51 protein-coding genes and 1 pseudogene (1 of these 52 running past the window's edge) are annotated in these 57,671 nt (G+C 63.8%); 19 read left to right on the top strand and 33 right to left on the bottom strand.

Going from position 1 to position 57,671, the window contains the following annotated elements; translation table 11 throughout:
* The 7 genes from EJC49_RS13875 to EJC49_RS13845 all read right to left on the bottom strand — a co-directional run.
* A protein-coding gene (locus tag EJC49_RS13875; protein WP_126700534.1) for an ABC transporter ATP-binding protein crosses the window boundary here: on the bottom strand, positions 1-712 show its 5' portion. Its footprint begins 74 nt before the window's first position; only the first 712 of its 786 coding nucleotides appear in the window; its start codon is at positions 710-712; its stop codon lies off the left edge, out of view.
* Positions 709-1,809: a branched-chain amino acid ABC transporter permease gene (locus EJC49_RS13870; protein WP_126700533.1), complete on the bottom strand. Its 1,101-nt coding sequence runs from the start codon at positions 1,807-1,809 to the stop codon at positions 709-711. The genes EJC49_RS13875 and EJC49_RS13870 overlap by 4 nt, the downstream gene beginning before the upstream one ends.
* A gap of 4 nt (positions 1,810-1,813) precedes the next feature.
* Positions 1,814-2,689, bottom strand: coding sequence for a branched-chain amino acid ABC transporter permease (locus EJC49_RS13865; RefSeq protein WP_126700532.1), 876 nt, complete (start codon positions 2,687-2,689; stop codon positions 1,814-1,816).
* A gap of 97 nt (positions 2,690-2,786) precedes the next feature.
* The gene (locus EJC49_RS13860) at positions 2,787-3,827 is read right to left on the bottom strand and encodes a zinc-binding dehydrogenase (RefSeq protein WP_126700531.1); all 1,041 of its coding nucleotides are present in this window, start codon (positions 3,825-3,827) and stop codon (positions 2,787-2,789) included.
* 14 nt (positions 3,828-3,841) lie between these two features.
* Positions 3,842-4,810: an NADPH:quinone oxidoreductase family protein gene (locus EJC49_RS13855; protein ID WP_126700530.1), complete on the bottom strand. Its 969-nt coding sequence runs from the start codon at positions 4,808-4,810 to the stop codon at positions 3,842-3,844.
* A gap of 4 nt (positions 4,811-4,814) precedes the next feature.
* Positions 4,815-6,056, bottom strand: a complete 1,242-nt coding sequence (locus tag EJC49_RS13850) for an acyl-CoA dehydrogenase family protein (protein ID WP_126700529.1) — start codon at positions 6,054-6,056, stop codon at positions 4,815-4,817.
* A complete protein-coding gene (locus EJC49_RS13845) occupies positions 6,053-6,697 on the bottom strand; it encodes a TetR/AcrR family transcriptional regulator (protein WP_170314711.1) in 645 nt (214 codons plus the stop codon). The genes EJC49_RS13850 and EJC49_RS13845 overlap by 4 nt, the downstream gene beginning before the upstream one ends.
* A 145-nt stretch (positions 6,698-6,842) precedes the next feature.
* Here EJC49_RS13845 and EJC49_RS13840 point away from each other — a divergent pair, with 145 nt between their 5' ends.
* From EJC49_RS13840 to EJC49_RS13825, 4 genes are read left to right on the top strand one after another with little or no spacing between them, the layout of a single operon-like run.
* A complete protein-coding gene (locus EJC49_RS13840; RefSeq protein ID WP_126700527.1) occupies positions 6,843-7,661 on the top strand; it encodes an SDR family oxidoreductase in 819 nt (272 codons plus the stop codon).
* Between the two features lie 10 nt (positions 7,662-7,671).
* Complete coding sequence (locus tag EJC49_RS13835) at positions 7,672-8,163, top strand: MaoC family dehydratase (RefSeq protein ID WP_126700558.1); 492 nt, start codon at positions 7,672-7,674, stop codon at positions 8,161-8,163.
* Entirely contained in the window at positions 8,160-9,194 is a 1,035-nt protein-coding gene (locus tag EJC49_RS13830; protein ID WP_126700526.1) for a phosphotransferase family protein, read from the top strand. Before EJC49_RS13835 ends, EJC49_RS13830 begins: the two co-directional genes overlap by 4 nt.
* A 3-nt stretch (positions 9,195-9,197) precedes the next feature.
* A complete protein-coding gene (locus EJC49_RS13825; RefSeq protein ID WP_126700525.1) occupies positions 9,198-9,974 on the top strand; it encodes an SDR family NAD(P)-dependent oxidoreductase in 777 nt (258 codons plus the stop codon).
* 24 nt (positions 9,975-9,998) lie between these two features.
* On the opposite strand, the gene EJC49_RS13820 is transcribed toward EJC49_RS13825, so the two are convergent.
* The 5 genes and pseudogenes from EJC49_RS13820 to EJC49_RS13800 all read right to left on the bottom strand — a co-directional run bounded on the left by EJC49_RS13820 (position 9,999) and on the right by EJC49_RS13800 (position 16,423).
* The gene (locus EJC49_RS13820; RefSeq protein ID WP_126700524.1) at positions 9,999-10,808 is read right to left on the bottom strand and encodes a GGDEF domain-containing protein; all 810 of its coding nucleotides are present in this window, start codon (positions 10,806-10,808) and stop codon (positions 9,999-10,001) included.
* A gap of 92 nt (positions 10,809-10,900) precedes the next feature.
* Positions 10,901-11,455 carry a sarcosine oxidase subunit gamma gene (locus tag EJC49_RS13815; protein WP_126700523.1) on the bottom strand — a complete coding sequence of 185 codons (555 nt, stop codon included), beginning with the start codon at positions 11,453-11,455 and terminating at the stop codon, positions 10,901-10,903.
* On the bottom strand, positions 11,448-14,441 hold the full coding sequence (locus EJC49_RS13810) for a sarcosine oxidase subunit alpha (RefSeq protein ID WP_126700522.1): 2,994 nt from the start codon (positions 14,439-14,441) through the stop codon (positions 11,448-11,450). Before EJC49_RS13810 ends, EJC49_RS13815 begins: the two co-directional genes overlap by 8 nt.
* A gap of 398 nt (positions 14,442-14,839) precedes the next feature.
* A pseudogene (locus tag EJC49_RS26085) lies at positions 14,840-15,109 on the bottom strand (sarcosine oxidase subunit delta); the annotation flags it as partial.
* A 60-nt stretch (positions 15,110-15,169) separates the two neighbouring features.
* On the bottom strand, positions 15,170-16,423 hold the full coding sequence (locus EJC49_RS13800) for a sarcosine oxidase subunit beta (protein WP_126700520.1): 1,254 nt from the start codon (positions 16,421-16,423) through the stop codon (positions 15,170-15,172).
* Positions 16,424-16,642: 219 nt separating this feature from the next.
* Here EJC49_RS13800 and EJC49_RS13795 point away from each other — a divergent pair, with 219 nt between their 5' ends.
* From EJC49_RS13795 to EJC49_RS13775, 5 genes are all read left to right on the top strand, one after another.
* Positions 16,643-17,038, top strand: coding sequence for an SET domain-containing protein (locus EJC49_RS13795; RefSeq protein ID WP_126700519.1), 396 nt, complete (start codon positions 16,643-16,645; stop codon positions 17,036-17,038).
* Between the two features lie 154 nt (positions 17,039-17,192).
* Positions 17,193-18,713 carry a helicase HerA domain-containing protein gene (locus tag EJC49_RS13790; RefSeq protein ID WP_126700518.1) on the top strand — a complete coding sequence of 507 codons (1,521 nt, stop codon included), beginning with the start codon at positions 17,193-17,195 and terminating at the stop codon, positions 18,711-18,713.
* A 157-nt stretch (positions 18,714-18,870) separates the two neighbouring features.
* A complete protein-coding gene (rpsU, locus tag EJC49_RS13785; protein WP_126700517.1) occupies positions 18,871-19,110 on the top strand; it encodes a 30S ribosomal protein S21 in 240 nt (79 codons plus the stop codon).
* Between the two features lie 165 nt (positions 19,111-19,275).
* Positions 19,276-20,118: a tetratricopeptide repeat protein gene (locus EJC49_RS13780; protein ID WP_170314710.1), complete on the top strand. Its 843-nt coding sequence runs from the start codon at positions 19,276-19,278 to the stop codon at positions 20,116-20,118.
* A 62-nt stretch (positions 20,119-20,180) separates the two neighbouring features.
* Entirely contained in the window at positions 20,181-20,366 is a 186-nt protein-coding gene (locus EJC49_RS13775) for a DUF992 domain-containing protein (protein WP_126700515.1), read from the top strand.
* Between the two features lie 77 nt (positions 20,367-20,443).
* Here the strand turns inward: EJC49_RS13775 and EJC49_RS13770 are convergent, their stop codons facing one another.
* The 14 genes from EJC49_RS13770 to EJC49_RS13705 form a co-directional block, all read right to left on the bottom strand.
* The gene (locus tag EJC49_RS13770) at positions 20,444-21,844 is read right to left on the bottom strand and encodes an NAD(P)(+) transhydrogenase (Re/Si-specific) subunit beta (protein WP_126700514.1); all 1,401 of its coding nucleotides are present in this window, start codon (positions 21,842-21,844) and stop codon (positions 20,444-20,446) included.
* Position 21,845: 1 nt separating this feature from the next.
* The gene (locus tag EJC49_RS13765; RefSeq protein ID WP_126700513.1) at positions 21,846-22,268 is read right to left on the bottom strand and encodes an NAD(P) transhydrogenase subunit alpha part 2; all 423 of its coding nucleotides are present in this window, start codon (positions 22,266-22,268) and stop codon (positions 21,846-21,848) included.
* On the bottom strand, positions 22,268-23,551 hold the full coding sequence (locus EJC49_RS13760) for a Re/Si-specific NAD(P)(+) transhydrogenase subunit alpha (protein WP_126700512.1): 1,284 nt from the start codon (positions 23,549-23,551) through the stop codon (positions 22,268-22,270). Before EJC49_RS13760 ends, EJC49_RS13765 begins: the two co-directional genes overlap by 1 nt.
* A gap of 58 nt (positions 23,552-23,609) precedes the next feature.
* Positions 23,610-23,837, bottom strand: a complete 228-nt coding sequence (locus tag EJC49_RS13755) for an aa3-type cytochrome c oxidase subunit IV (RefSeq protein WP_126700511.1) — start codon at positions 23,835-23,837, stop codon at positions 23,610-23,612.
* A gap of 408 nt (positions 23,838-24,245) precedes the next feature.
* The gene (locus EJC49_RS13750; protein WP_126700510.1) at positions 24,246-25,103 is read right to left on the bottom strand and encodes an ABC transporter ATP-binding protein; all 858 of its coding nucleotides are present in this window, start codon (positions 25,101-25,103) and stop codon (positions 24,246-24,248) included.
* Between the two features lie 70 nt (positions 25,104-25,173).
* Entirely contained in the window at positions 25,174-26,496 is a 1,323-nt protein-coding gene (locus EJC49_RS13745) for an ABC transporter substrate-binding protein (RefSeq protein WP_126700509.1), read from the bottom strand.
* A 129-nt stretch (positions 26,497-26,625) separates the two neighbouring features.
* Positions 26,626-27,705: a branched-chain amino acid ABC transporter permease gene (locus tag EJC49_RS13740; RefSeq protein ID WP_126700508.1), complete on the bottom strand. Its 1,080-nt coding sequence runs from the start codon at positions 27,703-27,705 to the stop codon at positions 26,626-26,628.
* Positions 27,706-27,717: 12 nt separating this feature from the next.
* A complete protein-coding gene (locus tag EJC49_RS13735) occupies positions 27,718-28,671 on the bottom strand; it encodes a branched-chain amino acid ABC transporter permease (protein ID WP_126700507.1) in 954 nt (317 codons plus the stop codon).
* 9 nt (positions 28,672-28,680) lie between these two features.
* Positions 28,681-29,505 carry an ABC transporter ATP-binding protein gene (locus EJC49_RS13730; protein ID WP_126700506.1) on the bottom strand — a complete coding sequence of 275 codons (825 nt, stop codon included), beginning with the start codon at positions 29,503-29,505 and terminating at the stop codon, positions 28,681-28,683.
* Entirely contained in the window at positions 29,502-31,487 is a 1,986-nt protein-coding gene (locus EJC49_RS13725) for an AMP-binding protein (protein WP_126700557.1), read from the bottom strand. Before EJC49_RS13725 ends, EJC49_RS13730 begins: the two co-directional genes overlap by 4 nt.
* Positions 31,488-31,781: 294 nt before the next feature.
* Positions 31,782-32,456, bottom strand: a complete 675-nt coding sequence (locus EJC49_RS13720) for a Crp/Fnr family transcriptional regulator (RefSeq protein ID WP_126700505.1) — start codon at positions 32,454-32,456, stop codon at positions 31,782-31,784.
* Positions 32,457-32,561: 105 nt separating this feature from the next.
* On the bottom strand, positions 32,562-33,326 hold the full coding sequence (locus tag EJC49_RS13715) for an N-acyl amino acid synthase FeeM domain-containing protein (protein ID WP_245453398.1): 765 nt from the start codon (positions 33,324-33,326) through the stop codon (positions 32,562-32,564).
* A gap of 371 nt (positions 33,327-33,697) precedes the next feature.
* Positions 33,698-36,004, bottom strand: coding sequence for a putative bifunctional diguanylate cyclase/phosphodiesterase (locus EJC49_RS13710; protein WP_126700504.1), 2,307 nt, complete (start codon positions 36,002-36,004; stop codon positions 33,698-33,700).
* A 164-nt stretch (positions 36,005-36,168) separates the two neighbouring features.
* Positions 36,169-39,636, bottom strand: a complete 3,468-nt coding sequence (locus EJC49_RS13705; protein ID WP_126700503.1) for an indolepyruvate ferredoxin oxidoreductase family protein — start codon at positions 39,634-39,636, stop codon at positions 36,169-36,171.
* Positions 39,637-40,181: 545 nt separating this feature from the next.
* On the opposite strand from EJC49_RS13705, the gene EJC49_RS13700 reads away from it, so the two are divergent.
* Both EJC49_RS13700 and EJC49_RS13695 read left to right on the top strand, forming a co-directional pair.
* On the top strand, positions 40,182-40,739 hold the full coding sequence (locus EJC49_RS13700; protein WP_126700502.1) for a TRAP transporter small permease subunit: 558 nt from the start codon (positions 40,182-40,184) through the stop codon (positions 40,737-40,739).
* A complete protein-coding gene (locus tag EJC49_RS13695) occupies positions 40,739-42,130 on the top strand; it encodes a TRAP transporter large permease (protein WP_126700501.1) in 1,392 nt (463 codons plus the stop codon). Before EJC49_RS13700 ends, EJC49_RS13695 begins: the two co-directional genes overlap by 1 nt.
* Positions 42,131-42,246: 116 nt before the next feature.
* On the opposite strand, the gene EJC49_RS13690 is transcribed toward EJC49_RS13695, so the two are convergent.
* On the bottom strand, positions 42,247-43,344 hold the full coding sequence (locus EJC49_RS13690; RefSeq protein WP_126700500.1) for a TRAP transporter substrate-binding protein: 1,098 nt from the start codon (positions 43,342-43,344) through the stop codon (positions 42,247-42,249).
* Positions 43,345-43,603: 259 nt separating this feature from the next.
* Here EJC49_RS13690 and EJC49_RS13685 point away from each other — a divergent pair, with 259 nt between their 5' ends.
* Positions 43,604-44,377 (top strand): gamma-glutamyl-gamma-aminobutyrate hydrolase family protein, encoded by a 774-nt coding sequence (locus EJC49_RS13685; protein WP_126700499.1) that lies wholly within the window; start codon positions 43,604-43,606, stop codon positions 44,375-44,377.
* A 26-nt stretch (positions 44,378-44,403) separates the two neighbouring features.
* On the opposite strand, the gene EJC49_RS13680 is transcribed toward EJC49_RS13685, so the two are convergent.
* Positions 44,404-45,387 carry a 2-hydroxyacid dehydrogenase gene (locus EJC49_RS13680; protein ID WP_126700498.1) on the bottom strand — a complete coding sequence of 328 codons (984 nt, stop codon included), beginning with the start codon at positions 45,385-45,387 and terminating at the stop codon, positions 44,404-44,406.
* 239 nt (positions 45,388-45,626) lie between these two features.
* Between EJC49_RS13680 and EJC49_RS13675 the strand changes: the two genes are divergently transcribed.
* Positions 45,627-45,980, top strand: a complete 354-nt coding sequence (locus EJC49_RS13675) for a hypothetical protein (protein WP_126700497.1) — start codon at positions 45,627-45,629, stop codon at positions 45,978-45,980.
* Positions 45,981-46,091: 111 nt separating this feature from the next.
* Here the strand turns inward: EJC49_RS13675 and EJC49_RS13670 are convergent, their stop codons facing one another.
* The 3 genes from EJC49_RS13670 to EJC49_RS13660 form a co-directional block, all read right to left on the bottom strand.
* Positions 46,092-47,114: a LacI family DNA-binding transcriptional regulator gene (locus tag EJC49_RS13670; protein WP_126700496.1), complete on the bottom strand. Its 1,023-nt coding sequence runs from the start codon at positions 47,112-47,114 to the stop codon at positions 46,092-46,094.
* 81 nt (positions 47,115-47,195) lie between these two features.
* On the bottom strand, positions 47,196-48,110 hold the full coding sequence (locus tag EJC49_RS13665) for a DMT family transporter (RefSeq protein ID WP_126700495.1): 915 nt from the start codon (positions 48,108-48,110) through the stop codon (positions 47,196-47,198).
* A 103-nt stretch (positions 48,111-48,213) separates the two neighbouring features.
* A complete protein-coding gene (locus EJC49_RS13660) occupies positions 48,214-48,684 on the bottom strand; it encodes a MarR family winged helix-turn-helix transcriptional regulator (protein ID WP_126700494.1) in 471 nt (156 codons plus the stop codon).
* 267 nt (positions 48,685-48,951) lie between these two features.
* Between EJC49_RS13660 and EJC49_RS13655 the strand changes: the two genes are divergently transcribed.
* Together EJC49_RS13655 and EJC49_RS13650 are read left to right on the top strand one after the other, a co-directional pair.
* The gene (locus tag EJC49_RS13655; protein ID WP_126700493.1) at positions 48,952-49,992 is read left to right on the top strand and encodes a CobW family GTP-binding protein; all 1,041 of its coding nucleotides are present in this window, start codon (positions 48,952-48,954) and stop codon (positions 49,990-49,992) included.
* Between the two features lie 136 nt (positions 49,993-50,128).
* Positions 50,129-51,103, top strand: coding sequence for a WD40 repeat domain-containing protein (locus tag EJC49_RS13650; RefSeq protein WP_126700492.1), 975 nt, complete (start codon positions 50,129-50,131; stop codon positions 51,101-51,103).
* A gap of 3 nt (positions 51,104-51,106) precedes the next feature.
* On the opposite strand, the gene EJC49_RS13645 is transcribed toward EJC49_RS13650, so the two are convergent.
* Both EJC49_RS13645 and EJC49_RS13640 read right to left on the bottom strand, forming a co-directional pair.
* The gene (locus EJC49_RS13645; RefSeq protein ID WP_126700491.1) at positions 51,107-51,568 is read right to left on the bottom strand and encodes a hypothetical protein; all 462 of its coding nucleotides are present in this window, start codon (positions 51,566-51,568) and stop codon (positions 51,107-51,109) included.
* A gap of 131 nt (positions 51,569-51,699) precedes the next feature.
* Positions 51,700-52,179 (bottom strand): GNAT family N-acetyltransferase, encoded by a 480-nt coding sequence (locus EJC49_RS13640; RefSeq protein ID WP_126700490.1) that lies wholly within the window; start codon positions 52,177-52,179, stop codon positions 51,700-51,702.
* A gap of 152 nt (positions 52,180-52,331) precedes the next feature.
* Between EJC49_RS13640 and EJC49_RS13635 the strand changes: the two genes are divergently transcribed.
* The 4 genes from EJC49_RS13635 to EJC49_RS13620 all read left to right on the top strand — a co-directional run.
* Complete coding sequence (locus EJC49_RS13635; RefSeq protein WP_126700489.1) at positions 52,332-53,702, top strand: aspartate aminotransferase family protein; 1,371 nt, start codon at positions 52,332-52,334, stop codon at positions 53,700-53,702.
* Between the two features lie 2 nt (positions 53,703-53,704).
* On the top strand, positions 53,705-55,093 hold the full coding sequence (locus tag EJC49_RS13630; protein WP_126700555.1) for a glutamine synthetase family protein: 1,389 nt from the start codon (positions 53,705-53,707) through the stop codon (positions 55,091-55,093).
* A 636-nt stretch (positions 55,094-55,729) separates the two neighbouring features.
* Positions 55,730-56,965: a putative DNA modification/repair radical SAM protein gene (locus tag EJC49_RS13625; protein ID WP_126700488.1), complete on the top strand. Its 1,236-nt coding sequence runs from the start codon at positions 55,730-55,732 to the stop codon at positions 56,963-56,965.
* A 2-nt stretch (positions 56,966-56,967) separates the two neighbouring features.
* The coding region (locus EJC49_RS13620) for a TIGR03915 family putative DNA repair protein (RefSeq protein ID WP_126700487.1) at positions 56,968-57,671 on the top strand (704 nt) is incomplete at its 3' end.

Raw genomic sequence — 57,671 nt, 5'->3', positions numbered from 1 at the left:
CCTGCGCCGTGCCGAGCGACAGCACCTTGCCGTCGGCCAGCGCCAGCACCCGGTCGGAAACCGCCGACACGAGATGCATGTCGTGCTCGACCATCAGCACGGTTACGCCCATCTGCTTCTTGATGTCCTCGATCCAGAAGGCCACGTCCTGCGTCTCCTCGACCGAGAGGCCGGAGGCCGGCTCGTCAAGCAGCAGCAGGCGCGGCTCGATCGCCAGCGCGCGGCCCATCTCCACCACCTTGCGAACGCCGTAGGGCAAGCCGGCGATGTACTTGTCGCGGTAGGCTTGGAGGTCGAGGAAATCGATGACCTTTTCCACCGCCGCGCGATGCCGGCGCTCCCCTTCCCGGACGGAAGGCGTGAACAGGAGTTCGGAGATGAAGTTCGATTTGCGGTGACGATGACGGCCCACCAGCAGGTTCTGCAGGACGGTGGCCTGCTCGAACAGTTCGATGTTCTGGAAGGTGCGAGCGATGCCGAGCTTGGCGATGTCGTGCGGCGGATGCCTGAGCAGGCTATCGCCGTCGAAGCGGATGTCGCCCTCGACCGGCTCGTAGATGCGGCTGATCAGGTTGAACACCGTCGACTTGCCCGCGCCGTTCGGGCCGACGAGCGCGAAAACCTCGCCCTCCTCCACCGAGAAGGACACTTGGTTGACGGCCACGACGCCGCCGAAGCGAAGCGTGACATTATCGATTTCGAGCAGGCTCATCGCATGCGCTCCGTCTTCAGGTAGCTCTTCTGGCGGCGGAACATATCCTTCCTGTAGAAGGGGAACAGTTCGAAATAGGTGCGGATCTTGAGCCAGCGGCCGTAGATGCCCATCGGCTCGAACAGGATGAAGCCGATCAGCATGGCGCCGAAGATCGCCGATTCCAGCCCGGGGATGGCCACCGTGCCGCCCCCGACGAAGCCGGAAATCAGGTCGCGCGAAATCGCGATGGCCTGCGGCAGCAGCGCCACCACGATCGCCCCGAAGAAGGCGCCGTGGATTGACCCCAGCCCGCCGATGACGATCATCAACAGAAGCTGGATCGAGATGATGATGTTGAAGGTCTCGTTGTTGAAGATGCCGGCGAAATGCCCCATCAGCGCGCCGGCCAGGCCCGTGATCGCGGTGGAGATGCCGAAGGACAAGGCCTTGGTGCGGGCGACGTTGACGCCCATCGCCTGCGCCGAGACCTCCGAATCGCGCACCGCCGCGAAGGCGCGGCCGAGCGGCGAGCGCAGGATGTTGCGATAGACGAGCACGACCGCCACCGCCACGAAAAGCACCATCCAGTAGAACCTGTCCGGCGTCGCGTAGCGGTCGAACTGCAGGCCCAGGATGTCGATCGTCGGGGCGAAAAGCCCTACCACGCCGTTGGTTAGGGGTTCCGCGATGACGATCAAATCGTCCGTGAGGATCGAGATCGCCAACGTGCCGATGGCGAGATAGATGCCGTGCAGCTTGGTCATCGGCATCGCGATCAACGCACCGGCAAGGCCGGCGATGACGCCGGCGAGCGGAAACGACAGGAGGAAGGGCAGGCCCAGCTTAAGTTGCAGCAGCACGTTGGCGTAGCATCCGATCGCCAGGAAAGCGGCGTGGCCGAGGCTCGCCTGGCCGGTCTGGCCGACGAGGATCATCAGCCCCATGCCGGCAATGGCCCAGATCAGCATGTTGGTCATCTCGCCGATCCAGAACGTGCCCATCAGGAAAGGCAGGATCAGCGCAATCGCCAGGAGCAGCATGTACCACGTCGCCTGCGCGCCGTGGCGGAAGTAGTTGATGTCGGCGTCGTAGGAGGTCTTGAAGACTGTCCGCATGATCTCAGACCTTCTTCCTGTGAACCTGGGCGAGGATGCCATGCGGCCTGAACACGAGGATCAGGAAGAGCAGCAGGTAGGGCATGATCTGCGAATAGCCGGCCGCGATGTAGTAGGACGCGAAGGGCTCGATCAGCCCCACAATGATGCCGCCGAGCAGCGCGCCGGGCAGCGAACCGAAGCCGCCGATGACGGCCGCCGCGAAGGCCTTGATGCCGAGCAGGCCGATCGACGGGTCGATGGAGCCCTTGGAGGCGAACAAGATGCCGGCGACCGCCGCGACCGCGCCCGCCAGCGCCCAGATCAGCGAATGGATGCGCTTGACCGGGATGCCCATGTAGTAGGCGGCAAGCTGGTTCTGCGAGGCGGCCTGCATGGCCACGCCGAGCTTGGTGCGGTTGAAGTAGAAGTAGAGCAGGACCGTGAGGATGACGGTGACGATGATGATCGTCACCTCGTCGAGTCCCAGCACGAGCCCGCCGAAGCGCACATCCTTGCCGGCGATCGGCGATTCCAGCGACACCGGTTGGTGCCCCCAGATGACGCCGGCCACGAAGCGCAGCACGAAGCCCAGCGCGATGGTCAGGATGACGACGGCGACCTGGCTCTGGCCGAACATGCGCCGCAGCACGAGCATGTCGAGCAAGTATCCGAAGGCGCCCATGCACGCGATGGCGATAGGCACCGAGACCCAGAAGGGCAACCCCCAGAACTGGTCGTTGGTCAGGCCGAGCGTGATGAAGGCGCCCAACATCATGAAATCGCCCTGGGCGAAGTTAACCGCCTCCGTGGCCTTGTAGATGAGCACGAAGCCCAGCGCGATCAGGCCATAGACGCATCCATTGGCCAGTCCGCTGACGAATAACTGCAAAACGTCCAAGACGTTCTCCTCCCGCAGTTGCGCGGTCTGATGCCGCGCTTTCCTCCACTCTACAGACGAGGTCGCCGTTCCCGCAAGCAAACCCCGCCCAACATGGCTATGGCCTTATGAACACCTTCCCGTTCGGCTTGGCATGTTCGGCCGGAACCATCGCGATCGCATCCTCCAGCGGCACGACGGCATTGATGTCGGTCGCCCAGCGACCGTCGGCAAAGCGCATCTGCGCTTCCCGAATGGTGGCGATCTTCGTCTCCAGCGAGGACTTGCGCATCCACTCGGTGAGCCAGAAGCCCTCGATGCGTTTGCGCATGAAGATCAGTTGACCCGGCTCCGGGATCGGCGTCGTGGCGGTGTCAAGCCGGCCGTAGACGATCCAGCGCGCGCCCTTTGGCATGGCGTTGAAGATCTGGCCGGCGAGCGGCCCCGTGACGGCATCGAGGAAAATGCGCGGCTGCTCGGCCCGCATCACCTCCTGCAGCTTCTGGGAAAAATCCGGCGCGGTCTCGTTGAGCACGTGCGCGGCGCCCGCCTGCTTCAGCATCTCGATCTGGTCGTCGCGCCGCACGATCGCAATGGGGCGATAACCCTCGTCGCGCGCCACGCCCATCATCAGCTTGCAGAGCTGGCTTGCTCCGGCCGTCAACAAGAAGGCCTTCTCGCCTTCCTCCCTGACGATGCCGAACATGGCGAGCGCGGTAAGCGGATTGACGATCATGGCCGCCGCGTCGGCGTCTTTGACGCTGTCGATGACAGGGATGCAGACGGCGGCTTCGGCAATCGCGTACTCGGCCCAGGAGCCCCAGTTGGAAAGCCCCGTGGCGAAGGCGACGCGCTGGCCCACGAGCCGCTGCGCCTCCGGGCTGTCGCCCGCCGCCGCCACGATCCCGACGCCCTCGAAGCCTGCCGGCTGGCCCCGGTGGCGCGGCTGGCCGTAGAGCCCCTTCACGAACATGACGTCGGACGGGTTGATCGAGGCGAGGCTGACTTTCAGCAGAACCTGCGAAGGCCCCGGTTTCGGCACGTCGATCTCGCCGAGATGCACGTAGGCCGCCATGGAATCGAGCCGGGCGTCCGACCTTTCGGTCGAGTAGCCGTCGTCGACCAGAAGCAATGCCTTCATCTTGTCTGGAATGGTCAAGGCTGGCGTTTCCTTCATGGCTTCAGGATGATCTTGCCGGCCGATCCGCGGTTGAGCACCCGCGTCAGCACGGCGGCGGCATCCGAAAGCGGATACTCGCCTTCGATCACCGGTTTGACCTTGCCGGCCGTGTACCAGCCGATCAGTTCGCGCATGTTGTCGGCATAGACCGCCGGCTCGCGGCGGGTGAAATCGCCCCAGAAGACGCCCACGACGCTGAAGCCCTTTACCAAGGCGAGGTTGACCGGGAACTTCGGGATCGTGCCCGACGCGAAGCCGATGACGAGCAGGCGCCCGCCCCAGCCCATCGACCGCGACAGGGCATCGAAACTCTCGCCGCCGACCGGATCATACCCGACGTCGACACCCTTGCCACCCGTCGCTTCCTTGAGCGCGTCCTTCAGGTTGTCGTAGCCGAGCACGATGTCCGCGCCGGCCTCGGTCGCGATCGCGCGCTTTTCCTCCGAGGAGGCGACGCCGATGACGCGCGCGCCCATCGCCTTGCCGATCTGGATGGCGGCCGTGCCCGTGAGCCCGCCCGCGCCGAGCACGCACAGCGTCTCGCCCGGCTTGATCTGGCCTCGCTGCTTGAGCGCGTAGTGGGATGTGCCGTAGCCGCAGAGCAGCGCGCAGGCGTCGGAAGCCGTCACGCCGTCGGGAAGCGGCAGGACACTGCCTTCCGGCGCGGCGACCCTCTCGGCATAGCCGCCGAGATTGCCGAGCGCGGCGACACGATCGCCGACCTTGACCGAGCGAACCTCCTCGCCGACAGCGACCACCCTGCCGGCCACTTCCATACCCGGCACGAAGGGCACCGGCGGCTTCATCTGGTAGAGGCCCTGAACCAGCAGTCCGTCGGGGAAATTCACCCCGATCGCCTCCGCCTGGATGACGACGGAGCGCCCCTTGGCCTCCGGCTCGGGCCAGTCGGCATAGACGAGGTTGTCGAGCGGCCCGTAGTCGCGGGCAACGATCGCTTTCATGCCGTCACACCTTTTCCTGCGTGTACTTCTTCAGTTCCTGCCGTGCCACCTGGCGGCGGTGCACGGCGTCGGGACCGTCGGCGAAGCGCAGCGTGCGCAGATGCGTCCAGCTGCGCGCCAGCGGCGTGTCCTGGCTGATGCCTTGCGCGCCGAACATCTGCACCGCTTCGTCAGTGACCTTGAGCGCGACCTGCGGCGCCACGACCTTGATCTGGCTAATCCAGGGAGCAGCCGCCTTCGGATCGCCCTGGTCCATCATCCAGGCTGCTTTCAGGCAAAGCAACCGCGCCATCTCGATTTCCATGCGGCAGTTGGCGATGATGTCGTAATTGGCGCCGAGCTTGGCAAGCGGTTGGCCGAAGGCTTCGCGGCGCATGGCGCGCTGGCACATCAGTTCCAGCGCCCGCTCCGCCTGGCCGATGGCGCGCATGCAATGGTGGATACGGCCAGGCCCGAGACGACCCTGTGCGATCTCAAAGCCGGCCCCCTCCTTCAGCAGAAGATTCTCGACCGGCACGCGCACGTTCTCGAAGCGGATATGCATGTGGCCATGTGGTGCGTCGTCGTCGCCATAGACCTCCATGGCGCGCAGCATGGTCACGCCCGGCGTGCCCGCCGGCACCAGCACCATCGAGTGGCGGCGGTGCTTGGGATCGTCCTCGCCACCGGTCTTCACCATCACGATGTAGATCTTGCAGCGCGGATCGCCGGCACCGGACGACCACCACTTCTCGCCGGTCATCACGTAGTGGTCGCCATCGCGCACGCAGGACATGGAGATGTTGGTGGCGTCCGACGAGGCAACGTCCGGCTCGGTCATCAGGAAGGCCGAGCGGATCTTGCCTTCCAGCAGCTGGGAGAGCCACCTGTCCTTCTGCGCCTGCGTCCCGTAGCGCTCGAACACTTCCATATTGCCAGTGTCCGGCGCCGAGCAGTTGAAGACCTCGGCCGCGAGATGCGATTTACCCATTTCTTCGGCGAGATAGGCATATTCAACAGTTGAGAGACCGAAGCCGCGCTCTGAGTCGGTCAGCCAGAAATTCCAGAGGCCGCGCTCCCGCGCCTTTGCCTTCAGGCCTTCAAGTATGTCCGACTGTTTCTGTGTGTAGACGAAGCGGTCACCGGCCTTACCAATCTCGGCGAGAAATTCTTCGTCGAGCGGGATAATTTCTTCGCGCACCATCCGGGCCACCTTCTCGTGGATCGGCTTCAGGCGGTCGGTCATCCCAAGATTCATGTCAGTCATGTCTGCGTCCCTTGTTCCTTGCACAGTCCGCCTTGGGCATAGTCGACGACCTGATCGGCGATGGCTTCGATATCCGATCGTGTTTCGCCGGTTCGCGGCGAGTACCAGAAAATCGGCGAATTCAGCGTCATGAACATCAACTGGCCAGCGATGCTCGGATTCTCGAAGCGGAAAACCCCCTCGTCGCGACACTGGATCAGCGTATCGCGAAACTGCGCGCCATACCTGTCGCGATAGTCGATGAGTTCATTGAAGACAGACCTCTGCTCCGGAGTGGTCGCCCCCCGCAGGTGCATCTCGACCCCGATCCAGACCGCGCGCTGGAAAGGCTTCGTATCGATCATCTGCAATACATGGGTCTTGGCCATACGTCGCCAGCGCACCAAGGCCGGACCCGCCATCCCTTGGAACGGTGCCAGTGCCTCGAAATTGATGTCCATGCCGTGTCGAAACACTTCTGCAAAGAGGTCGGCCTTGGACGGAAAATGATGATAGATGCGCCCCTTGGTGGCGCCGATCCTGCGGGCGACATCGTCGATCGACGTCGCGGTATAGCCGCGCTCCATGAAACAGCAAGCCGCCGCGCGCAGAATGTCGATGCGCGAACTGTCGGCAACATGCTCCCTGACGCCCAGCGCCATACGCCTTGAAACCTCCCATCGTCCAGCCCTGCCGGTTTTTCCAGCTTTCATCGTACGGGGCTCTTTACTGACAGGGCGATGTTGAACATACTACCCGGTATGTTGTCAACGCGGCGCCAAAAAAAGTCGCGGACCGGGAGGGATTATGACTTACATCGAGGATCTATTCTCAGTGGCTGGAAAGACTGCGCTCATCACCGGCGCGGCGAGCGGCATCGGCCTCATGGCGGCCGAAGCGCTTGTTCGCGGCGGTGCGAACGTGATGATCGCGTCGCGCCGTGGAGCCGAGTGCGAAAAGATCGCGGCGGAGTTGAACGCGCTGGGCGGCGGCAAGGCCGACGGATTTGCCGGCGACGTCTCCAGCGAGGCGGGCGTCACCGCGCTGGCGGCCGAAGTGAAGGCGCGGACCACCAAACTGGACATATTGATCAACAATGCTGGGCTTTCATGGGGTGAGGCGCTCGATAAATTCCCCTACAAAGCTTGGTCGCGCGTCCTCGACGTCAATGTTACTGGCCTGTTTCATTTGACCCGCGACCTGCTGCCGTTACTTGATGCCGCTGGTAGCCGCGCCGATCCTGCCCGGATCATCAATCTCGGGTCGGTAATGGGTACCCAGCCGATTGCCGACGGAGCTTATTCCTACACGGCTTCGAAGGCTGCGGTTCATCATCTGACGAAGACTCTCGCAGGCGAACTCGCAGGGCGACACATTACCGTCAACGCGTTCGCGCCTGGGCCATTCCAGAGCCGAATGACAGCGTTTGCCACCGACACCGACGAGAAGGCGGCCAAGGTAGGCAGAAGGGTTCCGATCGGTCGCATCGGCCAACCCGATGACATTGCCGGTGCAACGCTATATCTGTGCAGCCGGGCCGGCAGTTACGTCACAGGAGCCATATTGCCCCTTGATGGCGGACAATCCGTGCAGCATGGCATGTCGCTGTTCAAGGATCTGGATTGACATCATCGAAATGGAATATTTCAGAGAGCCGATCACCACAGACGACCTTCTGGCGGCGGTCGGCACGGAAATAGGCGTATCGCCTTGGCGCAGCGTCAGCCAGACGATGATCGACCGCTTCGCCGACGCGACCGACGATCACCAGTTCATCCATGTCGACCCTGAACGCGCGATGCGGGAGACATCGTTCGGCGGCACGATCGCCCATGGCTTTCTGTCACTTTCGCTGCTCTCGACCCTGGCCTATGAGACCATTCCGCCACTTGAGGGCGCGACCGTTGGCATTAACTACGGCTTCGACGAGGTTCGCTTCAAGGCGCCGGTCAGGTCCGGCGCCCGCGTGCGCGCCCGCTTCGTGCTGGTCAAGGCGAACATTCGCCCATCCGGTTGGATCGAAGTCGCGCACGACGTGACTATCGAGATCGAGGGGTCGAAGAAGCCGGCGCTCACCGCGCGTTGGCTCACGCTGACCCAGCTTCCGCGCCAGGAGGAGACGTCATGAGCGATTCCAACTCGATCGATGCTGCCACACTCGGCCCCTATCTCGAGGCGAACGTACCGGGTTTCCGAGGCCTTCGCGCGGTCGAGAAATTCAAGGCCGGGCAATCGAATCCGACCTACCGGCTGACCGCCGAAAGCGGCATCTACGTCCTGCGCGCCAAGCCGCCCGGTCAGCTGCTCAAATCGGCGCACCAGGTCGACCGAGAGTTCCGCGTCATCAAGGCGCTCGGCGCGGCAGGCTTCCCGGTTCCCGAGGTGCTGCACCTGTCGGGCGAGGACTCACCGATCGGCCGCATGTTCTACGTCATGGCCTTTGTTGACGGGCGTATCCTGTGGGACCCAGCGTTGCAGGAGGTGTCTGATCCGGCCGAGCGCGGCGCCATGTATGACGCCATGAACGAGACGCTGGCAGCACTCCACGCCATCGACATCGGTGCCGTCGGGCTCTCCGATTTCGGCCGGCCGGGCAGCTATTTCGAGCGCCAGATCGCCCGCTGGGGCGGGCAATACCGTGCCTCGGAGACAGGCACCGTGCCGGATATGGAAACGCTGATGTCCTGGTTGCAGACCAACCAGCCGCCGGACGACGGGATCGTCAGCCTGGTCCACGGCGACTACCGCCTCGACAACATGATTTTCGCCAGGGACGAGCCGAAGGTGATCGCCGTGCTCGACTGGGAACTGTCGACGCTTGGTCATCCCTATTCCGACCTCGCCTACCAGTGCATGCAGTGGCGCCTGCCGCATGCCTCGGGCTTTCGCGGCCTTGGCAGCATCGACCGCAAGGCGACTGGCCTGCCGACGGAAGAGGAATACGTCGCCGCTTATTGCCGCCGCCGCGGCATCGACCGCATCGACAATTGGACGTTCTATCTCGCCTTCTCTTTCTTCCGCCTCGCGGCCATCTGCCAGGGCGTCTACAAGCGCGCTCTGGACGGAAACGCGTCCAACCCGGAGAAGGCGCGTACCTATGGCGAGGCGGTGGAACTGTTGGCCGGACTCGCCGTCCGGCGCATCGACACGGGGGAGTGATTCATGGGTCGGTTTACGGACCAGGTCGTCGTCATCACCGGAGCGTGCGGCGGCTTCGGCAGGCGCACCGCGGAGCGAATGGCGACGGAAGGCGCACGCCTCGTGCTGTCCGATATGGACCAGGAACTGCTCGGCCGCCTCGCAAGCGACCTGTCCGCCGATTTGGCGGTCTTGGCGGGAGACATCTCTGATGAGAGCCTGTCGCAGAACCTCGTCGCGCTCGCGGTCAAGCGTTTCGGCCGGCTCGACATTGCCGTCAACAATGCCGGTATCGCCCAGAGCTTCGTCAAGCTGGCGCAACTATCCGCCGAAGAGGCGCGACGGATCCTCGATATCGATCTGCTCGGCGTATTCTTTGCCATGAAGCATCAACTCGCTTGCATGGAGAACCAGTACAAGGCGAACGGCAGGGGCGGCACGATCGTCAACATTGCCTCTGTGGCGGGGCTGGCCGGCGCACCCAAACTGTCCGTCTATTCGGCCGCCAAACACGGAGTCGTCGGGCTCACCCGCTCAGCCGCAGCGGAATACGCCACTCGCGACATTCGGGTCAACGCAGTCTGCCCGTCCTTCTCACGCACCGCGATGGTCGACGAATTCGTGAGGTTTTCCGGGAAAGGCGAAAGCGAGGCGCTCAGTGAACTGACGCGTGGCGTACCGATGAAGCGGGTGGCGGAGGTCGACGAAATAGTCGAGGCCATCTTGTTTGCCGCTGACCCGAAGAACTCCTTCATGAACGGCCACGCGCTGGCGATCGACGGCGGGATCTTGGCGCTATAATCGCTCTGCGACGGCACTTGCCTGTTAGGCCGCTGTAGCGGTCTGATCCCGGACGGAGGACATTGCAGGGTTAATGAGGGTTTCGGGCGGCGCCATGGCGACCTTGTTTCGGCCGGACCGCTTCGCTTCGTAGAGCATTTCGTCTGCAACCCGGTAGATCTCGCTGAACGGCGCGGGCTCTGCGAATGACATGCCGCCAACGCTCACCGTCAACGGCCAAGGCGTTCCCTGAGGCGTAAACCGAACAGATTCTACTGCTTTGCAAACTCTCTGGGCGATCGGCAGAGCGTCGCAGTGTCCGTCGATGAAAACCGCGAACTCCTCGCCACCAAGTCGCCCTACCACGGACTTCTCGCCGACCGCTCCACGAATGGCAGTGGCGACGAGGCGCAGCGCCTCGTCGCCACTGCCATGGCCGAAACGATCATTGATCCGTTTGAACTGATCCGCATCGATTACAAGAAGGGCCCCACCGCTGCTGTTGTCCTCGGATGCTCTGGCTGCCGCTAAAGATGCCTCTACATAGGCGGTGAACGCCCCGCGATTGAGACAACGGGTCAGATAGTCGATAGTGGCGGCATCCACGAGTTTGTGGTTGGCGATGGCCAGTTCGCGCAGTTTCAGAGTCAGGTAGAAGAACAGGGGGCCTGCGAGCAGGATCGGAATAATGGTGCCGCTGAAGATTGCACGACCCAGAGCCGGTTGCCCGATTTCGCGGAACATGAGCCAGTTGGCGGCCTGTGCAAAAAGAATGCAGCCGACCGTGCCAAAGAACGTCCAGCGGAAAAGTTTCCGCCGCCCGCGTGGTGACAAGTCCTTCAACGTCCCCCGCACGGCAACCTCCTCGACCGAGGAGGCATATTAGTGACCGTCTATGAAGAACCGGTTAGTACCGATACGAAGTTTGTCACGACCGCCGGCCGGCCTCAAGAATCCCGCGCCGCGTCCTCGAGGAAGTCCCAAGCGTAGTCGGAAAAAGAACGCCAGACCTCGACTCGAAACGCCGTCTCGGCCGTCCTGAACAGGACCACCTCGATCTTGCCGAGCACGGTACGTGAGCAACCGCCAGCAGGAAAAGTTTCGAGAGAGAGATCCTGAGGACACCCAGCATTGATGCAGGCCGCCGCGCCAACGCCATCGACGAGGATCGCCACGTTCCGATGCGAAACGTCGACCGCCGAGCAAAGTGAGTTCGACGTCGCGCATTCGGCAACAAGGTCGGCACCGTTCTCGTCTATAACCAGCCATTCGTCTGGGCCAAGCCACAGCGAATGTCGTCGACGGTTTGCGGATGTGGCCGATGTTTTCGCAGTGGTCGGCAATGTCATGCCAAGCGCGCGCGACAGCGGGCCGAGCGATGGTTCGGGTGCCCGCAGAGCCAGGCGCGAAGCGGGCGACGCGGCGGTCAGCGTCACATTGCCCGCAGCTGCCTTGCGCCCGCCCTGTTTCTGCCTGCGTTCGGCGAGAGCGATGTCAGCCATGTAGCCTCTCTCCGTTCTGGTCGAAAAAGACTGCATCACAAACCTCGACCTCAATCGTCGTGGAAGGCATTGGAACATGGAGCGTTTGGCCCATCCGGTCGCGGCCATCTTCGATCACGGCGAGCGCGATCGAACGTCCGCAGTTCTCGGACCAGTAGGCCGACGTGACGTGGCCGATCATCTTCATCGGCACCGCCTGCTTCGGGTCGGCGACGATCTGCGCACCCTCCTCCAGCACGGTCTTCGGATCCTTCGTCCTCAGCCCAACGAGTTGCCGGCGGCCGGGCGCAACGAGGTCGGTGCGCTTGAGTCCGCGGATGCCAACGAAATCGGTCTTTTTCTTACCGACCGCCCAGTCGAGCCCGGCGTCGCTGGGCGTCACCGTACCGTCCGTGTCCTGACCGACGATGATGTAGCCCTTCTCGGCACGCAGCACGTGCATGGCCTCCGTTCCATAAGCGCAGGCGCAGTGCTTTTGGCCCTCAGCCCACAGCGCTTCCCAGACCGCCTCGCCATAGTCGGCTGGTACGTTAACCTCGAATCCTCGTTCCCCGGTAAACGACATGCGGAAGAGGCGCGTCGGCACGCCACAGATCCTACCCTCGCGCACCGACATGTGCGGCATTTCGGCATCCGAAATGTCGATCCCATCCACCAGCGGCGCAATGATTTCGCGTGATTTCGGCCCCTGAACCGCTATCACCGCCCATTGCTCGGATACCGACGTGAGCCAGACCGACAGGTCCGGAAACTCGGTCTGCAAATAGTCTTCCATGTGGTTTAGTACCCGCGCAGCGCCGCCGGTCGTCGTCGTGACGTGGAAACGGTCATGCGCGAGCCGTCCCACCACGCCGTCGTCGTAAATGAAGCCATCCTCGCGCAGCATGATGCCATAGCGGCAGCGACCGGGTTCCAGCTTCTGCCACTGATTGGTGTAGAGCAGTTCCATGAAGGTTGCGGCATCCGGGCCAGCCACCTCGATCTTGCCGAGCGTCGAAGCATCGAACAGGCCGGCGGCCTGGCGCACCGTGTGGCACTCGCGGTTCACCGCGGCATGCATGTCCTCCCCGGCCTGCGGATAGTACCGCGCCCGCTTCCATTGCCCCACATCCTCGAACACCGCGCCATGCCGCTCCTCCCAGCCATGTATCGGCGTCGTGCGTGTCGGGTCGAACAGCTTGCCACGCGCATGGTTTACGATCGCGCCGTAGGTTACCGGCGTATAGGGAGCCCGGAAGGTGGTCAGCCCGACTTCAGGAATGTCCTTGCCCAGCATCTCGGCTGCGATCGCCAGGCCATGCAGGTTCGATGTCTTACCCTGATCGGTCGCCATGCCGTTGGTGGTGAAGCGCTTGACGTGCTCGATCGAGCGCATGCCCTCCCTCACTGCCTGGCGAATGTCCTTGGCGGTCACGTCGTTCTGGAAGTCCACGAAAGCTTTCACCTTCGTGTCCTTGCCGGCACCGGGTCCGGTGCCAACCATGCCGGCCGACCAACTCTCGCTGGCCTCGACCTTAACTGCCAGACGCGCGGTGCCGGACCGCCCAGCCGCCTTCGCTGCGCGCTCTCCCGCGGCCAAGGCCTCGCGGATAGCAGCGGCGAGATCGTCGGTGCCGTTGCACGAACCGACGCTGACGCAGTCCTGTGCATAGGTGCCCGGCACGAACCGCTGCGTGCCGGCCTCGAAGGCGACCTTGCCGCGTGACTGCGAGAAAAGATGCACACTAGGCGTCCAGCCGGCCGACATCAAAAGCGCATCGACCGCAATCTGGCGCCCTGTACCTTCGCCGGTCTTCGGCTGAACGGTGATTGACCTTACCCGCAGCGAACCTCCAACCGCCGTCACCGCACGACCGGGCAGTATTTCGATGCCGAGCCCCTTTGCCTCGTCGATGACGGCGCCGGCGGGATTGTCGCGCAGGTCGACAATCACGCGCAGGTCGACGCCGGCGTTTTTCAAATCGATTGCCGCTCGATAGGCGGATTCGTTGGCGGTGTAGACGCCAACTGCGCGGCCAACTCCCACACCATAGTGATTCAGATAGGTGCGGGCAGCCGAAGCTAGCATGATGCCGGGCCGGTCGTTGTCGGCAAAGACCATGTGCCGTTCGATCGATCCGGTAGCAAGTACGACGCGCTTGGCGCGCACCTGCCACAGCCGCTCACGTGGCTGGTCGCCAGGCGCGGCGAGATGTTCGCTCACGCGCTCGACAAGGCCGACGAAATTTTGCGCGTAATACCCGAACGCTGTGGTGCGGGTGAGCAGCGTTACGCCGTCCATTTCCGAAAGCCGTCGAGCAGTGTCCTGAGTCCAGTGCCAGCCCTCTAGCCCATCGATGCGCGCGCCACTCTCGTAGCGCATGGCGCCGCCAAAGTTTGCCTGCTCGTCGCACAGGATGACGCGTGCGCCGTTCTCGGCCGCCGATAGCGCGGCGGCAAGGCCAGCAGCTCCTCCGCCAACGACGAGTACGTCGCAATGGGCAAAACGCGATGAATAGTGATCCGGGTCCGGTTTGTGAGGCGCGACACCAAGTCCCGCAGCGGAACGGATGTTCGGCTCGTAGAGCTTGGCCCAGGCAGCCTTGGGCCACATGAAAGTCTTATAGTAGAAGCCTGCCGAGAAGAACGGCGAGGCAAGGTTGTTGATCGCGCCCACGTCGAAGGCGAGAGAAGGCCAGCGGTTCTGCGAGACTGCTGACAATCCGTCATAGACCTCCTGTACGGTGGCGCGGACGTTGGGCGTCCTGCGCGCTTCGTCGCGGTGAATGCCCACCAGCGCGTTCGGCTCCTCCGCCCCCGCCGACAGGATGCCTCGCGGACGATGATACTTGAACGAGCGCCCAACCAGGTGGACGCCATTGGCGAGCAGCGCAGAAGCTAGCGTGTCACCCTCGAGGCCGGTATGAGGTTCGCCGTCGAAGGTGAAATGCAGCGGCCTTGCGCCGATGAGCCGGCCTGCGCCTGCAATGCGATGCGACTCGGCCATCAGGCATCACCCTTCTTCACTGGAACTCTGCGGATGCGTTTTGAGGGCGCTTCAGAAGCGGCCTCCGACTCCGCGATGCCAGGCTCGACCGGCTTTCGTGCCTTGCGGGGAGACGCCTTGGTCGCATCGACCGGCTTCGCCTTAGCTGGAGACTTGCGCTTCGGCTTCGCTTCCGCCGCCAGCGCCGCCTCTGGCGCACCCTTAGCCTTCGCGCGATTGCGCATGATGTCCGGGGCCATCAGGCCCGCAGGCTCGCCCCCCACTTCGGGTGCTGCCGCAACCTTGCGGGGCGCTTTAGCCGGTGCAGCGGGCTGCAGCCGTGGCTCCGACACCACCACCGCTGCCTCGATGGCAATCGGCTCGACCGCCGCCACCGCCTTGGCAAATCGGGAGGGATCGGGCTTCGGCTGGCCCGCCTTGTAGGTGATGAAAAACCGATCGGTCACCGAATCGCGAACGGCGTTGAAGAAGCGCCCGCAGCCATGCAAATGTCGCCAGCGCTCGTAGACGAGACCCTTGGTGTTGGCACGCAGGTAGAGGAATGCCTCGAAATCCTCGTCGCTCGTCTCGGTTATGGCCTTGGAACGCGCGATATGGGCTTCGCCCGCGTGGCGGAACTCAAGTTCGGGCCGTTCCTCGCCGCAGTATGGACAGTGGATCAGGAGCATGGTCTTGTCCGCTCTTCGGAATTCGCAAAGGCTAACATGGCGTTTGCCATCAGCATTACGTCAGTGCGCCACGGCCGCTGCCGCCGCTTCGTCGATCAGCCGTCCGGTGCGGAAACGCTCCAAAGTAAACGGCGCGTTGATCGGGTGCGGCTCGTCGCGCGCAATGGTATGCGCGAAGACGTTGCCCGAACCGGGCGTCGCCTTGAAGCCGCCTGTGCCCCAGCCACAATTGACGTAAAGCCCCTTCACCGGCGTCTTGGCAAGGATCGGCGAGCGGTCCGGAGTGACATCGACGATCCCACCCCAAGAGCGCAGCATCTTCATTCGGGTGAACACCGGGAACATCTCGCAGATGGCGTCTAGCGTGTGGTTGATGATGTGCAGCCCGCCGGTCTGCGAATAGGAGGTGTACTGGTCGGTGCCGGCGCCGATCACCAGTTCGCCCTTGTCGGACTGCGAGATGTACGCATGCACGGTGTTCGACATCACCACGCAGGGGAAGCAGGGCTTCACCGGCTCCGACACCAGCGCCTGGAGCGGATAGCTCTCCAGCGGCATGCGCACGCCGGCCATCGCCATCAGCACGGAGGTATGCCCGGCGGCCACCACGCCCACCTTCTTCGCCCGGATCGAACCGCGGCTCGTCTCGACGCCCGTCACCGCGCCGTCCGGGCCGCGGTTGATCGCCGTTACCTCGCAGTTCTGGATGATGTGGACGCCGCGCGCCGAGGCGCCGCGCGCATAGCCCCACGCAACCGCATCATGGCGCGCGGTTCCGCCCCGTCTCTGCAACGCCGCACCCACGACCGGGTAGCGCGCGTCCTTCGAGATATTGAGCGGCGGGCAGAATTCCTTCGCCTCCTCCGGCGTCAGCCACTCGTTGTCGATGCCGTTCAGCCGGTTGGCGTGGATATGGCGCTTCAAAACCTGCACGTCATGTACGTTGTGGGCTAGCATCATCACGCCGCGCGGAGAGTACATGACGTTGTAGTTGATTTCCTGCGAGAGCCCTTCCCACAGCTTCACGGCATGCTCGTATATGCCCGCGGATTCGTCATAGAGATAGTTTGAGCGGATGATGGTGGTGTTACGCCCGGTGTTTCCTCCGCCAAGCCAGCCTTTCTCAAGAACAGCCACGTTGGTGATGCCGTGCACTTTTGCGAGATAGTAGGCGGTCGCGAGCCCATGGCCACCGGCGCCGACGATAATGACGTCGTACTCCGCACGGGGTTCTGGCGACGACCATTGTTCTTCCCAGCCGGTATGGCCACGAAGCGCCTCACGGGCGATGGCGAAAACGGAATATCTGCGCATCAGCGGGAAGCCTCGCGTCCTGTTCGTGCGACCGTGACCATTGAGACGGCGGGTGTAGCACTAGCCAAATCGCGATGCCAGCCTTGCGCTGTTTGCGACGAACGGTGGCGGTTTGCGACATCAGCATCGCGCCATCGGGGACGACGATCGAATCCATCTTGAAAACGCCACGACATTGCAGAATGGCTGAACCCTTATCGAGCCCATGGAGACAGATCGATGTTGTTGGTGAACACCTTCGTTGCGGCAAGCGCGATTGAGGGCGTCGGCGTCTTTGCCGCCGATCCGATCCCCGAGGGAACGCTCATCTGGCGGCTGGAGCCGGATTTCGACCGGCTGATCCCGATGGAAAAATACGAGACCGCCGAGCCTCGGCTCAAGGACTTCCTTGACCGCTACGCTTATCCGAGCCCGGACAAGCCGGGCTTCATCGTATACGAGGTCGACAATGGTAGGTTCATGAACCACTCCGAAAACCCGAACACCGATTTCTCGGACGCTGGCGGCGCAACCTCGATCCGAGACATTGCAGCGGGTGAGGAAATCACCTGTGACTACGCCGACTTCTACCCACAATTCGAGTTGATGCCGACTTCGGAGGCCGCGAAACGCTGATTGCGACTGCTTCGTAATTGCCTGTGAATCACGCCCTTCGCGGGGCGCGGCCTACGGCGCAGGATGCTATCCACCATCGTGATCGGTCCAGTCCGCACAGGCGGAATCATGCGAACGGTACGTTGCGATGACCGCGCTCGTTCAGGGAAACGGAATGAAGATCGGTATCGACATGGGTCTTGACGGGACCGGCAAGCCGGCCACCATGGATCTCGAGGAACTGCTTGCGACCCGCTTGCTCGTGCAAGGCAATTCGGGTTCGGGAAAGTCTCATCTTCTGAGGCGCCTGCTCGAGCAAAGCGCGCCTTGGGTACAGCAATGCATCATAGACCCCGAGGGCGACTTCGTAACGATGGCGGATCGCTTTGGCCATCTCGTGGTCGACGCCACCCGTACCGAAGCCGAACTCACCCGCATCGCTGCGCGTGTGCGCCAGCACCGCGTCTCGGTTGTGGTGAACCTCGAAGGCCTCGACGCGGAGCAGCAGATGCGAGCGGCCGCGGCCTTCCTCGGCGGCATGTTCGACGCCGAACGGGACCACTGGTATCCGGTTCTTGTGGTGGTTGACGAAGCCCAGCTCTTTGCACCAGCAGCCGCTGGCGAAGTCTCCGACGATGCGCGCAAGCTGTCGCTCGGCGCCATGACCAACCTGATGTGTCGAGGACGAAAGCGCGGTCTGGCCGGCGTGATTGCCACCCAGCGGCTCGCGAAGCTCGCAAAGAATGTTGCGGCCGAGGCCTCGAACTTCCTTATGGGACGCACTTTCCTCGACATCGACATGGCCCGTGCCGCCGATCTTCTCGGCATGGAGAAGCGCCAGGCCGAGATGTTCCGCGATTTAGAACGCGGGCGTTTCGTGGCGCTTGGGCCCGCTGTATCGCGCCGCCCGCTACCGATCCAGATTGGTGCGGTGGAAACCGCCGCACGCTCAACCAGCCCCAAGCTGATGCCGTTGCCAGATACAGCGCCCGAGGCAGCAGCAGACCTGATATTCATGCCCGGACCGGAGGAATTACGCCAGGCGCCTCGACGCCATATCCCACCGGCCCCCACGCCCACAGCCGACATTCTGGCGCAGCTCACCGCCGCACGTCCCTCGCCCCAATCGCAGCCAACGAAAACCGAAGGCGCGTTGCCCGAAGTGGATGCCGCAGAGCGCGATCGACTGCTCTCGGCGGTCATGCAGGAAATCCTCGAAGATCCGGATGCCGCCTATCGTTCTGACGCTGTGCTCTATCAGGATTTTTTGGTACGATGTCGGATCCGGCGCGTACCGGGCGAACCGCTTCTGCTGCGCGCTTTCCGTCGCGGCCTCGCTGTCGCGCGTGCCGGCCTTGATGGTGAGCCGGAAGACGGCACCGCCTGGCGGACAGCGCTTGATCTGTCAAAATCGTTGCCGGACGATTTGCAAGGTGTGTTTCTGCTCGTCGCACGCGCTGCGATCGAGCGCGCTCCCTGCCCACCGGACGCGGCGCTGGCCCGCGCCTACGGTACGCACTCCTCCCGCCGGGCGCGCAAACTCCTGACATTCTTCGAGGAACGAGGGCTTTTAGTAATCAGGACTGATTTCCACGGCAAGCGTATTGCAGCCTTCCCCGATCTCGATTGCGAAACGACAGCAAGTGATCCTGACGCAGCCGAAACCAACGGCGAGCTCCCTCACGCAGCTGAGTAAACTCGACCTTCCTTGGGTCCAATTTGTCGATTTACAAGACCGGCCGATTCTGGTAACTCGCGCCAAATCGCGGCATTCGTTGCCGCGCCATGTTGCCCTTTGTTGGGTGAGCCGGCATTTTCGACTATCAAACTGAACTGGATCGACAGGAACGCTCGTGCAGGTACTCGTCCGCGACAACAACGTAGACCAAGCGCTTCGCGCACTAAAGAAAAAAATGCAGCGCGAAGGCATCTTCCGCGAGATGAAGATGCGTGGCCACTATGAGAAGCCGTCTGAAAAGCGGGCCCGTGAGAAAGCGGAAGCCGTGCGCCGCGCCCGCAAACTCGCTCGCAAGCGCGCCCAACGGGAAGGCCTTATGGCAGGACCGCGGCCAGTTACCGCTGCGGCGCGCTGAATCTGCCAAGCTTTAGACTTTTTCAGGCTATACCGAAGGTGGCGCGATGCGAATCGTAGCCACCTTTTCATTTTAGAATGCGGTTCGCATCGACGCGGCCGAGTTTCGGATAGACTGGGAAATCGCGTGGCGAGCGGAGCGGGAAGCAAGATCGAGATGAATGGAATGAAGAGCTACCATACCGCTCCGCGACGGTGGCCTGTCGCGGTCGCTTTGATGGGTGCAGGACTGATGCTTGCTGGATGTCAGACCTCGACCGGGCCAGCCGCGCAGATCGCATCGATTGATACCGCGCAGGGCTCGGCCGAGAACATTGCATCGCTGACGGCCGTGATCGCTCGTTCTCCCTCGGACCCCCAGGCCTACAACGTTCGCGGTTCGGCTTTCGGCAAAGCCGGGCGCTACCCGGAAGCCATCCAGGATTTCGACACGGCGATCCGGCTCGACCCGAATTTCTATCAGGCTTATGCGAACCGGGCGCTGATCTGGCGGTTCTCAGGCGATAATGCGAAATCGCTTCAGGACTACAATAGGGCGCTTCAGCTTAACTCAGGCTATGATGCTGCCTATATCGGGCGCGGCAATCTTTACCGCCTGGCTGGCCGGCCGCAGGAGGCCTTCGCGGACTTCGAGCAGGCAATCAAGCTCGACACCACAGACCCGCGCGCCTACCACAATCGTGGCCTTCTCTATCAGGCACAAGGCCAGCACAGCTTCGCGCTGGAGGATTTTTCAACCGCGATTTCGATGGCACCCAATGCCGCTGAACCCTACAATGGTCGTGGTGTTTCCTACCTTGCACTGGGCGACGAGGACAATGCCTTCGACGACTTCAATACGGCAATAAAGCTTGACGAAGCCAACGCCGAGGGTTGGGCGAACCAGGCGCTTGTCTATGAAAGGCGGGGCGACAAAGCACGAGCACGCCGCTCGTACCAGCAATCTCTGAGGCTCGATCCCAATTACGCGCCTGCCATGTCCGGCCTGGAACGAACAAAAAGCGGCTGACCTGCCGTCACCGACATCGCAACCATGCGGTTTCGGAACCATGCAGCATCGGCGCTCCGGCCATGGCGGGCTTTGGAGTCGGTGCGAATGTGCTCATTGGTGGCTCCGAGCAGAGCTTTCAGCTTCGGCCCCTGAGCACGCCGACCCTTACCGTCCTGATCCTCGCCTTGGGCGTCAACCGCTCCGAACTACGCTCGGGCAACAATAGTTGTCCGGGCAGAGATAGGAGCATGTCCGCAACCGTATGAAAAAAGTGCCGCTCCGGGCGACCGGGACGGCACTGTCAGTTCGGTAGGTTCATTGGAGAGCCGATCAACGAACCCGCTTAATGGTCCATCGCCTTGACGATCTCCTCGGTCATTTTCTTGGCGTCGCCGAGCAGCATCATAGTCCCGTCCTTGTAGAACAGCGTGTTGTCGATGCCGGCATAGCCGGACCCGAGCGAACGTTTTACGAACAGGCAGGTGCGCGCCTTGTCGACGTCGAGGATCGGCATGCCATAGATCGGCGATGCCTTGTCATCCCGCGCGGAGGGGTTCGTCACGTCATTGGCGCCGATCACGTAGGCGACATCCGCCTGCGCGAACTCCGAATTGATATCCTCAAGCTCGAACACCTCGTCGTAGGGCACGTTGGCCTCGGCGAGCAGGACGTTCATGTGTCCCGGCATACGGCCTGCGACCGGATGGATCGCGTACTTCACCTCGACGCCGTTGGCCTTCAGCTTGTCGGCCAGCTCGCGAAGGGCGTGTTGTGCCTGAGCGACAGCCATTCCGTAGCCCGGCACGATGATCACTTTCTGCGCGTTCATCATCAGGTAGGCGGCATCGTCGGCAGCACCCGTCTTGACCGTACGCTGAATGCCATCGTCGCCGCTTGCCGCTGCGGTCTCGCCACCGAAGCCCCCGAGGATGACCGAAATGAACGAGCGGTTCATGCCCTTGCACATGATGTAGGACAGAATCGCGCCCGACGAGCCGACGAGAGCCCCGGTAATGATCAGCGCGAGATTTCCAAGCGTAAAGCCAAGCGCTGCCGCCGCCCATCCGGAGTATGAATTGAGCATGGACACCACCACCGGCATGTCGGCGCCGCCGATCGGGATAATGAGCAGCACGCCGAGGACGAGTGAGGCCACGACGATCAACCAGAACACCGCATAGCTTTCGGTGAGCACCAGCATGACAATCAGAACGACTAGCGCGATGCCAAGCCCGGCATTGATGAAATGGCGGCCGCCGAGCATGATCGGCTTGCCCGACATTCGGCCATCGAGCTTCAGGAATGCGATGACCGAACCCGTGAAGGTAATCGCGCCAATGGCAACGCCGAGGCTCATCTCGACCAAGGCTTGGCCGTGAATATTGCCGATCGTACCGATACCGAAGCTCTCAGGCGCGTACATCGCTGCGGCCGCGACCATCACGGCGGCAAGGCCGACGAGCGAATGGAAAGCGGCGACGAGTTGCGGCATCGACGTCATGGGGATGCGCCGCGCCGTAATCGCGCCGACACTGCCACCGAGTGCGAGACCGAGCACGATCAGCGCGAAGCCGCCCATTGACGGTCTGGCGAGCGCAAGCGTGGTGACGATGGCGATGCCCATGCCGACCATGCCGTACATATTGCCCTGACGGCTTGTCGGCGGATGCGACAGCCCGCGCAGAGCCATGATGAACAGGACACCGGAGACGAGGTAGAGGAAGGAAGCGAAGTCGGCACTCACGTCACTTTTCCTTCTTCTTGTACATGGCCAGCATACGCTGGGTGACGAGGAAGCCGCCAAAGATGTTGACCGACGCCAGTACGAGCGCCACGAAGCCGAAGCCCGTCGCTAGTCCGGACGCCGCAGAGATGCCAACCGCGAGCAGCGCACCAACCACGATGACCGAGGAAATCGCATTTGTGACCGCCATCAGAGGGGTATGCAGTGCGGGAGTCACCGACCAGACCACGTAGTAGCCGACGAAAATCGCCAAGACGAAGATCGCGAAACGAAACACAAAGGGATCGATTGCCCCACCGGAGGCTGCATGCGCGGCCGCTCCGGCAGCGTCGGCTGCATCCTGCACCTGATCGAGAGCCAGCCTGGCCGCAGCAGAGGCCTGGTCGAGCTGATCGAGCGCGTGTTCGAGAGCCGTCTTTTCCATCAAACCCCTCCCTCGGGCTTGCCTTTGGCCTCGGCGCGCTTGGCAGGCGCCTTTGCCTGTGCCTTCTTGTTCGGCGCAACGCTGGCGGGGGCTGCCATTATGTCTGAATGAGGCGCCGCCGCCACGACCCCATCGGATTTGGCCGGTGCCGCGATCACAGCGGCGAAACTGGGATGCACGATGGCGCCGCCGTAGGTAAGCATCGTCGCCTTGACGAGCTCATCCTCGGGATTGATCGTGAGCGTCCCGGTCGACTTGTCGACGAGTGTCTCCAGGAAAGCCTGCAGGTTGCGTGCGTAAAGCAGCGACGCGGAAGCCGCAATCCGTCCGGGAACGTTGAGATGCCCAAGGATCTTAACGTCATTGGCCGTGGTGACAACCTCGCCCGCGACCGCTCCCTCGACGTTTCCGCCACGTTCCACTGCGAGATCGACGATTACCGAACCTGGCCGCATTGATGCGACCATCTCGGCTGACACGAGCATCGGAGCCGGGCGCCCTGGGATAAGCGCGGTGGTGATGACGAGATCCTGCTTGGCGATGTGTTCGGCCACCAAGGCTGACTGCGCCTTCTTCTCGTCCTCTGTGAGTTCGCGCGCATAGCCACCACTGCCTGAAGCGTCCTTCAACGCGTCGGTCATGATGAACTTCGCACCGAGCGATGCGACCTGTTCTCCGGCCGCGGCTCGCACGTCGGTCGCGGTAACGACAGCGCCCATGCGGCGCGCCGTGGCAATGGCCTGGAGACCGGCAACGCCCGCACCCATGACGAACACCTTGGCTGCGGGGACAGTGCCTGCCGCCGTCATCATCATCGGCAGCGCCCGGTCATAGGCGGCAGCCGCATCGATGACGGCCTGATAGCCCGCAAGGTTTGCCTGACTGGACAGGATGTCCATGACCTGGGCGCGCGTGATGCGCGGCATGAACTCCATCGCGAAGGCAGCGACGCCGGCGCGCGCCATCGCGGCGACCGAGGCCTCGTTGCCATAGGGGTCCATGGTGGCGATGACCGCCGCGCCTGATTTGTAGGCCGTCAGTTCGGATTCGGAGGGGCGCCGCACCCGAAGAACGATGTCGGCGCGACCGACATCCGCGGCCGTGCCGAGCGTGGCACCCATCTTGACATAGTCCGCATCGGCGATCCGCGAGGCCCGACCGGCGCCGGCTTCCACAATCACGTCGAGGCCGAGAGCCTTGATGCGTTTGACAGTATCTGGTGAGGCCGCGACACGGGGCTCTCCAACACTGACCTCGTTCGGTATGAAAACTGTCTGCCCCACCACCTGCTCCTATCGGGTTGAATCGCGCCTCACCTCCCTGACGGGAGGACCTTCCGGTTCAACGCATCAGGTAGGAGGCGACGGCGACGAGGAGCACGAAAAGGATGGTCGACGAAATGAAACCACCACCAGCAAAAAAGCCGAATGCCATCGCGACGAGCAGTGCGACGCAAACGATGGTGCCGTATTTGGCCATGGCGAGAAACAGCGAATACGTCTTCTCGTGTTCCGAGTAATCCATCTCGGCACCCATTTCCACCGGACCGGTCGGCGTGTTGTCAGCCATTGAAAATCCCCGTTGCAAGAACCTTTTGCGGACATACCGAAAAGCCACGACAAGGGCAATGGCGCGCAAGGCCGCAGACCTATGGAGACCTTCGGTGCGGCCAGGCGATCTGGTGTGATGGAAGAAGCGAATAGCGTGCCCGAAATGTCGCAGGCGTGGCAGTGGAAGATGACTGAGGAGTTCTTCGTCTGGCGGCAACGCCTGGACAATTGCTACGAACTCTTCGACGGCGTGTCGGTGATCACCGCCCAGGCGATGACGGGTGCGAGCCGCCGGCATGACCGGGTACGGATAACGCCATCATCGCCTTGGAGCCAGATTTCGTGGCAAAACCATGCACCGCCGCGACGCACGACCAGTCCGTTCGGACCGATCGCGGAACGCGCAGCCCCCCAATCGACCGCGACCTCATGCCAGCCAACGCTTCCGTCGCTTGTAGTGCTTTACGTTCTTGAACGAGCGTCGGCCCTCACCACCGACACCCAAATAGAACTCCTTGACGTCCTCGTTCTCACGCAGCGCCTTCGCGTCGCCGTCCAGCACGATGCGACCGGACTCAAGGATGTAGCCATACTTGGCATAGCGCAGCGCGATGTTGGTGTTCTGTTCGGCAAGCAGGAAGGAAACTCCCTGCTCCTCGTTCAGTTTGCGCACGATCTCGAAGATTTCCTCGACGAGTTGTGGCGCGAGCCCCATCGAAGGTTCGTCGAGCAGGATCATCTTTGGCCGCGACATCAACGCTCGCCCGATCGCCGTCATCTGCTGTTCGCCGCCGGACGTGTATCCGGCTTGCGAGGATCGCCGTTCCCGCAGGCGGGGGAAATAGCCGTAGACCATCTCGAGGTCGCGCTTGATGCCGGCCGCGCCGTCGCGGCGGGTGAAAGCCCCGGTGAGCAGATTCTCTTCCACTGTCAGGTGGCCGAAGCAGTGGCGGCCTTCCATGACTTGGATGCAACCTCGACGCACAAGATCGTTGGGTGACAACGCTTCGACGCGTTCGCCCTCAAACTGGATGTTGCCCTTGGTGACCAGGCCTCGCTCGGCATGAAGAAGGTTCGAGATCGCCTTGAGGGTTGTTGTCTTTCCAGCCCCGTTCGCGCCGAGCAGGGCGACGATGCCACCGCGAGGCACGGTCAGCGATACGCCCTTGAGCACCAGAATCACATGGTTGTAGATCACCTCGATGTTGTTGACCGAGAGGATGGCATCGGTCGCAGTATCCGGCGCGGAAGTTTCTCCAACACCGTTCTTGCCGGTGGCTGTCATGCTGCTCGTTCCCCGGTGGTGGTAATGTCCGGCCCGCCAAATGGCGGACCGGACATCGCGTATGGTGCCCTCAGTTCGATAGGCATGGCTCTGTTCGCTCAGGCCACGGCGAATTGGCGGCCTTGTACTCCTCCGCAGCCGTCTCGAGCATGGGCCGCACGACATCCGTCATCGGCGAGAACCACTCGCCCGACTTCTGCCAGTCCTTGCCGTCCCATTCGACGACGTAGACTTGATGGTGGCCGGAATGGTCCGAGCAGGAGAGCTTCAGCGTGCCGGCAAAGCCTTCCATGCCCATGTCCTTGAGACGGGCCTCATCGATGTTGAGGTTCTCGAGACCTGCCCGCATATCGGTCGCGTCAATGACCTTTTTGCCGGTCAGTTCCTGCGCCCGGCGAATGCCCTCCGCGATCAGCATCGAGTTGTAGACGCCGCGGTTGTAGAGGTTGTCGGCGAATTTTGCCGGATCGACCTGGCTCTTACCGGCATCGACGACATACTTCTTGATGTCGGCGATCACCGGATAGTCGCTGCCGACGCCGTGGAAGTTCATCGTGCGGTAGCCCTTGGCGTCCTCGCCGCCGGCGCCCGCGTCATCATTGCCGCCAGACCACCAAACGCCGTAGAACTTGTCCATCGGAAAGCGGATCTTGATCGCTTCCTTGACCGCCGTCGGGTTCATGGCGCCCCAGCCCCACATGATCATGTAGTCGGGACGATCACGGCGTACGTTGAGCCACTGAGACGACTGGTTCTGCATCTCCTTGCCGGGAACCGGATAGAGCGTCAGGTCGAAGCCGTAGGCCTTGGCGAAATCCTCCAGAAGCGGGATCGGCTCCTTGCCGTATCCGGCGTCGAGATAGATGTAGCCGATCTTCTTACCCTTCAGGCTCTCCAGCCCGCCCTCGCGCCTTGCGATGTCGGCGACGATCGCCGATGCACCGTCCCAATAGGTCGCGGGCGGATTGAAAACCCAAGGGAAGACATCACCGACGGCCGCGGCCGACAGGCCATAAGCCATCGAGAGAACCGGGATCTTGTCGACGCCCGCCTTGGGTATCACCTGCAGGGTGATGCCGGTCGAGTAAGGCGAGATGACAAGCGGGTTCTTGGCCTTGACCTGCTCGTAGCACTCCACGCCCTTCTGCGTATCATAGCCGGTTTCGCATTCCTCGATGTTGATCCGTACACCATTGATACCACCGTCGCGCTCGTTGAGCATGGTGAGATAGTCGCTCATGCCGTTGGCGATCGGGATGCCCGATCCAGCGAATGGTCCCGTACGGTAGCTGAACAGCGGTACGTAAACGCTGTCCTGCGCAAAGGCGGGCAGGGCCGCCGTCGACGCCATCGCGGCGAGAATGCCGCCGGCAATCAGCGATTTCATCTTCATGTCGTTCCTCCCGTTGCACTGGCCGCGAGGCCGTGTGTGAGCCTTTTTCTCCACCAGGATCCGGTCAAGGCTCGAAGCCCGGATCGCAGATTCCCTCCCTGCTTGCGCAGGCAACATTCCACATGGCCCTCACGCGTAGGGAAATGGCCACACCCTGAGCTTCTCCTTGCCGATCTGCCACAAGCGGGCGAGGCCGTGCGGCTCGAGGATCAGGAAAGTCACGATCAGCGCCCCGATGATCATCGACGTAATGTGGAACGCCGTCTCGGCCGCGATCGGTATGCCGATCATCGGCGGCCCGGCGCGCAGGATGATCGGCAGCGCCCAAATGAAGGCCGCGCCGAAGAAGCATCCGACCAGTGATCCGAGACCACCCAAGATCGCCATGAAAAGGATCTGGAAGGACAAGGTAATGGAAAAGGCCGACGGTTCGGCCGCGCCGAGATAGAAGAACACGAACATCGCACCAGCCACGCCGCAAAGGTATGACGACACCGCGAAGGCCGAAAGCTTGGCATAAAGCGGGCGCACCCCCATCAACTCGGCGGCGATGTCCATGTCGCGGATCATCATCCACTGCCGACCGATCCGGCCACGCAGGAGGTTCTTCACAAGGACGGTGAGCAGGATGACGATGGCTAACACCGTGAAGTAGCGCGGCACGCTGCCGGCCGATGCGCCGGTGACCATGGTGCCAAGGATCTGGCGGCCCGGCACCTCGATCGCACCAGAGGCGTTGTAGTTGTAGAGCCAGGGGATGCGAATGAAGCACCATTCGAGGAAGAACTGCGCCGCCAGCGTCGTCACCGCCAGATAAAGGCCCTTGATGCGGAGCGACGGCAGGCCGAACACCATGCCGACCGCCGCCGCAGCGAAGCCCGACAAGAGGATGTGCACGACGATGGAGACGTCGGGGAAGAGCGTCGTCAGCTTGTAGCAGGCATAGGCGCCGACCCCCATGAACCCGCCGGTGCCGAGCGACAACTGCCCAGCGTAACCGGTGAGCACGTTGAGCCCGATGGTAGCGAGCGCGAGAATGAGAAAAGGGATCGCAATCGCCGACAGGAAAAAATCGTTGGCGACGAACGGCACAATGAAAATCGCTACGCCGAGGATGATGGCGACTCCGATCCTGTCCTGCAGGATCGGAAAGACCTGCTGATCGGCCTCATAGGACGTCTTGAACTGCCCAGCTTCGCGATAGAACATACCGCCCTCCCCTCAAACCCGCTCGATGATGCGTTCACCGAACAGTCCCTGCGGCCTGAACAGCAGGAAGATCAGCGCGATCATGTAGGCAAGCCAGCTCTCGATTCCGCCGCCGACCAACGGCCCCCAGTAGATCTCTCCGATCTTCTCGCCGATGCCGATGATGAGGCCGCCGACGATGGCGCCCGGAATAGAGGTAAAGCCACCGAGGATCAGTACCGGCAGCGCCTTCAATGCCACGATCTCCAGCGCGAACGAGACGTCGGAACGAGCGCCCCACATGATGCCGGTGGCGAGCGCCACGATACCCGCGGCAAACCACACGATCGCCCAGATCTGGTTCAGCGAGATACCGACCGACTGCGCCGCCTGGTGATCGTCCGCAACCGCCCTGAGCGCCCGACCGATGCGCGTCTTGTTGAAAAACAGCGCCAACGCCGACACCATGATGATGGCGATGACCGCGGCCGCGATATCGATGTGCTGCAGGATGACGAGTCCCTGCTCGCCGATCTCGATCTCCGTCGACCCCGTCGGCAGTCCGAGTTCCCTGGTGATCATCTTCTTTGGTTCGCCGCCAAAGACGAACTCACCAAGCCCGATCAGGAAATACGTCATGCCGATGGTCGACATCAAAAGGATGATGTCCGGCTGGTTGACAAGCGGGCGCATGACGAACCGCTCGACGGCGATTGCAAGCAGTGCCATGACACTGATCGCCAGCGCCAGCGCCAGATAGGCCGGCACGCCTGCCTCGTGCAGACCGACAAGCGTCAGACCCGCGAAAACGACCATGATGCCCTGCGCGAAGTTGAAGACGCCCGACGCCTTGAAGATGAGCACGAAGCCGAGCGCGATCAGCGCGTAGAGCACGCCGGCCACAAAGCCTTCCCAGATCACCTGCAACAGGAAATCCGGCATGTCCGCCATCTGAAGGAAGGGATCGACGAAGATCTGGTGCAGCACGGCCCCCTCCTAGTGCGAAACGCCGAGATAGGCGTCGATGACTTCCTGGCTGGACTTGACTTCCTCGGGCGTGCCGTCGCCGATCTTGCGACCGTAGTCGAGCACGACCACGCGGTCGGAGATGTCCATAACCACGCCCATGTCGTGTTCGATCAGCGCGATCGTGGTGCCGAACTGCGAATTCACGTCGAGGATGAAGCGGCTCATGTCCTCCTTCTCCTCCAGGTTCATGCCCGCCATCGGTTCGTCGAGAAGCAGCAGCGCTGGCTCCGCGGCCAATGCTCGGCCGAGTTCAACCCGCTTCTGCAGTCCGTAGGGCAGCCGCCCCACCGGCACCTTGCGGATATGCTGAATTTCGAGAAAGTCGATGATCTCCTCGACCTTGCGCCTGTTCGCAATTTCCTCGCGCAGCGCGGGTCCGTAATAAATGAGCTGCCAGAAGAAGTTCCGGTGCATGGCGAGGGTGCGACCTGCCATGATGTTGTCCAGCGTGGACATGCCCTTGAAAAGGGCCACGTTTTGAAAGGTACGAGCGATACCGGAAGCGGCCGCCTCGTAAGGCGCGATCTTCTTACGCTCCTTTCCCCGGAACACGATCGAGCCTTCCTGTGGTGTGTAGAAGCCGTTGATCACATTGAGCATCGATGTCTTGCCGGCACCGTTCGGGCCGATAATCGCGCGGATTTCGCCCTTGCGAATGTCAAACGAGATGTCGGTAATCGCCTTCACGCCACCAAAACGAAGCGAAACGTTTCGCACATCGAGCAGCACCTCGCCCGTGGCTATGCCGTCGGGCTGCGGGAGCGCCTGGCGCGGATCGACATGCCGGTTCATTCCGCGGCCTCCCTGACCGGTGCCGCCGCGCTACCGAACACCTTCGCATCGACGATGCGCACCGTTGCCCGCACGCTGCCCTTGCGTCCGTCCTCGAACGTCATTTCCGTTTCGACGTACTTTTGGGTCGAGCCGTCGTAGAGTGCTTCGATGAGGTCTCCGTAGCGCTCTGCGATGAAAGACCGACGGACCTTCTGTGTGCGGGTCAACTCTCCGTCGTCGGCATCAAGCTCCTTGTGAAGAACGAGGAAACGCCTGATCTGCGAAGCCGCCATCATCGGCTCTTCGGAGAGCTTTCTGTTTGCGGCTTCCACATGCGAGGCGATGATGCCGTAGACGTCGGGATGACCGGCCAAATCCTGGTAGGAAGCGTAGGACACGTTGTGACGCTCCGCCCAGCTTCCGACTGACTGGAGGTCGATGTTGATGAACGCCGCGCAAAAGGCCCGCCCGTCGCCGAAAGCCACGACTTCCTTGATGTCAGGAAAGAACTTTAGCGTGTTCTCGACATACTTCGGCGCGAACAACTCGCCGTTCTGCAGCTTGCCCACGTCCTTGGCGCGATCGATGATCTTGAGATGCCCCTCGCCGTCGATGAAGCCAGCATCGCCGGTATGCACCCAGCCGTCCGGCGTCTTGGTGGCTCGGGTGGCCTCCTCGTTCTTGTAGTAGCCGATAAATGTGCCTTCCGACCGGTACAGAACCTCTCCATTCTCGGCGATCTTGATCTCCACACCCGGCGAGGGAATGCCCACCGTGTCGGCGCGGATGTTTCCGTCCGGCTGCGCGGTGATGTAAACGCAGGCTTCCGTCTGACCGTAGAGCTGTTTCAGGTTGAGCCCGATCGACCGATAGAAGCGGAACAACTCCGGTCCGATCGCCTCGCCGGCCGTATAAGCCACCCTGAGGCGCGTCATGCCCATCCGATTCTTTAGAGGGCCATAAACGAGAATCTCGCCGAGGAAATAGCGCATGCGGTCCAGCAGCGGTACACGCTCGCCGTTGAGGATCTTCTCGCCGACCCTTCGGGCGAGTGCGAGATAGTGATCGAACATTCTCTTCTTCAGGCGCCCCGCGTCTTCCATGCGCACCATCATGGCGGTGAGCAGCCCCTCGAAGACGCGCGGCGGCGCAAAGAAGTAGGTGGGCGCGATCTCACGGCGATCCTCGGTCACGGTCTCGGGACTTTCGGGACAGGAAACGCAGAACCCGGCCGTGTAGGACTGAGTATAGGAAAAGACATGGTCGCCGACCCATGCGAGTGGCAGGTAGGCGATGATGTTCTCGTCGGGGCCAAGCCGATCGAACGCGTTGCCGTGGAGAGCCGACTTGACCAGGTTGTCGTTCGAAAGCATCACCCCTTTTGGGCGGCCGGTCGTGCCCGATGTGTAGAGCATGACGCCCAGATCGGTCCCCCGGCCCAAGTCGACCGCAGCCTGCCAGCGCGCGACGGTTTCCTCGGACGCCTCTATCGCAGCCCGACCCTTGGCCTGCACCTCTTCGAAGCTGTGCAGATGCGTGTGGTCGTAGTCGCGCAGCCCCCGTGCTTCGTCGTAGACGATGTCCTTCAGCGACGGCACTTTCTCCGATATGGATAACAGCTTGTCGACTTGCTCCTGATCCTCCACGACGGCGAAGCGCACTTCGGCGTGGTCAAGAACGTAGGCCATCTCCTCGGCGACCGAATCCGCGTAGACTGGAACGGGGATGCCGCCCAGGGACTGAATCGCTGCGAAGCTCCAATAAAGCCGGGGTCGGTTGGAGCCCACGACGGCGACCTTGTCACCCCGCTCGAGCCCAACGGCCGACAATCCGACGGCGAAGCTGCGAACCTCATCGAGCTGCTGCTTCCAGGTCCACCCTTGCCAGATGCCGAGATCCTTGTGGCGCATGGCCGGTCGACTGGCAAAGCGCTTCGCGTTCAGCACAAGATACTTCGGAAATGTATCGAGCGTGTCGCCGGCTTCAGCCTTGGCAAGCATCTCCACCGTTCCTCCCGGGACCCCACCTTGTTTTCCGGCGGTTGGTCCAATGTTTATGACGCGACGTGACCTCGTTCGCAAGTTGGCTGCGCAACCATTGCCCGGTGCCCTCGTGTGGTCGTGCGTCGCTGGCTTCCTCGAAAACGACGCTCCCATGCGGGCCCTGCCGAAGCAACTTCGCGATTGACAGACGAGAGTGCCTTTGCTTTGCTAATGGTGCGCACTATCGATCTGCGCGAACCCAGGAAATTTCTGTCGTCTGCCCGTATCAGCGCGCTTCGGCTTGCCGTGCGCTCACGACTCGTAGCGCTTCAACGTTTCCAGATCGATGACACGAATCTTCCCGTGCTCGACGATGATCAGCTTCTCGTCCGCAAGATCCTGAAGCGAGCGGTTGGCGACAGCCCGGGAAACGCCGGCGAGCAATCCCAGTTCTTCCTGCGAAATCGATATCTCGGTGCGAACCTGCGGATAGAGAACCGGATTGAAAAACCACGAGAGGTGACGCGCTACGCGGGCGCGAGGGCTGAGGATGCGATCATGCTCTATGGTCGCGATGAACTGCCCGACGCGCTCATTGAGCTGGCGAACCAGAAAGCGGTTGAAGCCCTTGCTGTTCTCGTAGAGCCAGTCGAACGTGCCTCTGTTGAGCAAAGCGAGGCGGGTGTCGCGAATGGCAACGACGTCGTACTGGCGCGGTTCGCCCTTGAGCACGGACCCCTCGCCAAACCAGCTGCCCTTGGCTACCCCGGCAAAGGTCATCGGCTTGCCGCCGCGCGAGATCGCCGAGACCTTCACCAACCCGTCCAGGACCCCGGTCCAGTAGTCCAGGCGATCGCCGCGATGACAGACGTAGGCGCCCTTGGCGAAACTGCGCTCTGTCAGGCCGCGCGCAGCTCGCTCGATCTCGTCCTCGCCGAGTTCGCCGGCCCATATCGCAGCGCGTACGATGTCTTCGCGTGGGTTCATCATGCCTCGTCGACGACGCCACTCCCAGAGGCGGCTCACGAACGAAGCTTAGGCCTCTCGGGTGGTCCCATACAAGCGACGGATCACCCTGTCAGGCGCACGCGCTCAGGCAGCGGTCTTCATGTAGCGAGCTGTCGGCAGGATGGTCAGCGATCCAACCTCGCCTTTCGCCGATTGCCCGAACAGCAGTCGCCGTTCCAGCGCCGTCGAGCGAAAAAAGGGAAACCGCTCAAGCGTCGGCTGCATGTTGATGGCGCAGGGCGAGTCGTACAGCATCACGTTGACCGAGAATGACGGGTGCGGTCGAGGCTCGCCAACCTGCACGGAGCCGAACACACGCTTGTAGAATGCGGTGTGATCGTCGCGGATGACGCAGATGCAACTCGTGGTGTCGAAATAGCTGTTGGCGACGACCGCCAGCCGCAGCGTCACATACGGCAAAGCACGATAGATCGTCGCATAGTAGGGATCGGCGGCGAACATGGTTGGATTGATGAAGGTCTCGCCACGCTCCAGCCGGGGCGAGATCAAGTCGCCGAAGATGTCCATCACCGAAGAATAGGGCTGTTCGGCAGTCAGATGGTGGAGGCGAACGGTGCTGACCAGTTCATTGTCGATCCATACGCCGAACATGTAGCAATTGGGCGCGTCATCGAACCGATCGGTGGTGACACGTTCCGCTGTCGGAGGCACCGTTCCATGGTTGCGATACGCCTTGTATCGAAGCCGGTAGATCGCTTCGAGATCCTCGCCCTTCTCGCATCGTCTGTACTCGACCCGCTCGAGCAGCGCCGCGACGTTGTCCGCAAACGCCGATCCGCCAGAGGCGGCTCCTGTTGACGGGGCACGCCGGAGGGTACTCCTGTTCACCGACACGTTCATCTCGATCATCGTCCCCGCACGCACATCCGCCTGAAGGAACCGTACCTTAAGGTTGCGTTCAGTAAAGCCGAAATTTGCGCGGACTTCGTTTACCTTCCGTTAACGTTAACGTCCCGGCGTTGCACGAAAGGTCGCCAGATCCCCCTTTCGAACGGTTATCGGCAGGGGATGGAGCCAGGCTTCCGGACGAGCCCCTGCGGAAGGGTCGCCACATTCAACCATGAGACGATCGTGGGTTGCGACGCCTTGTCGCGAGCGGGTGTCTCGGCGGATGGCGCTCCAACCGCGCCGAGTTTTCCCGACAGGCGAGCGCGCTGCGTCTTGCGGGACCGTCGGGACGATCCTTCGGATGAGGTGTCTCAGCGGCCGGCGAAGAATTTCAGCTTCGAGATATCCTCGCCGAAGGGCAGCGAGGTTTTCGAAAGCGCCTCGATGCCGGAAGCGCTGAGGGCGGCACCGAAGAGGAACCCTTGCAGGAGGTCGGGCTTGACCCGAGCCGACAGAAGCTTGAGCTGCTCGAAGGTCTCCACGCCTTCGATGGTGATCGTCAGACCGAGCTTTCTCGAAAGCGAGACGATACCGCACAAGAGTTCCAGCGATCTTTCGTCCGACGTGATGTCCTGCAGGAAGGAGCGATCGATCTTGATCTTGTCGAGCGGTAGGGTGTGCAGGTAGCTCAGGCTCGAATAGCCCGTACCGAAGTCGTCGAGCGCGATCTTGACGCCGAGCCGACGGATCTCTTCCAGATAGATCCGCGTCGAGAGCTTGTCGTCGAGGATCGCCGTCTCGGTCACTTCGACCTCCAGACGGTGCGGCGACAGGCCGGAATGGGTCAGCGCATCGCGGACGTGATCGACGATCGTGGCACACCTGAAGTCCCGCGCCGACAGGTTGACCGAGACACCGATCGGCGCAGGCCATCTGGAGCATTCTTCGCAGGCGGCCCGCAGCACCTGGATGCTGATGTCGGAGATGATCCCCATCTCCTCGGCCAGCGGTATGAACACCCCTGGCGAGACGGGGCCGAGGTCCGGATGGTCCCATCGGCAAAGCGCCTCGCAGGTCACCACTGCCATGGAATTGATGTCGACGATCGGCTGGAACACGACTCGCAAGGATCCCGCCTGCACGGCATTGCGCAGATCGGCCTTGAGCATCTGCTTCTGGCGGAAGGCCGCGTCCATGGTCGACTCGAACAGGCGCCAGCTGTTCTTGCCCTTTTCCTTGGCCTCGTAGAGCGCGAGGTCGGCCTTGACGATCATGCCTTCTGCGTCGTCATAGCTGACGGGAAGCAGCACCGCACCCGCGCTGAACTGCGCGCGCAAGGCATGGCCGGCGACGTCGACCTCTTCCTGCAGTCCCTCGAAGATGCCGTCCAGAAGCATCCCCAGGTGGTTTTCGTCCTCGACCCTGTCGAAGTAGATGACGAATTCGTCGCCGCCGAAACGGCTGATCTTTATGTCGTCATCGGTGAAGAACGCCAGCTTCTCGGCGATGGCGTAGATGAGCCCGTCCCCGACCGGATGGCCGAGCGTGTCGTTGATGCTCTTGAAGTCGTCGAGGTCGAAGATCGCCAGCGCGCAGAGCCGCTCCCGGTCGCCCGTGGACATGCATTCGGCGACGATCTCGTGGAAGTAGGCGCGGTTCGGCAGGCCGGTCAGGCTGTCGTAGCGCGCCATGGTGCGGATCTTTTCCTCCGCCTGAACGCGCGACGTGACATCCTCGAAGGTAATGACGCTCAGTTCGTCCCGCCCTTCGCGGGCGGAGAATTCAAGGTAGCGCCCATTGGTCAGGCTGACGAGGAGCTTGCGGTCACAGCCCTCCCGAAGCGCGCGCGACAACTGGGCTTCGATGAAGCCGCAATCGCGCCGGCTGATGAGCCCGCCCGCCGCGCCACGAAGCAGCAGAGCCTTCAGCGTGCGCCCGATCAAGCGCTCGGCCCTGGCCACGCCTGTCAATTCGGCAGCTTCAGCATTCGCAACGATCACGCGGCTGTCGGGGCCGAGCATCACCAGACCGTGGGTCATGGTGTTCAAGGCCCGATCGAAGCGTTGCGCCAGCTTCGTCGCCTTCTTCTGTTCGCTGATGGCGGTGAACAGCACTTCGCGCACGAGCGCCGCCAGCTTCATGATGATGATCATGAACGGGACGATGAACAGGCCCAGAACGATGTTGTAGAGATCGCCTTTGAGGATCAGCGCGATCGCGATCGGCCCGATCGTCGTCAACGACAGGATCGCCACCATTTTCTTCGAGCCGTAATTGCGACCGGCGATGGTGATCGCACCACCCATGGCGACGGAGACAGCCGCCAGTTCGCTGAACTCGTCCGAATACAGATACACCGCGCAGAAGGAGAAGAGGCCAATGACGGCGCCCTGAACCGCTCCCGCGATGATGTAGTAGCGCTCGCGCGCGACGGCGGTGGTGATGTCGGTGATGGTGGAGGGCTGGACCTTCCGCATGGCGACATAGCGGTAGAGGCCGGCGAACATCATCAAGACGGTGAGCACGAGATAGATCGGCTCGTTGCCGCGCAGGTATACCATCAAGCCCATGATGCCATGAAGGCAAGCACCGATCAGCAGGATCCCGGGGTCGAGGAAGAGCGACCTGACGAACCCTACATAGACGTCCTCGGGAGTGGTGTCCTTGCTGTGCTTCACTGCGGGCAACCGATTGGTATGCGAGACGTGTCGCACATTCACATTAACAAACGTTTAGACGCGGATAGGCTTCGATTGGAGGAGGCGCGGCCCAGATGACGTGCCGCTTTCCAATGCCCAGCGCCGGGCCAGAAGGCCCAGCGGAGCGATCTGCCTGGCACAGGTCACTCAGCGGCCTGGCGCACGTCGGTCGCCTGCTCGAATCGCTCCATCATGCGCTTTCGCTCGATTGACGCTTTTTCGGCATTCGCGGCCTTCACGTGGCCGAAACCGCGGACCAGCGACGGGATGGAGGCGAGCGCACAAGCCGCCTCCAGGCGCGCCGGCGTCAATCCATCGATGACCATGGCGACGTCTCGTTCGTATTCGGCGAGAAGACGCCGCTCCATGCGTCGCTCTTCGGTCCTGCCAAAGACATCGAGAGCCGTCCCACGCAGGCCTTTCAGACATGCGAGGAGACGGAACCCGGTCATCATCCAGGGGCCAAAGGATGATTTCGCCGGCTTGCCGTCAGTACCGGTGCGGCCGAGGATCGGGGGAGCAAGGTGAAACTCCAACCGTTCGACACTCTCGAACTGCGCCGCCACCTGTCTGGCGAACGAGCCGTCGGTGTAGAGCCGGGCGACTTCGTATTCGTCCTTTATGGCCATCGCCTTGAAGAGATTGCGAGCCACAGCCTCGGCCAGCGCGGTCGAACCAGGAACAGCCTTCTCCTCCGCCGCGCGCACGGCAGCAATTTGGCGCTCGTACCGCTGGGCATAGGCACGGTTCTGGTAGTTGCCCAGAAAGACCGAGCGAACGGCCACGATCTCGTCCAGCGACGAAGCCAGCGCACGATCACCTTCACCAGAGGTCGCCACAGCAACACGGCCGCGCACGAATGCGGGATCATGCGCGGCGCGGCGCCCCCAGCGAAATGCGGCGACATTCATCGCCACCGCCTGGCCGTTGAGCTCGATGGCCTTTTCGATTGCCTGGGCCGATACCGGCAGCCCACCCAACTGGCAGGCGAAGCCGAGCATGAACATGTTCGCGCCAAGGGAATTACCGAACAGCGCGGAAGCCGTCCGGGTGGCGTCAAAGAAATGTGCGTTTCGCTCACCGGCGGCCGAACGGATCGCCTTGCGTAGACGCTCCGTCGGCAACGAAAAATCGGCCGAACGAGCGAAATCGCCCGGCATCACCTCGGCCGTGTTGGTGACGAAGATCGTGTGGTTCTCGCGGACCGCGCCGAGAACCTTCTTCGAGCCGGAGACGACGAGATCGCAGCCGAGCACCAGGTCGGCCTTGCCAGCCGACACACGAATGGCGTGGATGTCCTCGGGCGTCGCAGCCACGCGGACGTGGCTGTAGACCGCCCCGCCCTTCTGCGCGAGCCCTGCCATGTCGATCAGCCCGCAGCCCTTGCCTTCCAGGTGCGCGGCCATGCCGAGCACCGCGCCGATCGTCACGACACCCGTTCCACCGATGCCGTCGATGATCGCCGCCCACCCCCTCGCGGCGTCCGCGACCCTCGGCTCCGGAACGCCTTCGAGCGGATCAGCATCGCCCGCCGCACCTGCAGCCTTGCGGATCTTGCCTCCATGCACGGTCACGAAGGATGGACAGAAGCCTTTCAGGCAGGAAAAGTCCTTGTTGCAACTCGACTGGTCGATACGCCGCTTGCGTCCGAACTCCGTTTCCACCGGCTGTACCGAGACACAATTGGACTGCACACCGCAATCGCCGCAGCCTTCGCAGACCAGTTCATTGATGATCACCCGCCTGTCGGGGTCGGGGAAGGTGCCACGCTTGCGGCGCCGCCGTTTCTCCGCCGCGCAGGTCTGGTCGTAGAGCAAAACGGAGACGCCCTTGATGTCGCGCAATTCGCGTTGAACGGCATCGAGGTCGTCGCGGTGGTGCACCGTGGCGCCAGTCGGGACCGGCAAGGCAGCGTATTTGTCCGGCTCGTCGGTGACGATGGCGATCCGCTCGACGCCTTCGGCCCGCACCTGCTCCGCAATCATCGGCGCCGACAGGCCGCCTTCGTGCGGCTGGCCGCCAGTCATTGCCACGGCGTCGTTGTACAGGATCTTGTAGGTGATGTTTGCACCTGACGCGACCGCGAAGCGAATCGCCAGCGAACCCGAATGATTGTAGGTGCCGTCGCCGAGGTTCTGGAACAGGTGTTCGCGCTTCGAGAATGGTGCCTGGCCGACCCATTGGGCGCCCTCGCCGCCCATGGCGGTGAAGCCGACCGTCTTGCGATCCATCCACAGAGCCATGAAATGGCAGCCGATCCCTGCGCCCGCCAACGAGCCTTCGGGCACCTTGGTCGAAGAATTGTGCGGACAGCCCGAACAGAAATAGGGCGTGCGCACGCCGACGTCCTTCGTGTCGGCCAGCATCGCCTGGAACTGCTTGATCTGGCTGACGCGGCTGGCGATGTCGTCGGCATGGCCGATGACACGCAGCACCCGCTCGCCGATCGCAATGGCAATTTCGTTGGGATCGAGCGCGCCCTGCGGCTGAAAGAGCGTGTCGCCCCGTTCGTCGCGCTTCCCCACAACGATGGGCTGGATGCCCGTACCGTAGAGCTGTTCGCGCACCTGCGCCTCGATCAGCGAGCGCTTCTCTTCCACGACGATGATCATCTCGAGACCGCGGGCGAACTCGCGCAGATGATCGTAATCGAGCGGCCAGGGACAGCCGAGCTTGAACAGGCGGATGCCGATGCCGTTGGCCCGCGCCTCGTCGATGCCGATGTCCTCGAGTGCCTGGCGCACGTCGAGGTAGCTCTTGCCGATGGTGATGATGCCAATCTTCGCATCCGCGCCGCCGGAATAGACGATCCGGTTGATACCGTTGGCGCGAATGAAGGCGCTGGCCGCGGCTCGCTTGAAATTGTGCAGCCGCGCTTCCTGGCCCATCTGGTCGAGTTCGTGCCGAATGTTGAGCCCACCCGGCGGCAGGTCGATCTCGGGCAAGACGACGTCGAACCGGTCCAGCGAGACGTCGACCGAGGCGGTGGACTCGATGTTCTCCTTCACGCATTTCATGGCCGCCCATGTGCCGGCAAAGCGCGAAAGGGCGTAGCCGAGCAGACCGTAGTCGACGATCTCCTGAACGCCGGCCGGGTTCAGGATCGGGATCATCGTGTCGACGAACTGGAACTCGGTCGCGTGCGCGTTTGTCGATGATTCGGCCGTATGGTCGTCGCCCATCAGCGCCAGCACGCCGCCGTTTCTGGACGATCCGGCCAGATTGGCGTGGCGGAAGACATCGCCGGCCCGGTCGACGCCTGGACCCTTGCCATACCAGAGCGCAAAGACGCCGTCATACTTGCCTTCGCCCAGCAGTTCCGTCTGCTGAGACCCCCAGCAGGCCGTCGCTGCCAGTTCCTCGTTGAGGCCGGGCTGAAAAACGATGTCGGATCCAGCGAGCTGGCGCTTGGCTTTCCAAAGCTGCTGGTCGAGCCCGCCGAGCGGGGAGCCGCGATAGCCGGTGACGAAACCGGCCGTGTTCAGACCGGCCCGCCGATCGCGGTCACGCTGCATCAGGAGCATCCGGACGATCGCCTGTGCGCCGGAAACGAAGATGCGGTCCTTGGCGAGGTCGAACTTGTCGTCGAGCGATACGTCGTGAAGCGTCATCGAGCTTTCCCTGGATCCTCGCACCGCACGGCGGAACGGGTCTTGGTTTGTCGCCGAGTCTTCCCGCGCTTGATCGTCACGTCAAACGAATTCGGTTCGCTGAGAGCGCTGCGCCTCTCCAGAGCAGGCGACGAGCGCCTGGGCCCACTCGATTTCCATCGCCTCCGCCGAATGCCGGGCCTATCGAGAAGCGACCCGCGAAAGCCGGCGTCCGGCGGGTTCGAGCGATGAGGGCGCCTCCGATCGGGAGGGCGGAGGGGCCGGGAAAGAGGCCTGTTCGGTTGACGCCAAAGCTGTTAATGGGCTTCTGGCGTCATCGGGGCCGTGCACGCCTCGAAGGCGCGGGCGTCCGCACGGAGACCAGGGAATCAGTCTCCGGCAACAGGCCGAGACGAAGTCGCGCGCAGACGCGACATGGGAGCGAATGGAGTTTCGATGATGCGATCGTCGGATCGGTCGGCAATGCCATTGCGGGACCGTAAGGGGCTTCCCACGGACCATGCCGTGACGGATCGGCGCGCGGGCGCCCGCGGGAGACTGTCATCGTGCGCGTGATCGCCGGCATCGTCCGCGCGATCAGTGGCTTCAACTGGCTCGTGGGCAACGTCTTCTCATGGCTGGCTCTGGCGATCGTGGTCGTCTGCTTCTCCGTCGTGGTTCAGCGCTATGTTTTCTCCACCACGCAGTTGTGGATGCAGGATCTCTATGTCTGGCTGAACGGCGCCATGTTCACGGCCGTGGCTGGCTTCGCACTGCTGCGCAATGATCATGTCCGGGTCGACATCTTCTACCGGCCAGCCTCCGTGCCCCGCAAGGCGCTGGTCGATCTGATCGGAGTCTTGCTCTTCCTCCTGCCCTTCGCCTGGATCGTCTACACCTACGGCTGGAACTTCGTGGCCCGCTCCTGGCGCATCCACGAGGCATCGCCCAATCCAGGCGGAATGCCCGGTTACTTCGTCCTCAAGAGTTTCATCCTTGTCTTCGCGGCGGTCATCGCCTTGCAGGGGATTGCCATGCTGCTGCGTTCGGTGCTGGTTCTTGCCGGTCGAGAGGAACTGCTGCCCAGCCAACTCCGCTACGAGAACCAGCAGGAGACCCATTGATGGATCCCGTCCTCCTCGGCGAGATCCTCGCCGGGCTGATGTTCTTCGGCGTCATCGGCTTCCTGATGCTGGGGTTTCCGGTCGCGTTCACGCTGGCCGGCGTGTCTCTCATGTTCGGTCTCGTCGGCATGTGGATGGGCGTGTTCGACCCATCCAACTTCGGTTCGCTGGCGGGACGCTACATCGGGTTCATGACCAACGAGGTCCTGGTCGCGGTGCCGCTTTTCATCTTCATGGGCGTGATGCTCGAGCGGTCCAAGATCGCGGAGCAGCTGCTGCTGACCATGGGCAAGCTCTTCGGAGACCTGCGAGGGGGCCTGGGGATCTCCGTCATCATCGTCGGCACCCTGCTGGCGGCGTCGACGGGCGTTGTGGGCGCCACGGTCGTCACCATGGGCCTGATCTCCCTGCCGGCCATGCTGCGCGCAGGCTACGATCCAAAGCTCGCCTCGGGCGTCATCTGCGCGTCGGGCACACTCGGCCAGATCATCCCGCCGTCCACCGTCCTGATCTTCATGGGCGACATGCTGTCGGGCATCAACGCCCAGGTGCAGATGGCCAAGGGCAATTTCGCCCCGACGCCGGTCTCTGTGGGAGACCTCTTCGCCGGCGCACTTCTCCCCGGCCTCCTGCTTGTCGGCCTCTATCTCGGCTGGATGGTCTTCAAAGCCATCTTCGACCCGGCATCATGCCCCGCCACGCCCGTCCCGGAAGCGGAAAAGAAGGATCTGCTCCGCGAAGTGGTGGTGGCTCTCGTTCCGCCACTCGTCCTGATCTCGGCGGTTCTGGGCTCGATCCTCGGCGGCATCGCCACGCCCACCGAAGCTGCGTCCGTGGGTGCCGTGGGCGCCATGGTGCTGGCGGCATTCAGATGGCGGCTTTCACCGCGGATCGTGCGCGAAGCGGTCATTTCCACCGCGACCATCACCTCCATGGTGTTCATTATCCTCTTCGGCGCGTCGGTGTTTTCGATCGTCTTCAGGCTGATGGGTGGCGACAATCTCGTTCACGAATTTCTGTCGCAGCTGCCCGGCGGCACGACCGGCGCGGTGATCGCCGTCATGGCCATCATGTTCCTGCTGGGGTTCATCCTCGACACATTCGAAATCATCTTCATCGTGATCCCGATCACGGCGCCGGTGCTCCTGAACCTCGGCGTCGATCCGGTGTGGCTCGGCGTCATCGTCGGCGTCAATCTGCAGACGAGCTTCCTCACGCCGCCCTTCGGCTTCGCCCTGTTCTACCTGCGAGGCGTGGCGCCAAACAGCGTCTCCACCGGCATGATCTACAAGGGTGTCTTGCCGTTCGTGGGATTGCAGATTCTCGCGCTGGCGCTTCTGTTCCTGTTTCCCGACATCGCGACCTGGCTGCCCCGCTGGATCTACAGCTGACGCCGTATCCCGCGAAAGGGAAGGCGAAGGGCCGATGCGACCTTGCGCCAGCCACAGACGCACAAAAGCCCGGGATCGCTCCCGGGCTTTTGCTTCGATGAACCGATATCTGACGATCAGATATGGAAGTACTTCTCGCGCGCCTGGATGAACAGGGAATCCGTGCCTTCCGTCTTCTGGCGCACGACGTTGAGCGCCGACACGAAGCTCTCGGCGGTCTTCTTGGTCAGCGCGTCGCCGGACGACAGCAGCCCCTCCATGATCTCCTTCGCCGCATTGGCGCCGGCCTCGAGGATCTCATCGGGGAACTGGCGAATCTGCACGCCGTGATCGTTGACCAGCGTCTGGAGCGCGCGCGGGTCGTTCGCGGCGAAGTCGGCAGCCACCGAATCGTACTCCGCCTGGCAGACGTCGCGGATGATGGCCTGGAGATCGCTGGGGAGCGCCTGGTACTTTGCCTTGTCGACCACCAGTTCGGTGGCCAGGCCCGGCTCGATGAAGCTCGGGAAGTAGTAGTTCTTGGCGATCTGGTAGAAGCCGAGCGCCAGGTCGTTGTAGGGGCCGACGAACTCGGCCGCGTCGAGCGTGCCCGACTGCAGCGCCTGGAAGATCTCGCCCGCCGCCATGTTGGTCACCGAGGCGCCGAGCTTCTCCCACACGCGGCCGCCGAGGCCGGGGGTACGGAAGCGCAGGCCCTGAATGTCGGAAACACCCGTCAACTCGTTGCGGAACCAGCCGCCGGCCTGGTTGCCGGTGTCACCCGACAGGAAGCCCTGGACGCCGAACTGGTCGTAGATCTCGTCCCAGATTTCCTGACCGCCGAGATAGCGAACCCAGCCCGACAGCTCGCGCGAGGTCATGCCGTAGGGAACGCCGGTGAAGAAGGAGAGGCCGGCGCTCTTGTTCTGCCAGTAATAGGCGGCGCCGTGGCTCATCTCGGCCGAGCCTTCGATGACGGCGTCGAGCGACTGAAGCGGCGGCACGAGTTCGCCCGCGGAATAGACCTGGATGGTCAGGCGGCCGCCGGATGCCGCGGTGATGCGGTCGCCGAGGCGCTGAGCGCCGACGCCCAGGCCGGGAAAGTTCTTCGGCCAAGTGGTGACCATGCGCCAGGTCTGGTTGCCCTGCGCGATGGCAGGGGCTGCAAGCGTGGACGCGGTGGCGGCGGCAGCGCCAGCCAGACCCGCCTTGGTGATGAATGAACGACGATCCATAGATATCCTCCCTTGTCGGAATGTAGCGGTAAGTGGCATGCGGTCGCCGCCGATGCGACGCCCTGCCCCGGAACCGGGCCGTATCAATACACGGGCATCCGGGCAAGTCCAGCGTCGAGCCTCCTCTCGATCCGACCGTTCCGCCGACCTTGCGGAATGGCTGCGGCGCATGGAAATCCAATTGGAAAGCATGGCGAAGAGCGATAAACGGGGCGCGAGACGACGCATCGCGCGTCGTAATTCAAGAGGTTTCCGCACCATGAGCCAGCCCCTTGTCGCCATTTCGTCGGACATCCGCAGCTACGATGCCTATACGTGGCATGCGGTTCCGCAGCAGTATGTCGAGGCCGCCATCACCGGCGCTGGCGTGCTGCCGATGGTGCTGCCCAATCTCGGAGAGCGGATCGATTTCGACGGGCTACTGTCGATGGTCGACGGCGTGATCATCACCGGCTCGAAGACCAACGTGCACCCGGATCTCTATGGCGGCGAGGCGACGGAGGAAAACGGTCCCTATGACCCCGCGCGCGACGCCACCACCCTGCCCCTGATCCGCAAGGCCATCGAACACGGCGTGCCGCTGCTCGCCATCTGCCGCGGCATCCAGGAGATGAACGTGGCGCTCGGCGGAACGCTGGCGACCGAAATCCAGGAGAAGGAAGGCAATCTGGACCATCGCGCGCCGCCCGGCGAACACCACGACATCCGTTTTGCCATCCGCCAGAACGTCACGATCAAGCCCGGAAGCTGCCTGGCCGGCGTTTTCGGCGCCGGAGACATTCGCGTCAACTCCGTGCACCGGCAGGCGATCGACCGTCTCGGCGAAAGGCTCCAGGTCGAAGCCGTCGCCGAGGACGGCACCGTCGAGGCCGTTTCGGTTCGCGATTCGAAGGGCTTTGCCGTCGGCGTTCAGTGGCACCCGGAATACTGGGTCCGAAGCGACGACACCTCCGCGCGAATCTTCCGGGCCTTCGGTGACGCCGTGCGGGCTCATTCGAGCGCCCGCACGGGCGTGGCGGCTGCCGCGGAGTAGTCCGCGGCGGCTTCGCCCTCGATCGATCAACGAGGGCGCGCGACCACCGATGCCGTCTCGCCGACGGGCGTGAGCGCCTTGCCATCGGCAAACCATCCCAGGAGGTTGTCGACGACGAGATCGGCCATGGCCTGGCGCGTGTGAACAGAGGCCGAGCCGACATGCGGCAACAGGCACGCATTTTCGAGCGCCAGCAGGTCGTCGGGAACACGCGGCTCGTCTTCGAAGACATCGAGCCCCGCCGCCATGATGGCGCCCTCCCTCAACGCAGTCGCCAAGGCCGTCTGGTCCACCGTACTTCCGCGTCCGATGTTGACGAAGACGCCTTGCGGACCAAGAGCCGACAGTACCTCGGCATTGACCGCTCTTTCCGTCGCCGCGCCGCCGGGTGCCACCGAAACCAGCGTATCCACCGATCGCGCAAGCCCTACCAGCGTGTCGTGATAGGCGTAGGCGACGCCCTCGACCGGGCGACGGTTGTGATAGCTGATCGGCAGGCCGAAGGCCTCGAGCCGGCGGGCGATGGCCAGGCCGATCCTGCCCATGCCGAAGATTCCGACCGACCGGCCGCGCAAGGTGGCGCGCGACAGCGGGTAGGCGCCATCCTTCACCCAGCGCCCTGCCCTGAGCCAGGCTTCCGCCTTCGGCAGTTCGCGAACCGTGTTGAGGAGCAGGCCGATCGCCGTATCCGCGACTTCCTCGGTCAGAACGTCCGGCGTGTTGGTCACCATCACGTTCTTCTTCGCTGCGTGGACGGCATCCACCGCATCATAGCCGACACCGAAGTTGGCGATGATTTCCAGGTTCGGCAACGCGTCGATGAAGGCCCGGTCGACGACGGTCATCGACGCCAGTCCGCGAACCCGCGAGGCCAGATCAGCGTCGATCAGGGCGGGGTCGGCCCGGTCGATCGCCACGAGCGTGAACGCCTCGCCGAGACGCTTGACGGCATGACCATGCAGGCGCCCGGGCACGAGGACGACGATATCGTGGATCGGGGTTCGTGGCATTTCCACTCCTTTGCGACGCTGATGGACCTGGAGCGACCGTAGACAGTTTCAGGCCGGGAGGGAATCGGTTCCCTCCCTCGCGTTCACGGAATGGTCAACGCGCCGGGCAGGTTTCTTGGAACGCGCCCCCGGTGACGACGTTTTCTCCACGACTGCGCCAGACGTGAGTTCAGGCGCATTCGCTGAAACGTACAAACAGAAAAGGGGCGACCCTACGCCCCACGGAAGGAGACAATTCCATGAAACGCACCCTTATCGCCGCCGCCTCGATCGTCGCGTTTGCCGTATCCGGTTCGGCTTTCGCGCAGGGCACCCCCGCCATGAGCGAACTCGACCGCAACGCCACCTGGCAGTCGGACGAAGAACGCATGATGTACGAGAACGATCGTGAGCGCTATGCGCCGTTTTTCAACGACGACTGGTCCCAGTATCGCAGCGATGACGAGGTCCGCACCGCTTTCGAAGCGATGGGCGCGGAAGACCAGGCGAGCGTCCGGGCAGCCTGCGAGCGGGCCGCGATGAACCCCGGCTCCTACGGCACCGTGACCAACGGGCTGTGCGGTGTCGTCGGCGAGACCGCCTCCACCAACTGATCGCCTCACACGCGACCATCGAGAAGGGCTCCGGCAACGCCGGGGCCTTTTTCGCGTCGGTGTTCGAAAGCGTCCTGATGCAGGATCGATGCGCCGCCGGGCGCCGGGCACCTAGCCCCGCTCGACCGGCTTTCCGGTCGACTGCCGCACGTGCAGTTCGGGCTTGATGAGTTCCTGCGAAGGCTGCACCACGATGCCGTTGAGCCGGTCGAGCAAGGCGCGGGCGGCCCGCCGGCCGACGTCGCGCTGTCCGTTCCAGACGGTGGTCAGGGCGGGCGTCGCGATGGCCGCTTCCTCGAGATCGTCGTAGCCGGTGACCGAAATGTCGGTTCCCGGCACCAGTCCGGCGCGCGCGATGCCATTCATCAGCCCGATCGCGACGAGATCGTTCCAGCAGACCGCAGCCGTCGGCTTGTCCTGGAGAGCGAGGAACTGGCCGGCGACCTCGAACCCGGCCTGCTTGGTGCGCGGTCCGGGTATTCGCCAGTGCGGCTGAACCTCGAGCCCGGCCTTCTGCATGGCGATGACGTAGCCCTGATAGCGGTGCCGTCCCGTCGAGGTCTGGTCGGTGCCGCCGATCATCACGATGCGGCGGTGGCCGAGCGAGATGAGATGGTTGGTCGCCAGGCCGATCCCGTAGGAATCGTCGCCGCGAAACACCGGGACCTGCGCCCCTTCGACCGAGCGGGCGACAAGCACGGCGGGAAGGCCGTTGTCTTCCATCAGCTGGATGTCCTCGCGCGGCGTGCCGATGGCGGGCGACATGATGACCCCATCCGCCCCCAACTGGAGCAGCGTGTCGATGAAGCTGCGCTGCTTTTCCAGCTGGTCGTAGTGGTTGGACAGGAGAAATGTCTGGCGGCTGCGGTCGAGTTCGGTTTCGATCGAACGAAGGATCTCGGCGAAGAACGGATTCATGATGTCGTGCACGACCACGCCGACGATGCCGGATCGCGATGTCCTGAGGCTCGCCGCCCGGCGGTTGTAGATGTAGCCAATGGCGCGGGCGTGTTCCTTGATCCGGTCGCGCGTGGCGTCAGCGACGAGCGGACTGTCGCGCAAGGCGAGGGAAACCGTGGCGGTGGAAACGCCAAGCGCGTCGGCAATCGTCGAAAGCTTGATTTTTTGCGCCAGAGCGCCCTCCCCGCGACGTCGCCTTAAACCGTTTAGGCAAGCTATACGTCATCGCCATCCAGCGTTTCAAACCCTTTTCCGTCAGGGGTTCGACAGTGCGGCGTCGCGGAGCCGCAACTGCCGTTCCCGATGGACGATGTAGAGCCCGCTCGACACGATGATGAGCGCCCCTCCGATCGTCCACAGATCCGGCAGGTCGTCGAAGAAGAGGTAGCCGAGCGACACCATCCAGACGAGTTGCAGATAGGCATAGGGCGCCAGGGCCGTGGTGGTGGCGATTCGATAGGCCTTGATGATCAGCCAGTGGCCGATTCCGCCGAGCACGCCCATCGACAAGAGCACGGTCCACTGGAGCCCGCCCTCAGGCATCGTCGCATAGAAGGGGAGGGTCGGCGCCATCAAGACCACGGGCGTCAGGGCGGAGTAGAAGATCAGGCTCTCGGACGTTTCCTGGCGGCTCATCTGGCGTGTCGAAATGACGTAGAGGCAGTAGCTGAACATGGCGCAAAGGGCATAGACGTGGCCGAGACCGAAGACCCCCAGCCCCGGACGCGTGACCACGACGACCCCGACGAACCCCACGAGCACGGCCATCCAGCGCCGCCAGCCCGCCCATTCGCCGAGCAGCGGCCCGGCGATCGCGGTGATGACCATCGGGGCGAAGAAGAAGATCGACACGGTTTCGGCCAGCTGCAGGGTCTGCAGCGCCAGAAAGTTGAAGAAGGTGGAGCCGAACAGGAACATTCCGCGCACCACCTGGCGGGGCATGCTCCTGACCCGGAAGACGGCCGGGCTCGACCATGCGCGCAACAGGACGAGCGCGAGCAGGGCATGGACGGCGAAGCGCACCCAGGCGATGAAGGGCGAGGAGAGGCCGACCGAGCCGAGGTATTTGGCGCCTGAATCGAGGAACGAAAACAGGAGTCCCGCCGAGAAGACGAGCAGGATGGCGGCGGCTGGCGTCGCGGTTTCCGGGGTCGGGGATGGCTTCTTCACCGGCGTCGCCGTCAGAGGAATCGTTTCGCCCTGTTTCAGCGATCCCGAATGCAAGGGCAAGGGAATTCCCGCCGCCCGGGGGGAAGCGGGACGCGTCGCGGACCTACTCGTCGTCCTCGGCGTCGTCCATCATGTCGATCTGGCGGGGGTTGCCGGAGAGGTTGCCCTCGATGCGCGCCAGCAGTTTGGACAGCGTCTTCTGCTCTTTCTTGTCGAGCCCCTTCAGAGCCTGCTTTTCGGTCTTTCGAACCGACTTCTCGATCGCCTTGATGGCGTCCCGGCCGCTTTCGGTGAGGAAGACGTGCGCCTGGCGGGCATCATTTTCCGAAGCGCGCTTGTCGAGGAAGGACTGTGCCTGAAGCCTGTTGATGGTCTTGGTGATGGTCGGCGGGCGCACCCCCAGCCGCGACGCCAGCTGGCCGGGCGTCTGCCCATCCTCGAGCGCGAGCGCGAGCATGATCTGGTCCTGCCCGGCATAGAACCCGTGATCGAGAAGCCTCGATGCGAGCGCCGTGCGCGAAAGCCGCGCGGCCGACTGAAGGCGGCTCAGCGCCGCGCCCTTTTCCCTGGCCATCAACCCCTCCTGCATGCGTCCGCAGGCTTGCGGAGCATAAACAACCATCCGATCGAGGCAATCTCCTGCCGGATCGGGCCCCAGCCGGCTAATTCGTCGACGAAGCCATGCCAGAGGTCTGTTTCAATTGCATGACACCCCCTCCGCGCGGGAGGCCCCAGGCCGCCGGACGGACCATGGCTTCACGATGATCGTTCGCGCGTGCAATCGCCGGAAGCCCGTCCTATATGACCGCGACATCCCGTCAAACGACCCATGAGGCGCGCCATGCCCGACACACAGCCCCAAATTCCCGTCACCGTGCTCACCGGCTATCTCGGGTCCGGCAAGACCACGCTGCTGAACCGCATTCTCTCCGAGAACCACGGTCGGCGCTACGCGGTCATCGTCAACGAGTTCGGCGAGATCGGCATCGACAACGATCTCATCGTCGAGTCGGACGAGGAGATCTACGAAATGAACAATGGCTGCGTCTGCTGCACGGTTCGCGGCGACCTGATCCGCGTCGTCGAGGGTCTGATGCGCCGGCCCGGCCGTTTCGACGCCATCCTCGTCGAGACCACGGGCCTGGCCGATCCGGCACCGGTGGCGCAGACCTTCTTCATGGACGAGGACGTGCGGTCCAAGACCCGGCTCGACGCCGTGGTTGCCATGGTGGACGCGAAGCACCTGCCGTTGCGCCTGAAGGACAGCCGCGAGGCGGAGGACCAGATCGCCTTCGCCGACGTCGTCATCATCAACAAGACCGACCTCGTCACCGCCGACGAACTTCGATCCGTCGAGGCCACCATCCGGGCGATCAATCCGGCCGCCCGCCTCCATCGCGCCGAGCGGGCCGGCGTGGCGCTGACCGACGTGCTCGATCGAGGCGCCTTCGACCTGAAGCGCGTGCTCGCCGACGATCCGCATTTCCTCGACCACGAGGAGCATGACCACGACCACGATCATCACCATGACCATGACCATGGCCATCACCACCACCACGACGGCGAGGTTTCGCCGATCCATGACGTGACCGTGCAATCCGTCTCGCTGCGCGGCGGCGAGATGGACCCGAAGCGCTTCTTTCCCTGGATCGAGAAGATCACCCAGCTGGAAGGGCCCAACATCCTGCGCCTGAAGGGCATCATCGCCTTCAAGGACGATCCGGAGCGCTATGTGGTGCAGGGCGTGCACATGATCATCGAGGGCGACCACCAGCGCGCCTGGAAGGAGGGCGAGACGCATGAGAGCCGGCTCGTCTTCATCGGCCGCGAGCTCGATCCCGAGCGGCTGAAGCGGACCTTCGAGGCCTGCCAGGCGGCGTAAAACGCCCGTTCGAACAGCCAGGCGCCCGCCGCCGGGGCCGCTCCCCGGCGCCGACGGAGCGGTCGCTCGCGTGACAAAACCGAGATGCACCGCTAGACCCGCGCCAGATATGGCCAACGCATCTTCCGGAGACACGATGCCAACCGTCGCCCCCCTCGACCTGCCCGGCCATTGCGTCGTCGCCGCCTTCGTTTCGGACGTGCCGCACTTCGCGCTGGCGGACGGCACGGTGCATCGCCTGGCCGACGGCCACAAGCATGTGGCCGCGCACGACGGACTGGTCTGCGCCACGCTGGACGAGAAATCCGAACGGCTGCTGACCGGCGGCGAGGACGGCAAGGTGCTGGCGATCCGCGCCGACGGCTCGGTCGAGCCCCTGGCCGATGTCGGCCGCAAATGGATCGCCTGCATCGCCTCGGGTCCGCAAGGCGCGATCGCCTGGGGGAGCGGGCGAACCGCCCATGTCCGCTTTTCCGACGGCCGGACGAAGCTGTTCGAGCACGCACGAACGGTCGAAGGCATCGCCTTTTCGCCGAAGGGCATGCGCATCGGCGTGGCGCGCTACAACGGCGCGACGCTGCATTTTCCGGCCGCCGACGGCAAGCCGACCGAACTGGAATGGGCCGGCGCGCACACCGGCATCACGTTCTCGCCCGACGGCAATTTCCTCGTCACCACCATGCAGGAAAGCGCGCTGCACGGCTGGAAGCTCGTCGACGCGAAGCACATGCGCATGACCGGCTATCCCGCCAAGGTGAAGAGCCTGTCCTGGAGCCCGAAGGGCCGCTGGCTGGCGAGTTCCGGCGCGCCGGCCGCCATCGTCTGGCCCTTCCAGGGCAAGGACGGCCCGATGGGCAAGGCGCCGCTCGAACTCGGCCTGCGCGGCAACAGCCAGGTGACCGCCGTCGCCTGCCATCCGGCCGACGACTTCGTCGCCATCGGCTATGCCGACGGCATGGTGCTCGCCGCCCGGATCGCCGACCAGAAGGAGGTGCTCCTGCGCCGCCCCGGCAAGGGCGCCATCACCACACTTGCCTGGGACCGGGCGGGTCGACGCGTCGTCTTCGGCTCGACGGACGGCGACTGCGGCGTCATCGACATCGCCGGCTGACCGTCATTCCACGAAACACTCGACCGGGCCGTCGCCCCTGAACGTGCGGCCCTCGCCGGTGGTGTCGGCCGTCATGTCGAACACCGTCACGGCGTAGGAACCCTTGTAGAGCCCTTCCTCGTCGGTGCTCGTCCGTACCTCGATCTGGACGTAGCCATGCGCGCCCTCCGCCCGCTCGCGGTAGAGCAGCAGCCGCAGTTCCTCGCCGTCCAGCCAGTACTGCGCGAGATGCTCGCCATCATAGGCCATGTTGCGCAGGTCGCCGGACACGGCATCGTCGCGGATGATGGAAATGGCGCGGACGTTGAACACCGGACTGCCCATCCCGCGCGTGACGCCGCTCTCGATGGTGATGGCCGCGAACGCATCGTCGGCCGTGCACAGCAGGCCGCCGGAAGCGCGGGCCTCGGCCAGCGCCAGCGTCGAAACCATGATGGCCAGGGTCCATGCCATGACGAGACGCATGCGAAATCCTCCGCCGCTCCCGGCCGGCGGGTCGCCGACCGTTCCGCGGAGAATAGCATCACCGGATGACCGTTGGCAGACGATTTCGTCGGCCTTGTCCCGGACGGGAAGGCCGGGGCCTGTCCGACCGTCTACAGAGGCCGCTCGAAATAGCGAACCGTCCGCTCGCCGCCGTAGATGGCGGCCTCGCCGACGACGCGGAAGCCGAGCGCCGCGTGGAAGGCGTCCGACGCGGGGTTCGGCGGGTCGGCGTTCACCTCGCAGGTGACGACCGCGTGCCCGTCGCGCCGCGCCTGCTCGAACAGGTGGTGGTAGAGGCGACGCGCATGGCCCTTGCCCCGCGCCGCCTCGGCCACCGCGATGCGATCCACATAGGCGAAGCGCGGGTAGCGCTCGCGGAACCACAGGAAGTTCGGGCTGGCGTAGGCGGCGTCCTGGTCGAAGGCGATCAGGAAGGCGTCGACCTGCCCGATCCGCCGCGCCAGGTAGGCCGCATCGAGGAGCCGCTTCAGCCCGGCCGCGTCGAGCAGCGAGAGTTCCGCCGCATGGATGGTGTTGAGCGCGAGCACTGCGGGCTCGTCGTCAGGCGAGATGGTTTCGATGGCGGACATGGCTGCTGGGTTCATCCTTTGGCGAACGGGACCATATCCGCCCGCGACGGGGGCTCAAGCCCCAATCTCTGGTCGAGCGCGCGCGGCGGCAGGAAGATTGCCGGTTCGGGTCGCCCCGGCTATGAAGATGCTCGTCTTTCGGGGGTGTCTTCATGCTTCAGGCCAGCGACAGGATCGGCGGCGTGCCCGCCGCGCGCATCGAGGCCTTGCGCGTCCGCGAATCCGCGACCTTCGCCGGGGCGCGGCCGAAGTCGGCTGCCGCCGCGGCCGAGCCGTCGGGCTTTCTCGACGGCGTTCCGCTGCACTGGATGCTCGACTGGCCGATGCCCTTCCGGATGGTCGTGGCGCAGGCCCGCGGCGCGACCATCACCGACATCGACGACAACCAACTGGACGATTTCTGCCTGGGCGACACCGGCTCGATGTTCGGTCATTCGCCGCCGGCGGTCGCGCTGGCGATCCGCCGCCAGGCGGTCAAGGGCCTGACCACCATGCTGCCGAACGAGGACGCCGCCATCGTCGGCCGGCTGCTGGTCGAGCGCTTCGGCCTCGCCCGCTGGCAGGTGGCGACGACGGCCACCGACGCCAACCGCTTCGCGCTGCGGCTTGCGCGCGCCATCACCGGCCGGCCCAGGATCCTGGTCTTCAACGGCTGCTATCACGGCTCGGTGGACGAGACGATGGTGCGCCTGAAGGACGGTCGGCCGATCAATCGCCCCGGGCTGGCGGGCGAGTTCCGCGACCTGACGCAGGCAACCGAGATCGTCGAGTTCAACGACGTCGCGGCGCTGGAGGCCGCGCTCGCCAGGCGCGACGTCGCCTGCGTCATCACCGAGCCGGTGCTGACCAATTCCTGCATGGTCCTGCCCGCGCCGGGTTTCCACGAGGCGCTGCGCAGGGCGACGCGTGACGCCGGCACGCTGCTCCTGATCGACGAGACGCACACGATCTCGTCCGGCCTCGGCGGCTATACGCGCCGCTTCGGCCTGGAACCGGACCTCTTCGTGCTCGGCAAGCCGATCGCCGGCGGCGTGCCCGCTGCCGTCTGGGGCATGACCGACGACGTGGCCGCGCGCTGGGCCGCCTGCAGCCGCGCCAAGGAACCCGGCTATTCGGGCATGGGCACCACGCTGTCGGCCAATCCGCTGCAGTTCGCCGCCATGCGCGCCACCCTGGAAGAGGTGATGACGGCGCAGAACTACGAACATATGGAACGCCTGGCGGCGCGGCTGGAGACGGGCCTGGCGCGGGCGATTTCCAGCGCCGGACTGCCATGGCACGTCGTCCGCGTCGGCGCCCGCGTCGAGTTCGTCTGCGCCCCCGGCCCGCTGACCAGCGGGGCCGAGGCGGAAGCCGCCCATGCGCCTGAGCTGGAGGCCGCCATTCACCTGGCGCTCGTCAACCGCGGCTGCCTGATCGCGCCCTTCCACAACATGATGCTCGTGTCGCCCGCCACCACCCGACGCCAGGTCGACCGGCTGGTGAAGGCGTTCGGCGATGTCTGCGGAGACCTGATCGCGTGAGCATGCCCTCCCCCTCCGGCTCCAGCCTCGACGAAGCCCGCGCCTTCCTGGCCACCCATCCCGACATCGAGGCGATCGACATCGTGCTGGTCGACGTCAACGGCGTCGGCCGCGGCAAGATCATCCGGCGGCACGAACTCGAAGCCTTCTACAAGAACAGCCGCCACCTGCCGATCTCGATCCTCGGTCTCGACATCACCGGCGAGGACGTCCACGAAACCGGCCTGATCTGGGATTCGGGCGACGGCGACCTGCGCGCCTGGCCGATCCCGGGAACGTTGGTCCCGCTGCATGGCACCGATCCGCGCCGTGCCCAGGTGCTGATGTCGATGTATGGCCTCGACGGCGCGCCGATGACGTCGGACCCGCGCCATGCGCTTGCCAGGCAGGTCGAGGCGTTCGCCGCGCGCGGGCTTCATCCGGCCGGCGCCTTCGAGCTCGAATTCTTCCTGCTCGCCAACGAGCGCGACATGGACGGCGGCGTCCGGCCGGCCGGCGCCGTCGTCGACGGACGCCGCTCGGGCAAGACCGAGGTCTATTCCGTCGACCACCTGCACGGCATGGAGCCGCTGTTTTCGGACATCTACGCCGCGGCGCGCGAACAGGGCATTCCTGCCGAGACGGTCATCTCCGAATACGCGCCCGGCCAGTACGAGCTGACGCTGAACTACCGCGCCGACATCCTGCGCGCCGCCGACGACCTGATCATGCTGAAGCGGCTGGTCCGCGCCCAGGCGCGGCGCCACGGCGTGACCGCCTGCTTCATGGCCAAGCCGATCGAGGCCTATGCCGGCTCGGGCATGCATCTCCACGTGTCGCTGCGGGACGGCGAGGGACGCAACGTGTTTTCGGAGGCCGAGGAAGGCCGCTGGACGCCGCGCCTGTTGAACGCGATCGGCGGCCTGGCGGCGACCATGGGCGAAACCATGCTGGTCTTTGCCCCGCACGCCAACTCCTGGCGCCGCTTCGTGGCGCAGTCCTATGCGCCCGTCGCGCCGACATGGGGGGTCAACAACCGCTCGGTGGCGCTGCGCGTGCCGGCCGGAGACGCCAGGAACCGCCGCATCGAACACCGCCCGTCGGGGGTCGACGCCAACCCCTATCTCGTTGCCGCCACCGTGCTGGCCGGCATCGCCAAGGGTCTGGAGGAGGAACTCGACCCCGGCCCGGAGACGACCGGCAACGGCTACGAGGCGGCCCCGGACGCCCGCGCCGCGATGCCCGGCGACTGGCGCACCGCGATCGAGGCGGCCAAGGCGTCGGCCTTCCTGAAGGACGCGCTCGGCGCGGATCTGCACCGCACGTTTACCGCCATCAAGCACGCCGAGTACCTGCGGGTCGCCCGGACCGTCAGCGAACTGGACTACCATCTCTACCTGCACGAGGTCTGATCGGGCGAAGGAGGGCGGGCGGCCGCTCCGTCTCGTGGATCGCCCGCGACGCGACGCCGGCCCATGACGGGGAGGACCGGCTGGCAGCCGGACGCGGGTCGTCGTCGCCACGCCCGGAAAACTCCGTCTGGCCATTGAAGGAGCGCGGGAGGCGGGGCCTGAGGCCGGCCGTCCGAATGCGCAAACGAAGGGTGGCGCGGTCCTTCAGCGCCCCGCCGACGTTTTCACTCGCCTTCCTCCGGCCGGAGCCCGCTTTCGCGGGCACCAGCTCACGGATCCGACGAGGCTGGCCTACCCCGCCACCGTTCGCGGGGGTCGGCCAGCGTCACACTTGCCTAGGAAGTCCGGTCGTACGTCCAGATCCCGCCAGCAAGCTGCAACAGGAGTATGCGCGCCGGTGCGGGGGGCGTGGATAAAAAAATTTCGCTTGGGCGTCGAATTTTTTCTTCCATACTTTTCAATGGGATAGATGAGTAATTCCGTATCGGGGCCGGCCTGACGCCTGCGGCGGGGCGGAAGGCGGCGGATTATTTCCCGACGCCTCCGCGCTTGCCGGGCGCAGGCGGGAAGCGCACGGCCGCCCTGCTCCTAACAAAGTGAATGGCGCAGGCCGACGCAAGAACATATCATGAACTCATGACAGCCCTCACCCTGCGCCAGAAGCTCGCCATCCTGTCCGATGCCGCCAAATACGACGCCTCCTGCGCGTCGTCCGGGGCGGCGAAACGCAACTCGCTGAAGACCGGCGGCATCGGCTCGACCGAGGGCTCCGGCATCTGCCATTCCTACGCGCCCGACGGGCGCTGCATCTCGCTCCTGAAGATCCTGCTCACCAATTTCTGCATCTACGACTGCAGCTACTGCATCAACCGCTCGTCGTCGAACGTCCGCCGCGCCCGCTTCACGGTCGACGAGGTGGTTCGACTCACGCTCGACTTCTACAAGCGCAACTATATCGAGGGCCTTTTCCTTTCCTCCGGCGTCGTCCGCTCGCCCGACGAGACCATGGGCGAGATGGTGGAGATTGCGCGGCAATTGCGCGAGGTGCACCGCTTCGGCGGCTACATCCACCTGAAGACGATCCCCGAATGCGCGCCGGAACTGCTGGAAGAGGCGGGACGCCTGGCCGACCGCCTGTCGATCAACGTCGAACTGCCGACCGACGAAGGCGTGAACCGGCTGGCGCCGGAAAAGAAGCCCGAGACGATCCGCGTGTCGATGGCGAGGCTCCGGTCGAAGATCGAGGAGAAGTCCGAGCCGACGCTGCGCACGAAGAAGCGCGAGCGCTTCGCGCCCGGCGGGCAGTCGACGCAGATGATCATCGGCGCCGACGCCACGCCGGACGCGATCATCCTGAAATCGAGCGCGCGGCTCTATTCGAGCTACCGCCTGCGCCGCGTCTATTACTCCGCGTTCAGCCCGATTCCCGATTCGTCGGCCGCCCTGCCGCTGAAGAACCCGCCGCTGATGCGCGAGCACCGGCTCTACCAGGCCGACTGGCTGATGCGCTTCTATGGCTTCGACCAGCACGAGATCCTGGCCGGACGGACCGACGGCATGCTCGACCTCGCCGTCGATCCCAAGCTGGCCTGGGCGCTGGGCAATCGCGCCCTGTTTCCCGTCGACGTGAACCGCGCCGACCGCGAGAACCTGCTGCGCGTGCCGGGCCTCGGCACGCGTGCGGTGGGCCGCATTCTCGACACGCGGCGCCACCGCCGGCTGAGGCTGGAGGACGTGGGGCGGCTGTGCCAGTCGATCGCCAAGGTGCGGCCCTTCATCGTCGCCGAGGGATGGTCGCCGGGTGCGATGACCGACAGCGCCAGCCTGCGCGCCCGGCTGACGCCGGCCCCGGCGCAGCTGGAACTGTTCTGACGATGACCGCCGCGGCCCAGACCCGGCCCCGCGTCGCCGTGCGGCTCGGCGGACAGACCGACTTCGACGGCTGGCGCATCGCGGCGCGGGCGCTGGCCCTGGAGGGCATGCCGGCCGAGGCGGTGGGCTGGGTCGTCGAGGGGACGGCGTCGAGCGATCTCTTCGATGCGGCGTCACCCCCCGCGGCCGCAGCGCCGGGCGGCCCCGTCGACACCACGTTCACGGTTCCGCGCGCCTTCGTGGAACTGGCGCAGGCCGTCATCTGCCATGTCGATCCCGAACGCTTCAGCCTGCTCTACCGCGTGCTGACGCGGCTGCGCGAGGAGCCGCATCTGATGCAGATCGCCTCCGACACCGACGTTCGCCGCCTGGAGGCGATGGCGAAATCGGTCCGACGCGACGTCCACAAGATGCGCGCCTTCGTGCGTTTCCGCCGCATCGGCAACGGGCCAGAGGAGCGCCACGTGGCCTGGTTCGAGCCCGCTCACCACATCGTGGAGCGAAACGCGCCGTTCTTCGTGCGCCGCTTCACCGGCATACGCTGGACCATCCTGACGCCGCTGGCGACCGCGGACTGGGACGGCGAGCGGCTGGCGATCGGCCCCGGCGCGAACAAGGCCGATGCCCCGGCCGCCGACGACGCGGAGGACCTGTGGCGAACCTACTTCGCCTCGATCTTCAACCCGGCCCGGCTGAAGGTGAAGGC

The sequence above is a fragment of the Aquibium carbonis genome (assembly GCF_003970795.1).
In the GTDB taxonomy this organism is placed as follows: domain Bacteria; phylum Pseudomonadota; class Alphaproteobacteria; order Rhizobiales; family Rhizobiaceae; genus Aquibium; species Aquibium carbonis.
The sequence above is the reverse complement of the archived record's forward strand: the minus strand, read 5'-3'. Positions and strand labels throughout refer to the sequence as shown.

Excerpts from the sequence above, each read along its gene's own strand:
- EJC49_RS13870 (WP_126700533.1), bottom strand. The coding sequence starts at position 1,809 with ATGCGGACAGTCTTCAAGACCTCCTACGACGCCGACATCAACTACTTC.
- EJC49_RS13855 (WP_126700530.1), bottom strand. The coding sequence starts at position 4,810 with ATGAAAGCGATCGTTGCCCGCGACTACGGGCCGCTCGACAACCTCGTC.
- EJC49_RS13850 (WP_126700529.1), bottom strand. The coding sequence starts at position 6,056 with ATGACTGACATGAATCTTGGGATGACCGACCGCCTGAAGCCGATCCAC.
- EJC49_RS13845 (WP_170314711.1), bottom strand. The coding sequence starts at position 6,697 with ATGGCGCTGGGCGTCAGGGAGCATGTTGCCGACAGTTCGCGCATCGAC.
- EJC49_RS13840 (WP_126700527.1), top strand. The coding sequence starts at position 6,843 with ATGACTTACATCGAGGATCTATTCTCAGTGGCTGGAAAGACTGCGCTC.
- EJC49_RS13835 (WP_126700558.1), top strand. The coding sequence starts at position 7,672 with ATGGAATATTTCAGAGAGCCGATCACCACAGACGACCTTCTGGCGGCG.
- EJC49_RS13830 (WP_126700526.1), top strand. The coding sequence starts at position 8,160 with ATGAGCGATTCCAACTCGATCGATGCTGCCACACTCGGCCCCTATCTC.
- EJC49_RS13825 (WP_126700525.1), top strand. The coding sequence starts at position 9,198 with ATGGGTCGGTTTACGGACCAGGTCGTCGTCATCACCGGAGCGTGCGGC.
- EJC49_RS13815 (WP_126700523.1), bottom strand. The coding sequence starts at position 11,455 with ATGGCTGACATCGCTCTCGCCGAACGCAGGCAGAAACAGGGCGGGCGC.
- EJC49_RS13810 (WP_126700522.1), bottom strand. The coding sequence starts at position 14,441 with ATGGCCGAGTCGCATCGCATTGCAGGCGCAGGCCGGCTCATCGGCGCA.
- EJC49_RS13800 (WP_126700520.1), bottom strand. The coding sequence starts at position 16,423 with ATGCGCAGATATTCCGTTTTCGCCATCGCCCGTGAGGCGCTTCGTGGC.
- EJC49_RS13795 (WP_126700519.1), top strand. The coding sequence starts at position 16,643 with ATGTTGTTGGTGAACACCTTCGTTGCGGCAAGCGCGATTGAGGGCGTC.
- EJC49_RS13790 (WP_126700518.1), top strand. The coding sequence starts at position 17,193 with ATGAAGATCGGTATCGACATGGGTCTTGACGGGACCGGCAAGCCGGCC.
- EJC49_RS13780 (WP_170314710.1), top strand. The coding sequence starts at position 19,276 with ATGAAGAGCTACCATACCGCTCCGCGACGGTGGCCTGTCGCGGTCGCT.
- EJC49_RS13775 (WP_126700515.1), top strand. The coding sequence starts at position 20,181 with ATGGCGGGCTTTGGAGTCGGTGCGAATGTGCTCATTGGTGGCTCCGAG.
- EJC49_RS13765 (WP_126700513.1), bottom strand. The coding sequence starts at position 22,268 with ATGGAAAAGACGGCTCTCGAACACGCGCTCGATCAGCTCGACCAGGCC.
- EJC49_RS13755 (WP_126700511.1), bottom strand. The coding sequence starts at position 23,837 with ATGGCTGACAACACGCCGACCGGTCCGGTGGAAATGGGTGCCGAGATG.
- EJC49_RS13750 (WP_126700510.1), bottom strand. The coding sequence starts at position 25,103 with ATGACAGCCACCGGCAAGAACGGTGTTGGAGAAACTTCCGCGCCGGAT.
- EJC49_RS13745 (WP_126700509.1), bottom strand. The coding sequence starts at position 26,496 with ATGAAGATGAAATCGCTGATTGCCGGCGGCATTCTCGCCGCGATGGCG.
- EJC49_RS13740 (WP_126700508.1), bottom strand. The coding sequence starts at position 27,705 with ATGTTCTATCGCGAAGCTGGGCAGTTCAAGACGTCCTATGAGGCCGAT.
- EJC49_RS13730 (WP_126700506.1), bottom strand. The coding sequence starts at position 29,505 with ATGAACCGGCATGTCGATCCGCGCCAGGCGCTCCCGCAGCCCGACGGC.
- EJC49_RS13725 (WP_126700557.1), bottom strand. The coding sequence starts at position 31,487 with ATGCTTGCCAAGGCTGAAGCCGGCGACACGCTCGATACATTTCCGAAG.
- EJC49_RS13720 (WP_126700505.1), bottom strand. The coding sequence starts at position 32,456 with ATGAACCCACGCGAAGACATCGTACGCGCTGCGATATGGGCCGGCGAA.
- EJC49_RS13705 (WP_126700503.1), bottom strand. The coding sequence starts at position 39,636 with ATGACGCTTCACGACGTATCGCTCGACGACAAGTTCGACCTCGCCAAG.
- EJC49_RS13695 (WP_126700501.1), top strand. The coding sequence starts at position 40,739 with ATGGATCCCGTCCTCCTCGGCGAGATCCTCGCCGGGCTGATGTTCTTC.
- EJC49_RS13690 (WP_126700500.1), bottom strand. The coding sequence starts at position 43,344 with ATGGATCGTCGTTCATTCATCACCAAGGCGGGTCTGGCTGGCGCTGCC.
- EJC49_RS13685 (WP_126700499.1), top strand. The coding sequence starts at position 43,604 with ATGAGCCAGCCCCTTGTCGCCATTTCGTCGGACATCCGCAGCTACGAT.
- EJC49_RS13680 (WP_126700498.1), bottom strand. The coding sequence starts at position 45,387 with ATGCCACGAACCCCGATCCACGATATCGTCGTCCTCGTGCCCGGGCGC.
- EJC49_RS13675 (WP_126700497.1), top strand. The coding sequence starts at position 45,627 with ATGAAACGCACCCTTATCGCCGCCGCCTCGATCGTCGCGTTTGCCGTA.
- EJC49_RS13660 (WP_126700494.1), bottom strand. The coding sequence starts at position 48,684 with ATGGCCAGGGAAAAGGGCGCGGCGCTGAGCCGCCTTCAGTCGGCCGCG.
- EJC49_RS13655 (WP_126700493.1), top strand. The coding sequence starts at position 48,952 with ATGCCCGACACACAGCCCCAAATTCCCGTCACCGTGCTCACCGGCTAT.
- EJC49_RS13650 (WP_126700492.1), top strand. The coding sequence starts at position 50,129 with ATGCCAACCGTCGCCCCCCTCGACCTGCCCGGCCATTGCGTCGTCGCC.
- EJC49_RS13645 (WP_126700491.1), bottom strand. The coding sequence starts at position 51,568 with ATGCGTCTCGTCATGGCATGGACCCTGGCCATCATGGTTTCGACGCTG.
- EJC49_RS13640 (WP_126700490.1), bottom strand. The coding sequence starts at position 52,179 with ATGTCCGCCATCGAAACCATCTCGCCTGACGACGAGCCCGCAGTGCTC.
- EJC49_RS13635 (WP_126700489.1), top strand. The coding sequence starts at position 52,332 with ATGCTTCAGGCCAGCGACAGGATCGGCGGCGTGCCCGCCGCGCGCATC.
- EJC49_RS13630 (WP_126700555.1), top strand. The coding sequence starts at position 53,705 with ATGCCCTCCCCCTCCGGCTCCAGCCTCGACGAAGCCCGCGCCTTCCTG.
- EJC49_RS13625 (WP_126700488.1), top strand. The coding sequence starts at position 55,730 with ATGACAGCCCTCACCCTGCGCCAGAAGCTCGCCATCCTGTCCGATGCC.